The sequence below is a fragment of the Cypionkella sp. genome (genome assembly GCF_030652235.1).
GTDB lineage: Bacteria > Pseudomonadota > Alphaproteobacteria > Rhodobacterales > Rhodobacteraceae > Cypionkella.
Genome location: NZ_JAUSBA010000004.1, coordinates 1 through 56281, shown reverse-complemented (window position 1 = coordinate 56281; position 56281 = coordinate 1). Strand labels below are relative to the sequence as shown.

53 protein-coding genes and 1 pseudogene (1 of these 54 cut by a window edge) are annotated in these 56281 nt (G+C 60.2%); 32 read left to right on the top strand and 22 right to left on the bottom strand.

The features are described from left to right. On the bottom strand, positions 1-458 hold the 5' portion of the coding sequence (truA, locus tag Q7V03_RS01225; protein ID WP_304923796.1) for a tRNA pseudouridine(38-40) synthase TruA. It extends 319 nt beyond the left edge of the window; the window shows 458 of its 777 coding nt (coding positions 1-458); the start codon lies at positions 456-458; its stop codon lies beyond the left edge, outside the window. 110 nt (positions 459-568) lie between these two features. Here truA and Q7V03_RS01220 point away from each other — a divergent pair, with 110 nt between their 5' ends. Together Q7V03_RS01220 and Q7V03_RS01215 are read left to right on the top strand one after the other, a co-directional pair. Beyond that, the gene (locus tag Q7V03_RS01220) at positions 569-1975 is read left to right on the top strand and encodes a YcjX family protein (protein ID WP_370651056.1); all 1407 of its coding nucleotides are present in this window, start codon (positions 569-571) and stop codon (positions 1973-1975) included. Between the two features lie 41 nt (positions 1976-2016). Continuing rightward, the gene (locus Q7V03_RS01215; protein WP_370651057.1) at positions 2017-3003 is read left to right on the top strand and encodes a YcjF family protein; all 987 of its coding nucleotides are present in this window, start codon (positions 2017-2019) and stop codon (positions 3001-3003) included. 62 nt (positions 3004-3065) lie between these two features. On the opposite strand, the pseudogene argE reads toward Q7V03_RS01215, so the two are convergent. Continuing rightward, positions 3066-4217: pseudogene (gene argE / locus Q7V03_RS01210) on the bottom strand (acetylornithine deacetylase); the annotation flags it as partial. 167 nt (positions 4218-4384) lie between these two features. Here argE and Q7V03_RS01205 point away from each other — a divergent pair. Next, positions 4385-5101 carry a hypothetical protein gene (locus tag Q7V03_RS01205; protein ID WP_304923794.1) on the top strand — a complete coding sequence of 239 codons (717 nt, stop codon included), beginning with the start codon at positions 4385-4387 and terminating at the stop codon, positions 5099-5101. 267 nt (positions 5102-5368) lie between these two features. On the opposite strand, the gene Q7V03_RS01200 is transcribed toward Q7V03_RS01205, so the two are convergent. Both Q7V03_RS01200 and Q7V03_RS01195 read right to left on the bottom strand, forming a co-directional pair. Next, positions 5369-6001, bottom strand: coding sequence for an HAD family phosphatase (locus Q7V03_RS01200; protein WP_304923793.1), 633 nt, complete (start codon positions 5999-6001; stop codon positions 5369-5371). Between the two features lie 63 nt (positions 6002-6064). Further along, on the bottom strand, positions 6065-7972 hold the full coding sequence (locus Q7V03_RS01195) for a bifunctional 2',3'-cyclic-nucleotide 2'-phosphodiesterase/3'-nucleotidase (RefSeq protein WP_304923792.1): 1908 nt from the start codon (positions 7970-7972) through the stop codon (positions 6065-6067). 220 nt (positions 7973-8192) lie between these two features. On the opposite strand from Q7V03_RS01195, the gene nudC reads away from it, so the two are divergent. Together nudC and Q7V03_RS01185 are read left to right on the top strand one after the other, a co-directional pair. Further along, on the top strand, positions 8193-9143 hold the full coding sequence (gene nudC / locus Q7V03_RS01190; RefSeq protein WP_304923791.1) for an NAD(+) diphosphatase: 951 nt from the start codon (positions 8193-8195) through the stop codon (positions 9141-9143). 81 nt (positions 9144-9224) lie between these two features. Beyond that, on the top strand, positions 9225-9698 hold the full coding sequence (locus Q7V03_RS01185; protein ID WP_304923790.1) for an SRPBCC family protein: 474 nt from the start codon (positions 9225-9227) through the stop codon (positions 9696-9698). A gap of 57 nt (positions 9699-9755) precedes the next feature. Here the strand turns inward: Q7V03_RS01185 and Q7V03_RS01180 are convergent, their stop codons facing one another. Beyond that, complete coding sequence (locus Q7V03_RS01180) at positions 9756-10586, bottom strand: prephenate dehydratase (protein ID WP_304923789.1); 831 nt, start codon at positions 10584-10586, stop codon at positions 9756-9758. Between the two features lie 148 nt (positions 10587-10734). Here Q7V03_RS01180 and Q7V03_RS01175 point away from each other — a divergent pair, with 148 nt between their 5' ends. The 6 genes from Q7V03_RS01175 to Q7V03_RS01150 all read left to right on the top strand — a co-directional run bounded on the left by Q7V03_RS01175 (position 10735) and on the right by Q7V03_RS01150 (position 18384). After that, entirely contained in the window at positions 10735-11259 is a 525-nt protein-coding gene (locus Q7V03_RS01175; RefSeq protein WP_304923788.1) for a cytochrome c family protein, read from the top strand. A gap of 177 nt (positions 11260-11436) precedes the next feature. Then, positions 11437-13305 carry an extracellular solute-binding protein gene (locus Q7V03_RS01170; RefSeq protein ID WP_304923787.1) on the top strand — a complete coding sequence of 623 codons (1869 nt, stop codon included), beginning with the start codon at positions 11437-11439 and terminating at the stop codon, positions 13303-13305. Continuing rightward, positions 13306-14457: a microcin C ABC transporter permease YejB gene (locus tag Q7V03_RS01165; RefSeq protein WP_304923786.1), complete on the top strand. Its 1152-nt coding sequence runs from the start codon at positions 13306-13308 to the stop codon at positions 14455-14457. Further along, positions 14457-15566: an ABC transporter permease gene (locus Q7V03_RS01160; protein ID WP_304923785.1), complete on the top strand. Its 1110-nt coding sequence runs from the start codon at positions 14457-14459 to the stop codon at positions 15564-15566. Before Q7V03_RS01165 ends, Q7V03_RS01160 begins: the two co-directional genes overlap by 1 nt. Then, on the top strand, positions 15563-17161 hold the full coding sequence (locus tag Q7V03_RS01155; protein ID WP_304923784.1) for an ABC transporter ATP-binding protein: 1599 nt from the start codon (positions 15563-15565) through the stop codon (positions 17159-17161). The genes Q7V03_RS01160 and Q7V03_RS01155 overlap by 4 nt, the downstream gene beginning before the upstream one ends. Beyond that, a complete protein-coding gene (locus Q7V03_RS01150; protein WP_304923783.1) occupies positions 17158-18384 on the top strand; it encodes a glycosyltransferase in 1227 nt (408 codons plus the stop codon). The genes Q7V03_RS01155 and Q7V03_RS01150 overlap by 4 nt, the downstream gene beginning before the upstream one ends. Here Q7V03_RS01150 and hemN read toward each other — a convergent pair. Continuing rightward, on the bottom strand, positions 18381-19736 hold the full coding sequence (hemN, locus tag Q7V03_RS01145) for an oxygen-independent coproporphyrinogen III oxidase (RefSeq protein WP_304923782.1): 1356 nt from the start codon (positions 19734-19736) through the stop codon (positions 18381-18383). The two genes, Q7V03_RS01150 and hemN, sit on opposite strands and share 4 nt — an antisense overlap. 80 nt (positions 19737-19816) lie before the next feature. On the opposite strand from hemN, the gene fnrL reads away from it, so the two are divergent. The 5 genes from fnrL to Q7V03_RS01120 all read left to right on the top strand — a co-directional run bounded on the left by fnrL (position 19817) and on the right by Q7V03_RS01120 (position 22445). Continuing rightward, a complete protein-coding gene (fnrL, locus tag Q7V03_RS01140; protein WP_304923781.1) occupies positions 19817-20560 on the top strand; it encodes a transcriptional regulator FnrL in 744 nt (247 codons plus the stop codon). Positions 20561-20661: 101 nt separating this feature from the next. Beyond that, the gene (locus Q7V03_RS01135; RefSeq protein ID WP_304923780.1) at positions 20662-21057 is read left to right on the top strand and encodes an acyl-CoA thioesterase; all 396 of its coding nucleotides are present in this window, start codon (positions 20662-20664) and stop codon (positions 21055-21057) included. 187 nt (positions 21058-21244) lie between these two features. Next, on the top strand, positions 21245-21598 hold the full coding sequence (locus Q7V03_RS01130; RefSeq protein WP_304923779.1) for a hypothetical protein: 354 nt from the start codon (positions 21245-21247) through the stop codon (positions 21596-21598). A 427-nt stretch (positions 21599-22025) separates the two neighbouring features. Further along, positions 22026-22211 (top strand): CsbD family protein, encoded by a 186-nt coding sequence (locus Q7V03_RS01125; protein ID WP_304923778.1) that lies wholly within the window; start codon positions 22026-22028, stop codon positions 22209-22211. Positions 22212-22280: 69 nt separating this feature from the next. Next, entirely contained in the window at positions 22281-22445 is a 165-nt protein-coding gene (locus Q7V03_RS01120) for a DUF3309 family protein (protein ID WP_304923777.1), read from the top strand. Between the two features lie 73 nt (positions 22446-22518). Here the strand turns inward: Q7V03_RS01120 and ettA are convergent, their stop codons facing one another. Together ettA and Q7V03_RS01110 are read right to left on the bottom strand one after the other, a co-directional pair. Next, positions 22519-24174: an energy-dependent translational throttle protein EttA gene (ettA, locus tag Q7V03_RS01115; RefSeq protein ID WP_304923776.1), complete on the bottom strand. Its 1656-nt coding sequence runs from the start codon at positions 24172-24174 to the stop codon at positions 22519-22521. A 99-nt stretch (positions 24175-24273) separates the two neighbouring features. Next, the gene (locus tag Q7V03_RS01110; RefSeq protein ID WP_304923775.1) at positions 24274-25149 is read right to left on the bottom strand and encodes a helix-turn-helix domain-containing GNAT family N-acetyltransferase; all 876 of its coding nucleotides are present in this window, start codon (positions 25147-25149) and stop codon (positions 24274-24276) included. 144 nt (positions 25150-25293) lie between these two features. On the opposite strand from Q7V03_RS01110, the gene Q7V03_RS01105 reads away from it, so the two are divergent. The 3 genes from Q7V03_RS01105 (at position 25294) to Q7V03_RS01095 (ending at position 28850) form a co-directional block, all read left to right on the top strand. Further along, positions 25294-25890 carry a nicotinate-nucleotide adenylyltransferase gene (locus Q7V03_RS01105; protein ID WP_304923774.1) on the top strand — a complete coding sequence of 199 codons (597 nt, stop codon included), beginning with the start codon at positions 25294-25296 and terminating at the stop codon, positions 25888-25890. 87 nt (positions 25891-25977) lie between these two features. Continuing rightward, positions 25978-27471 (top strand): D-alanyl-D-alanine carboxypeptidase/D-alanyl-D-alanine-endopeptidase, encoded by a 1494-nt coding sequence (gene dacB / locus Q7V03_RS01100; RefSeq protein WP_304923773.1) that lies wholly within the window; start codon positions 25978-25980, stop codon positions 27469-27471. Between the two features lie 269 nt (positions 27472-27740). Further along, positions 27741-28850: a TRAP transporter substrate-binding protein gene (locus Q7V03_RS01095; RefSeq protein WP_304923772.1), complete on the top strand. Its 1110-nt coding sequence runs from the start codon at positions 27741-27743 to the stop codon at positions 28848-28850. A gap of 71 nt (positions 28851-28921) precedes the next feature. Here Q7V03_RS01095 and Q7V03_RS01090 read toward each other — a convergent pair whose 3' ends face one another. The 3 genes from Q7V03_RS01090 to Q7V03_RS01080 all read right to left on the bottom strand — a co-directional run bounded on the left by Q7V03_RS01090 (position 28922) and on the right by Q7V03_RS01080 (position 31970). Then, positions 28922-30688 (bottom strand): TRAP transporter large permease subunit, encoded by a 1767-nt coding sequence (locus Q7V03_RS01090; protein ID WP_304923771.1) that lies wholly within the window; start codon positions 30686-30688, stop codon positions 28922-28924. After that, entirely contained in the window at positions 30685-31293 is a 609-nt protein-coding gene (locus tag Q7V03_RS01085) for a TRAP transporter small permease subunit (protein ID WP_304923770.1), read from the bottom strand. The genes Q7V03_RS01090 and Q7V03_RS01085 overlap by 4 nt, the downstream gene beginning before the upstream one ends. A 254-nt stretch (positions 31294-31547) precedes the next feature. Next, entirely contained in the window at positions 31548-31970 is a 423-nt protein-coding gene (locus Q7V03_RS01080; RefSeq protein ID WP_304923769.1) for a tellurite resistance TerB family protein, read from the bottom strand. Between the two features lie 109 nt (positions 31971-32079). On the opposite strand from Q7V03_RS01080, the gene Q7V03_RS01075 reads away from it, so the two are divergent. Both Q7V03_RS01075 and Q7V03_RS01070 read left to right on the top strand, forming a co-directional pair. Then, the gene (locus Q7V03_RS01075) at positions 32080-33660 is read left to right on the top strand and encodes a lysine--tRNA ligase (RefSeq protein ID WP_304923831.1); all 1581 of its coding nucleotides are present in this window, start codon (positions 32080-32082) and stop codon (positions 33658-33660) included. 116 nt (positions 33661-33776) lie between these two features. Beyond that, entirely contained in the window at positions 33777-34175 is a 399-nt protein-coding gene (locus tag Q7V03_RS01070; protein ID WP_304923768.1) for a DUF4864 domain-containing protein, read from the top strand. 87 nt (positions 34176-34262) lie between these two features. Here the strand turns inward: Q7V03_RS01070 and mog are convergent, their stop codons facing one another. Then, positions 34263-34814, bottom strand: coding sequence for a molybdopterin adenylyltransferase (gene mog / locus Q7V03_RS01065; protein ID WP_304923767.1), 552 nt, complete (start codon positions 34812-34814; stop codon positions 34263-34265). A gap of 123 nt (positions 34815-34937) precedes the next feature. Here mog and rsgA point away from each other — a divergent pair, with 123 nt between their 5' ends. After that, the gene (rsgA, locus tag Q7V03_RS01060) at positions 34938-35954 is read left to right on the top strand and encodes a ribosome small subunit-dependent GTPase A (protein ID WP_304923766.1); all 1017 of its coding nucleotides are present in this window, start codon (positions 34938-34940) and stop codon (positions 35952-35954) included. A gap of 62 nt (positions 35955-36016) precedes the next feature. On the opposite strand, the gene Q7V03_RS01055 is transcribed toward rsgA, so the two are convergent. Beyond that, a complete protein-coding gene (locus tag Q7V03_RS01055; protein WP_304923765.1) occupies positions 36017-36499 on the bottom strand; it encodes a protein-tyrosine phosphatase family protein in 483 nt (160 codons plus the stop codon). A gap of 82 nt (positions 36500-36581) precedes the next feature. Between Q7V03_RS01055 and Q7V03_RS01050 the strand changes: the two genes are divergently transcribed. The 5 genes from Q7V03_RS01050 to Q7V03_RS01030 all read left to right on the top strand — a co-directional run bounded on the left by Q7V03_RS01050 (position 36582) and on the right by Q7V03_RS01030 (position 39968). After that, on the top strand, positions 36582-38327 hold the full coding sequence (locus Q7V03_RS01050; protein WP_304923764.1) for a DNA polymerase III subunit gamma/tau: 1746 nt from the start codon (positions 36582-36584) through the stop codon (positions 38325-38327). Between the two features lie 9 nt (positions 38328-38336). Beyond that, positions 38337-38681 carry a YbaB/EbfC family nucleoid-associated protein gene (locus Q7V03_RS01045; RefSeq protein ID WP_304923763.1) on the top strand — a complete coding sequence of 115 codons (345 nt, stop codon included), beginning with the start codon at positions 38337-38339 and terminating at the stop codon, positions 38679-38681. Positions 38682-38696: 15 nt separating this feature from the next. Next, positions 38697-39287, top strand: a complete 591-nt coding sequence (recR, locus tag Q7V03_RS01040; protein ID WP_304923762.1) for a recombination mediator RecR — start codon at positions 38697-38699, stop codon at positions 39285-39287. Positions 39288-39396: 109 nt separating this feature from the next. Continuing rightward, a complete protein-coding gene (locus Q7V03_RS01035) occupies positions 39397-39597 on the top strand; it encodes a hypothetical protein (protein ID WP_304923761.1) in 201 nt (66 codons plus the stop codon). 164 nt (positions 39598-39761) lie between these two features. Continuing rightward, positions 39762-39968 carry a cold-shock protein gene (locus Q7V03_RS01030; protein ID WP_054005237.1) on the top strand — a complete coding sequence of 69 codons (207 nt, stop codon included), beginning with the start codon at positions 39762-39764 and terminating at the stop codon, positions 39966-39968. A 117-nt stretch (positions 39969-40085) separates the two neighbouring features. Here the strand turns inward: Q7V03_RS01030 and Q7V03_RS01025 are convergent, their stop codons facing one another. Continuing rightward, positions 40086-40520 (bottom strand): hypothetical protein, encoded by a 435-nt coding sequence (locus tag Q7V03_RS01025; protein ID WP_304923760.1) that lies wholly within the window; start codon positions 40518-40520, stop codon positions 40086-40088. 181 nt (positions 40521-40701) lie between these two features. On the opposite strand from Q7V03_RS01025, the gene Q7V03_RS01020 reads away from it, so the two are divergent. Together Q7V03_RS01020 and Q7V03_RS01015 are read left to right on the top strand one after the other, a co-directional pair. Then, complete coding sequence (locus Q7V03_RS01020) at positions 40702-41622, top strand: alpha/beta hydrolase (RefSeq protein WP_304923759.1); 921 nt, start codon at positions 40702-40704, stop codon at positions 41620-41622. Beyond that, entirely contained in the window at positions 41619-42365 is a 747-nt protein-coding gene (locus tag Q7V03_RS01015) for a class II aldolase and adducin N-terminal domain-containing protein (protein WP_304923758.1), read from the top strand. The genes Q7V03_RS01020 and Q7V03_RS01015 overlap by 4 nt, the downstream gene beginning before the upstream one ends. Positions 42366-42389: 24 nt before the next feature. On the opposite strand, the gene Q7V03_RS01010 is transcribed toward Q7V03_RS01015, so the two are convergent. The 6 genes from Q7V03_RS01010 to Q7V03_RS00985 all read right to left on the bottom strand — a co-directional run bounded on the left by Q7V03_RS01010 (position 42390) and on the right by Q7V03_RS00985 (position 50451). Beyond that, the gene (locus Q7V03_RS01010; protein WP_304923757.1) at positions 42390-43223 is read right to left on the bottom strand and encodes an alkaline phosphatase family protein; all 834 of its coding nucleotides are present in this window, start codon (positions 43221-43223) and stop codon (positions 42390-42392) included. Between the two features lie 80 nt (positions 43224-43303). Then, positions 43304-44950, bottom strand: coding sequence for an ABC transporter ATP-binding protein (locus Q7V03_RS01005; RefSeq protein WP_370651055.1), 1647 nt, complete (start codon positions 44948-44950; stop codon positions 43304-43306). Further along, positions 44943-45761 carry an ABC transporter permease gene (locus Q7V03_RS01000; RefSeq protein ID WP_304923756.1) on the bottom strand — a complete coding sequence of 273 codons (819 nt, stop codon included), beginning with the start codon at positions 45759-45761 and terminating at the stop codon, positions 44943-44945. Before Q7V03_RS01000 ends, Q7V03_RS01005 begins: the two co-directional genes overlap by 8 nt. Further along, positions 45758-46714 (bottom strand): ABC transporter permease, encoded by a 957-nt coding sequence (locus tag Q7V03_RS00995; protein WP_304923755.1) that lies wholly within the window; start codon positions 46712-46714, stop codon positions 45758-45760. Before Q7V03_RS00995 ends, Q7V03_RS01000 begins: the two co-directional genes overlap by 4 nt. A gap of 8 nt (positions 46715-46722) precedes the next feature. Then, positions 46723-48312: an ABC transporter substrate-binding protein gene (locus Q7V03_RS00990; protein ID WP_304923754.1), complete on the bottom strand. Its 1590-nt coding sequence runs from the start codon at positions 48310-48312 to the stop codon at positions 46723-46725. A gap of 105 nt (positions 48313-48417) precedes the next feature. Next, complete coding sequence (locus Q7V03_RS00985; protein ID WP_304923753.1) at positions 48418-50451, bottom strand: CocE/NonD family hydrolase; 2034 nt, start codon at positions 50449-50451, stop codon at positions 48418-48420. Between the two features lie 180 nt (positions 50452-50631). Here Q7V03_RS00985 and betC point away from each other — a divergent pair, with 180 nt between their 5' ends. Further along, on the top strand, positions 50632-52140 hold the full coding sequence (gene betC, locus Q7V03_RS00980) for a choline-sulfatase (protein WP_304923752.1): 1509 nt from the start codon (positions 50632-50634) through the stop codon (positions 52138-52140). A 481-nt stretch (positions 52141-52621) separates the two neighbouring features. On the opposite strand, the gene Q7V03_RS00975 is transcribed toward betC, so the two are convergent. After that, positions 52622-54235 carry a GMC family oxidoreductase gene (locus Q7V03_RS00975; protein WP_304923751.1) on the bottom strand — a complete coding sequence of 538 codons (1614 nt, stop codon included), beginning with the start codon at positions 54233-54235 and terminating at the stop codon, positions 52622-52624. Between the two features lie 214 nt (positions 54236-54449). Between Q7V03_RS00975 and sugE the strand changes: the two genes are divergently transcribed. Together sugE and Q7V03_RS00965 are read left to right on the top strand one after the other, a co-directional pair. Beyond that, positions 54450-54770 carry a quaternary ammonium compound efflux SMR transporter SugE gene (gene sugE / locus Q7V03_RS00970; protein ID WP_304923750.1) on the top strand — a complete coding sequence of 107 codons (321 nt, stop codon included), beginning with the start codon at positions 54450-54452 and terminating at the stop codon, positions 54768-54770. Positions 54771-54822: 52 nt separating this feature from the next. Further along, a complete protein-coding gene (locus Q7V03_RS00965; protein WP_304923749.1) occupies positions 54823-54960 on the top strand; it encodes a hypothetical protein in 138 nt (45 codons plus the stop codon). A 211-nt stretch (positions 54961-55171) separates the two neighbouring features. On the opposite strand, the gene Q7V03_RS00960 is transcribed toward Q7V03_RS00965, so the two are convergent. After that, a protein-coding gene (locus Q7V03_RS00960; RefSeq protein WP_304923748.1) for an IS3 family transposase occupies positions 55172-56259 on the bottom strand; the annotation gives its coding sequence in 2 pieces (ribosomal slippage) (positions 55172-55998 and positions 55998-56259; 1089 coding nt in all). Positions 56260-56281 lie beyond the last annotated feature (22 nt).

Genomic DNA, 56281 nt, shown 5'->3' with positions numbered 1-56281 from the left:
TGCTTGCCAATCAGATGCGCGGCACCTGCCCGCATTGCCTCCACATCCAACGGGGAATGCACCCGCCACACCCGCCCCTTATCATGTGTCGCAGGCGCGCGGCGCGCCACCAGCCGGAACAGATAGCGCCGCTCGCGCGCCGAGAACCGCGCGTGGAAATCCTCCTCCACCCGCACCACCGCCAGCACCGCCACCGGATAGGGTCGCAGATGCGCGTTCAGCGCCGAGGCGAGCCGAAAGCAGTCCCAGTCCTTGACCAAATCGCAATGCGCCACCTGCCCCGTGGCATGCACCCCGGAATCCGTCCGCCCTGCGGCGGCTATGGTATGCGGCCCCGGCTCCAGCCGACCAAGCGCGGCCTCTATCGCACCTTGTACAGTCAACTGCCCAGCCGCTTGGCGTTGCCAGCCGTTGAACGGGCCTCCGTCATAGTCGATGAGCATGGCATATCTGGGCATATCGGTGAGTTAACGCGCCAATAGCTTCCTGTCCATGCTTTGAGAATGGGCCATGCCTTCCAAAACCCGGCCACGCCGCCTATGTTATACCAGCAGAAGGATGATCACCGTTGTTTTCCGGCCTAACCCACGGCATTGCCCGGCAAATTGAGGCCGCAGCCTCGGCCCTGACCGGCTATGAACCCGTCCTGCGCATCGGCGTCACAGGCTTGTCGCGCGCGGGCAAAACCGTGTTCATCACCAGCCTTGTCGCCAACCTGCTCGACCGCGCCCGGATGCCGCAACTGGCGGCGGCAGCACAAAACCGCGTCGAGGCCGTCTATTTGCAACCGCAGCCCGATGACACCCTGCCGCGCTTTGCCTTCGAGGATCACCTCGCCGCGATGACCGGAGACGACCCACGCTGGCCGCAATCCACCCGCGCGATATCCGAGCTGCGGCTGTCGTTCCGCACAAGGCCCAGTGGTTTCATCAACAGCTTTGCCGGCCCGCGCACCCTGCATGTTGATATCGTCGACTACCCCGGCGAATGGCTGCTCGACCTCGCCTTGTTGGAAAAATCCTACAGCGAATGGTCGGAAGACACCCTGCACCGCATCGCCAAACGCCCCGAGGCTGCCGATTTCATGGCCCATGCCCGCGCCGAGGATGGCAGCTTACGGCTGGAAGAACCAAAGGCGGCAGCCCTCGCCGCCCGCTTCACCGATTACCTCAAAGCCGCCCGCGCCGCAGGCTGGTCCGATTGCACGCCGGGCCGTTTCCTGCTGCCGGGTGATCTGGCGGGCTCCCCCGTCCTTACCTTCGCGCCCCTGCCAGCGCCCGCGCAAACCCCGCGCAACAGCCTGTGGCGCGAGATGCAGCGCCGTTATGATGCCTATAGAACCCGCGTCATCCAACCGTTCTTCCGCGAGCATTTTGCCAAGATTGACCGCCAGATCGTGCTGGTCGATGTATTGTCGGCGCTGCACCAAGGCCCGCAAGCCGTCGAAGATTTGCGCCGCACCATGGCCGAAGTGCTGGATGCCTTTCGCCCCGGTCGCAACGGCTGGTTGACGGGTATCTTGGGCGGAAAACGGGTTGAGAAAATCCTGTTCGCCGCCACCAAGGCCGACCATCTTCATCACCATCAGCACCCGGCCCTGACCGGGATCATGCGGGCGATGCTGCGCGAAGCCGTCAGCCGTGCCGATTTCGCAGGCGCGCAGACGGCAGCGATCTCGATGGCAAGCCTGCGCTGCACCGTGGAAGAAACCGTTCTGCGTGAAGGTGTTAGCCTTGATGCCGTACGGGGTCGCCTGCTGTCCAATGGCAAGCAAGCGGTGATGTATCCGGGTCAGTTGCCCTCTGATCCCACCCGCCTGCTGTCGCCCGCCCGTGAGGGTGCCGAAAAATGGCTCGACGCCGATTATGCCCTGATGGAATTTGCCCCCGCCCGCACCACTTTGCGTCCCGGCGAAGGGCTGCCGCATATCCGGCTGGACCGCGCCGCCGAATTCCTGATCGGAGACCGCTTGTGAGCCTGCATCTGAACGACCAGCCCCGCCTGCACGGCCCCTTGATGCAGGAATATAACGGTGATGCCGCCGATCCCGGCGCGGCGGATGCGGTGCCCGATGCCGGCGCCGCCCGTGCTTTGCACACGGCGGCTTTCCTTGCCCAGCGCCGGGGTTCCGGCTTCACCCGCTTTGCGCTTTGGGTGTTCGGCAGCCTGTTCACGCTGGTGCTGTCGGTCTCAGCATGGAACTTCGTCACCGGACTTTTCAGCGCCAACACCGCGCTGGGCTGGTTCGCCTTTACCCTGCTGATCCTCGCTCTGCTCGTAGTGCTGGTGCTGGCGGGCCAGGAACTGCTGGCGTTCTCGCGCATGGCCCGGCTGGATCAGCTGCGCATCGCCGCAGCCGAAGCCCGCCTGACCGCCGATCTGAAAGCCGCCCGCGCCGTCACCGCCAGCCTTGTCAGCCTCTATGCCGACCGCGCCGATACCGCTTGGGGTCGCGCCCGTCTGGCCGAGCGTGAAGCCGATGTGTTCGACGCCGATGCTTTGCTGTCGCTGGCCGAGGTCGAACTGATGGCTCCCTTGGACCGTGCCGCTTTGGCCGAGGTTGAAGCCGCCGCGCGCCAAGTCGCCATTGTCACCGCCTTCGTGCCACTGGCGTTGGCCGATGTGGCGACTGCACTCTATTCCAACCTGAAACTGATCCGCCGCCTGTCTGAAATCTACGGCGGCAGATCGGGCAGCATGGGCAGTTTCCGGCTGATGCGGCGGGTGTTTTCAGCGCTGCTGGGCGCGGGCGCGATTGCCTTGGCCGACGATCTGATCGGATCGGTGGCCTCGGGTGGTATCCTCGCCAAACTGTCACGGCGCTTTGGCGAAGGCGTGGTGAATGGCGCTTTGACCGCCCGCGTGGGCCTCGCCGCGATGGAATTGTCGCGCCCGATGCCCTTCGTGGCCCTGCCGCGACCGGGGACGAGCGCCACCACCAGCCGCGCCTTGGCGGGGTTGTTCGGGCGGGGTGAGTCGGATGAAAAGTTAACAAATCCTTAAAACGGGCATGTTACCACATTGATTCTAAACACATAAAAAAGGTCCCGAGTTGGGACCGCCCCTCAAAACCCCGACTCACACCGCACCACCAATTCCGCCAACATCGCGCGGCACCGCGCGATCTGCTCGACCGCCACAAACTCATCCGGCTTATGCCCCTGCGCCATCGACCCCGGCCCGCAGATCACCGTCGGAATACCCAGCCGGGCTGCAAACAACCCGCCCTCGGTGCCGAATGCCACCTTGATCGTGCCATTCGCCCCGGTCAGTGATTTCACAAAATTCACCACCCCGGCATCCGAAGGCGTGCCCAAGCCGGGGTAATCCCACAGCCGTTCAATCCTGATCTCAGCCTCGGGAAACTCCGCCCTCATTGGCGCCACGATCGCCTCCGCCCCCGCCCGCAGATCGGCGATCAAAGCCTCGGTATCTTCCCCCGCCAAACTGCGGATCTCAAAATCAATCACCGCGGAATTCGGCACGATATTGACCTGCACTCCGCCGTTCAGCTTGCCAACATGCAGCGTCGAATAGGGCACATCATAATCGCCATCCCGCAACCCCGCCTCCGCCACCCGCGCCTGCAAGCCCCGCACCACGCCGACAAAATCCGCCGCCAGATGCAGCGCGTTCAAGGCCAGCGGAGCCAGCGCCGAGTGCCCCTCGCGCCCCACACAAGTTGCCCGCAACGCGATCTTGCCCTTATGGCCCGTCGCCACCTGCATCGCGGTCGGCTCGCCCACGATGCACATCCGGGGCCGGATCGGGGCCGTCTCCAGCATTTCAATCAGACTGCGCACCCCCATGCAGCCGATTTCCTCGTCATAGGACAAGGCCAGATGCAGCGGCACTTTCAGCGGGCGTTTGGCAGCCAACACCATCGCTTCAATCGCGCAAGCGGCGAAGCCCTTCATATCGGCGGCACCCCGGCCATAGTAGCGCGCATCTTTTTCGGTCAGCGCGAAAGGTGGCACCGTCCAAGCCTGACCTTCCACCGGAACCACATCGGTATGACCCGACAACATCACCCCCGGCACGCCCTGCGGCCCGACGGTGGCGTAGAGATTGGCTTTGCCGCCTGATGGATCGGGGATCAGGGTGGAGTCGATACCAGCCTTGGCCAGCAGGTCTTGCACATAGCCCATCAGCGCGATGTTCGGCTTGGAACTGACCGTGTCAAATCTCAACAACTGTTCCAAAATCGCGCGCATCCGGGTCTCCTTTTTGTTGCAGGCAAGCTAACCCGAAGCCGCGAGAGGGGGAAGGCTGGCAACGACGGATGTGACACGATTTGTCACCCGGAACCCACTTTCCAAACGACTGCCTTGCTGCCAAATTCAGCGCATATCGCGCGCAAAAGCGCCAACCGATTGGACAGAGTATGACATTGAAAGCGCTTTTCCCCGCCATTGCGACCATTGTTTTGGTGGCGTTTTGCCTGCCCGCCTTCGCGCAGACCACCACGACGGAAGCCCCGGTTGCGGCGAAGGGGCCGAATGTGAAATCGTCCGCCACGGGGACCAAGGGGGCGGTGGCAACCTTGGCGATGGCGCAGGATTTGTACACGCTGGGCATGGCCAACAAAGATGCACTGGCGGTTTTGACAGCGGCAAAGCTGGCGGGGTCGGTCGAAGTGAAACAGGTCGAGCGCAAGAAAGACACCAAGGGGACCGAGCTTGCTGGCGAAGATGAGGGCAAGGATTTGCCAGTGGATGCGGCGACCATGATGGCCTTGGCCAAGGAACTGGCGGGCGAGGATGAGGTGCTGGCGGGTCTGGTTGAGGATGCGATGGTCGAGGCTGGCCGCGGCCGGGTTGGCGGTGTGTCATCGACGCTGTCGCGGCTGCCTGCGGGGCAGACCGATACTTGGGAGGTGTCGTTTTATGGCGACAGCTATGCCGAGTTGGCGGTGGTCGGGGATGGCGATTCCAATCTGGACGTGCTGGTCACCGATGAGAATGGCAACACGATCTGCTATGATGTAAGCTGGTCTGACAAGATTTATTGCGACTTTGTGCCGCGCTGGAACGGGTATTTTTATGTGACGGTGCAGAATAATGGCGCGTCCCGGAACAGCTATTATTTGATGACGAACTGAGCCGATTTAACGAATGCAGGCGGCGCGCTGGCAGGTATTCCGGTTTCAGTGGGGCGCGTGTCCACGCGTGGACAGAGGTTGCTCTGATATGATTTCAATGGCTTACAAGTCGGCATTCACGATTTGTTAAGAGACTGCCCCACAGGATTTGCTCTTTTTGAAATACTCCCGCCGGAGGCATCCGGGAGAAGCCGCAGAAGTCTCCGGCAGGGATATTTGCGCGCTGAGAATGACAATTCTTGATAAATGTAAGGGAATTTGAGCGGCTTAGATCAGCAAGCCAGCGTGGCGTGCCCCGGCCAGCAGATCGTCGGCCAGATGATGCGCCCAGCGGCCGGTGCTGGGGACCACGTCGGGGACTTGCACCACGAAGCAGCCAGCACGGTGGGCGGCTTCGGCGCCGGTTTCGCTGTCTTCAAACACCAAGCAACGCGCTGGCGAGACTCCCAGCTTTGCAGCGGCAAGCAGATAGGGCGCAGGATTGGGTTTGGGAGCAGTCACGTCATCGACAGTGATGATCAGATCGAACATCTTTGCGATGCCCGCAACCGCCAGCTTGTGATGCGCCTCTTGGCGGCCAGAGGACGTGACAAGCGCCATCGGCAGCAGGCGGGCCTGCAGCAAATCCATCGCGCCGGCTTTAAGGGCAAGGCCATTCAGATCCATCGCGGCGCGAAAGCCGCCTTGCCACAGCGGATGCAGCGCCTCGGGATCAACCCCCGGCATCGCGGCGCTGATGATTTTGCCGCCTGTGGGCAGATCGACGCCAACGAGTTGATGCAGAAACGCCTCGGTCACCGGATGGCCCAATTCGGCAAAGGCCGCGAGACCGGCAGCCATGGCAAGGCTTTCGGTGTCGATCAAAGTGCCGTCAAGATCGAAGAAAATCGCGTCAAACATTGCAAGCCCCGGTTGTTGGCTTCAGTGATCTGCCGCCCTTATATGTGCCGCTCTCATAGCCGATCACAGATGCAGGCGAAAGCGGCGAAAGCCGGTGGCAAGCTGCGGGAGTGGTTCCAGCCGCAGATGCGGCACCTCGGCCAGATGGGCTTCGGCATTGGGGCTTAGATCGACGGTGACCGAACTGCCGGGCATCGGCACAAAGCCCCAATCGGGGCAGGTGGGCGCGGGAACGGCACCGCTGCGCAGATAACAGGCCAAGACCTCGCGGTTGCTCTCATCGCCATCATAGACCACTTGCGCGGTGCCGGTTCCAGGAAAGCCAACACCTCCTGCGGCGCGGTAGCTGTTGGTGGCCAAGGCAAACATCTGCTCGGAGCGCACGGGCTGGCCCCGATAGCGCAGATCGCGGATGCGGCGGGCCTCGGCGTCAATCACGCGGCCAAAGGTGTCAAAGCGCGGGGCGGTGGCCAGATCGACCTGATAGCTAAGGCCATGAATCGTATCAAAATTGAAGCTGGGGAAATCCCCGTCGATCAGGGGGGCATCGACGCTGCCGGGGGCGATCTGGCGGTAAAGGCTGACCGAACGTTCCAGCCAATCAGAGATGTCTTGACCGCTGACGCGAAGGCAGGACAGGCTGTTGGGATGGATATAGAGATCGCTGACATGGCGGGCCAGCAGAGGGCCTGCGGGAATGTCGGTGTAATTTTCGGGCCCGCCGCGCCCGCCCGCCTTGAACGGGGCCACAGCGGAGAGCAGCGGCAGATCAGCAAGGGATGTGCCCGCCAGCGCCCGCACCAGGTGATCGGCTTGTGCCGCCGCCACCAGCGCCAGTGGCGGGCTTTGCGTCAGCAAAGCGAAATGGCTGTTCAGCGCGATCGGGCTGTGGCCAATTTCGATATCGGTGCGCGCCAGCAGAGCGTCATGCGCCGGACGCGCAATTTCGACAATCGCGGCGTCCTCTGCGACCAATGCTTCGACCAGCCCAGTCACCGGATCACGTTTTGAAACCGGGCGGAGTTCGGCCCCGAAGCCGGCAATCCGCCAACCTTTGACGCTGTGGCGCAGGGTGAGGTCAATCACCCCCAGATGCGAGCCGAAAAACCCCGGCATGACGGCAGGTTTTCCGGCCAAATCGTGACGACTGGCGGTGGGAAAGGTCAGATGGGTGTGGCCCGCGATCACCACATCAATGCCGTCAATCTCGGCCAAAGCCGAGCTGGCATTCTCGGCCCCCGGCTCGGCCTGTTCCTGTCCAATGCCGGAATGTGACAGCGCGATGATCAGATCAGCGCCGCGCGCGCGCAATTCGGGCACCAGATGGCGGGCCGAGGCTATGATGTCATCCACCGAGGCGCGGCTTTTCAGATAGCGCTTTTCCCAGACCGTGGTTTGTGGCGGAATGAAACCCAGCACGCCGATTTTCACGCGGTGCAGCTTGCCGTGGCGGTCACGCAGATCACGGTGCAGCAACAGATAAGGGGCGGCGAGCGGCGCGCCTCGGGTCGGTTTGAAATAAAGGTTTGAACAGACAACGAAAAAGCGGGCGGCGGCGAGCGAGCGGCGCAAAAAACCCAGACCATGGCCAAATTCGTGGTTGCCGAGTGCGACTGCATCGTAATTCAGCGCATTCATCGCGGTAATCATTGGATGTGCATGCAGCGCGCGGCCCGAGCGCAGCAGCGGCGTGGTTTCGGCAATGAAATCGCCCAGCACGGTGCCGTGCAGAAAGTCACCATTGTCAAACAGCAGGCTTTGCGGGCGTTCAAATCGGGCTTTGTGGATCAGGGAAGCGATGCGGGCGAGGCCGCGTTGCGGGCAAGGACGGCTGGTGTGGTAATCCCACGCCAGCAGATTGGCATGCAGATCCGAGGTCGCGAGCAGGCGCAGATCAATCACCGCGCCGCCAACGGTGCTTGATACCGCACCACGATCATTCGCCAAGCTGTATTGCACCGTAATTCCCATTCCCCGTCGCAGCAGGAGGTCTGATCTGCGTCAGGTTTTTCTCGCCATAGTTTAAAGCTTCATCCTAAACTGCCGAAAGGAAAGTGAAATTCGCGGCCTGCTGAATAATTTCACCTTCAAGTTGCATATTTGATCGGCTGGGGTGGGTTTGACACAGGGTGCTGCGAATTGCCCTATCCGGTGTTCCATGCGATGAACGGCGCAAAGCGGGAGTGCAGCGATGCGATTGGCGGAAACGGTGACCTTTGGCGGCTCGGGTCTGGATCGGGCGGCAGAGTTGCGCGCCGATGCGGGGCGCGTGGCGGCACTGTTGGCGGGCGGGCGGGTGTTGCCGATCTGGCGCGGTAAGCCGTTGATTGTGGCACAGAGCGGGTTGGGCTGGGTGGCGGCAGAGAGCGTGGTTTTGTGTGGCGGCGAGCCAGTGTTTCTGGGGCTGGACGAGGGCGTGGCGCGGTTTGCACAGGATATTTCGGGCTGGAAGCCCGAGGTGCTGGAGGCCAGCCAGCCTGCGGGATTTGTCGATGCCAATCGGCAGGGCCACCCTGCCCTGCCCAATGATCACGCCTTTGAGGATTTGCGCGGCGTGATGGCGCTGTTGACCCCGCGCGAGGCGGAACTGGCGGCAACGGCGAAGGCGGTGCTGCAATGGCACAGCACGCATCGGTTTTGCTCTAGCTGTGGGGTGGCGTCAGTGATGAGCCATGCCGGATGGCAGCGATCCTGTGCCGCTTGCGGCGCACATCATTTTCCGCGCACCGATCCAGTGGTGATCATGCTGGTTGTGCGCGGCAACAAGCTGTTGTTGGGACGCTCGGCTGCTTGGCCCGAGGGGATGTATTCGCTGTTGGCGGGATTTGTCGAACCCGGCGAGACGCTGGAAGCAGCGGTGCGGCGCGAAGTATTTGAGGAAACCGGGATCACCACCGGCGCGGTGCGGTATTTGGCCTCGCAGCCTTGGCCGTTTCCGGCCTCGTTGATGTTCGGCTGCATTGCCGAGGCCACGTCCGATGAGATCACGCTGGACCCTGCCGAGTTGGAAGATGCGGTGTGGGTCAGCCGTGAGGACTTGGTTGCGGTGATGGCGGGGCAGCATCTAAAGATCAAACCCGGGCGGAAAGGCGCGATTGCGCAGTTTCTGATGGGTAATTTCCTTGCAGAACGGCTGGATTGACCGCTATCCCTAGCGCGTTGACGATTTTGCTGCGCCTGTCGGCAGATAAAAACAAGACCAAGCAAGGCTGGGGGACTGTCGATGCGGTTTGCGACAAAGCAGGATATTGAAGCGCCAATTGCCGATGTGTTTCGCATCATCTCGGATTTCGAGGCGTGGGAGCGGGCGGCGATGCGCAGAGGCGCGGAAGTGTCGCGGATTGACAAGTTGCGGACGGTGGCGGCTGGGATGCGCTGGGCGGCGCGGTTTTCCTATCGCAGCAAACAGCGCAATATGGAGCTGGAGCTGACCCAGATCGAGCCATCGACCCTGCTGCGTTTTGCTGGGATTTCGCAGGCGATTGAGGGGGTTGCCTCGATTGATCTGATAGAGTTGGGGGGCAAGCGCACCCGGATGCATATGGTGTTAGAAATCTCACCGCGCAGCCTGACCGCGCGGTTGTTCCTGCAATCTTTGCGGTTGGCGCGGGCGCGGATTGATCGCAAGTTTGACCAGCGCGCGGCGCAGTTGGCAGGCGAGATTGAGGCGCGCTATCGGGCGGTGAAGAAGTATTGAGGCCCAGTTTGGACGGTTCGCGGGCGGTGGGGTGAAACCCCACCCTACCCAATAGGATCAGTCACGGCGGCGGTCGGCGGGGTAGACGCCCAAAATATCGACCTGCGTTGAGAAATAACGCAATTCTTCCAGTGCGCGTTTGACCGGGGCATCTTCGGGATGGCCCTCGATGTCGGCGTAGAACTCGGTCGCGGTGAAAGACCCGCCAACCATATAGCTTTCCAGTTTGGTCATGTTGATGCCGTTGGTGGCAAAGCCGCCCATGGCTTTGTACAAAGCCGCCGGGATGTTGCGCACCCGGAAGGTGAAGGTGGTGATCATCTCATCAGCGCGGCGGGAATGATCGGGCGTTCGGCTCATCACCAGAAAGCGCGTGGTGTTGTTGGCGTGGTCTTCGATATGCGGGGCCAGCACATCAAGGCCATAGATTGCGGCGGCCAGTTCGCTGGCCAGTGCGGCTTTGGTCACATCACGGCCTTCTGCCACTTCGCGCGCGGCGCGGGCGTTGTCAGAACTGACGCGGCCCTTGATGCCGTGGGCTTTCAGGAACCCCGCGCATTGCGGCAAGATCACCACATGGCCGTGGGCTTCTTTCACATCCGCCAGTTTCGCCCCCGGCACGCCCAGCAGGTTCACATGCACCCGCACGAAGGCTTCATCGACGATGTGCAGGCCCGCGCGCGGCAACAGGGAATGCACATCGGCGACCCGGCCATAGGTAGAGTTTTCCACCGCCAACATGCCCAACTCGACCTCGCCCGAGCGAGTCAGTTCGACCACATCTTCAAAGGTTGTGCAGGGAAATGCTTCCATATCGGGCCGTGCCTGCTGGCATGCCTGATGCGAATAGGCCCCCAATTCACCCTGAAACGCGATACGCCCTGACATTTCGACCACTCCGCCGCAAAAAGCCCCGCATTGGGGCGATTGGTCGCGCTAGTACACCTTGAAACAAGGCGGGGGAAGCGGGTACATAACCTCAAATCAGGTTTCGGCTTTGCAGCCCACCTACACACGACCCGAAGGAAGGCGCGACATGTTCGACACGATGACTTTGACCAAGGTGACCGGCGCGGTCTGTGGCTCGCTTCTTGTATATCTGTTCATTTCTTGGGCAGGCGAAGGCATTTACCACGGCGGCGGCGCTGAAAGCCACGACGGCGAAGAAGTGGCGCAAGCCTATTCAATCGCAGTCGAAGATGCCGCCCCAGCGGGTGGTGCCGTGGTTGAAGGCCCGCCGTGGGCCGAAGTCTATGCAGCCGCTGATGCCTCAGCGGGTGAAAATGTTTTCAAGAAATGCGCTGCCTGCCACAAGCTTGACGGCGGCGATGGCACCGGCCCGCATTTGAACGGCATCATCGGGCGGGCGCGTGGCTCGGTAGAAGGCTTCGCCTATTCCGAGGCGATGGCGTCGGACCAAACGCCGTGGACGACAGAGCACATGGAATTGTTTATCAAAAATCCGAAATCCTATGTGAAGGGCACGAAAATGGGCTTTGCTGGTCTTGCAGACATCAAAGACCGCGCCAATGTGATCGCCTATCTTGAGACGATTAAGTAAATCTTCAGCAGATTGTTTGGGAAGGCCGCTCTTTCGGGCGGCTTTTTCATTTTCACAAGGGCGCGATGGCTGCGCCGGACTTGATCACACATTCGCGCCTTGTGGCGCGCGCGGGTTCCGATTTAGCATATGCGGCAGTAGGGCCGCAGCATAGCGGCGGATGGCAGGAGGTCGGGGATGCGGCAGATCAACACGGGCTTTATGCTGGCGGCGCTGGTTTTCGGCGGGGGGGTCGCTTGGGGCCAAGACACCAAAGTGATCACCGCGCATGGCATTTCGACCTTTGGTACGCTGAAATATCCTGACGACTTCAAGCATCTGGATTATGTAAACCCTGATGCGCCGAAGGGTGGCGAGATTTCGGAATGGGCTCCCGGTACGTTTGACAGCGTGAACCCCTATTCGGTGAAGGGTGTCTCGGCAGTTGCTGCGTCAATATTCTACGAAAGCATCCTCGTCAGCCCCGCCGATGAGATAGGGGCTGCCTATTGCCTGATGTGCGAGACGATGGAATATCCCGAAGATCGCTCTTGGGTGATTTTTCATCTGCGTCCTGATGTGAAATTCTCGGATGGCAGCCCGATGACAGCCGCCGATGTGGTGTTCAGCTACGAGATGTTCCGCGACAAGGGCATTGCGGAATACCGTTCGGTGTTCAACCAGAAGTTCCAGTCGGTGGAGGCTTTGGACGATGATACGGTGAAATTCACCTTCACCCCCGGCACGCCGTTTCGCGACATGCCCGCGATTGCGGGCAGCCTGACGGTGATGTCCAAGGCCGATTACGAGAGCAACAAGCGCGATCTGGAAGACAGCACGTTGAAGCCGTTTCTGGGCACCAGCCCCTATGTGCTGGACAGTCTGAAACCCGGCCAGCAGATTATTTACAAGCGCAACCCACAGTATTGGGGCGCGAACCATCCGCTGAACATCGGGCAAAACAACTTTGACCGCATCCGCTATGAGTATTTTGGCGATGACACAGCGGCGTTTGAGGCGTTCAAGACCGGGATTTATACCTTCCGGCAGGAGAATTCGTCGAAGCAATGGGCAACGGGCTATCAGTTCAGCAATCTCAGCAATGGATCAGTGATCAAGACCGAACTGCCGAACGGCAATATCGCCTCGGGTCAGGGGTTTCTGCTGAACCTACGGCGGGAAAAGTTCCAAGACCCAAAAGTGCGTGAGGCGATCGGGTTGATGTTCAACTTTGAATGGTCAAACCAGACATTGTTCTATGGGCTTTACAGCCGGATCAATTCGATCTGGGAGAACACGCAAATGGCGGCCAAGGGCGGGCCCAGCCCGACTGAGCAGGCCTTGTTGCAGCCTTTGGTCGATGAGGGCCTGCTGCCAGCGTCGATCTTGACCGATGATGCGGTGATGGGGTCGGTATCCGGCTCAGCAAAAGGTATGGACCGGAGCAATTTGCGCAAAGCCTCGACACTGCTGGATGAGGCGGGCTGGGAAGTCGGTGCGGACGGCATCCGACGCAATGCCAAGGGCGAGACGCTGAAGGTCGATTTCCTTGAGGATACCCCCGCCTTTGAGCGCGTGATCAGCCCCTATGTCGAAAACCTGCGGGCGGTGGGGGTAGATGCGTCGCTGAACATGATCGACCCCGCGCAGATGAGCCAGCGCACCGATCCGCCGAATTTCGATTTCGACATCATCTCGGGCAATGCGGTGAATGGTGGATACGAGCCGGGCGGCGAGTTGAAGCAGGCTTATTCCTCGGTGACGGCGAACAACTCTACCCGCAATCGGGCGGGCTTTGCCAATCCGGCGGTCGATAAGCTGCTGGATATGGTCGAAGGCGCGAAAACCCGCGAAGAATTAGACACTGTGGTCAGCGCTTTGGACCGGGTGTTGCGTGCGCAAAGGTTCTGGATTCCGGGCTGGTTCAACGACAGTTATTTCGTCGCCTATTACGACCAATACGACCACCCCGCCACGCTGCCACCCTATGCTTTGGGCGAGCTTTCGTTCTGGTGGTTCGATCAGGGCAAGGCGGATAAGCTGAAAGCTGCGGGCGTGTTGAAATAGATGCTGGCCTATATCCTTCGGCGGCTGCTTTTGGTGATCCCGACGCTGCTCGGCATCATGGTGGTCAACTTTGCGCTGACGCAATTCGTCCCCGGTGGCCCGTTCGACCAGATTGAGGCCCGGATGCAGGGCTCGGGCGATTCCATCGGCGCGGTGAGTGGCGCTGCGGGCGCAGATGCGGGTACTGATGCCGAAGGCGGCAAGGGCTATGTCGGCGCGCGGGGCCTTCCGCCCGAATTTCGCGCCAAGCTGGAGGTTGAATTCGGCTTTGCCCGCTTCATCTGCCCCGCAGGCTATGAGGGCACGCTGTTGCAGCAAGCCAAGGACTGCCAGAAGGAAATGATCCCGTCTTACGAGCGGTTTTTCATCATGATGGGGAAATTCATCCGCTTTGACTTTGGGCAAAGCTATTTCCGTTCCGAAAGCGTGATGGGGTTGGTGGCCGAAAAGCTGCCCGTGTCGATCACACTCGGCCTGTGGTCCACCCTGCTCGCTTACCTCATCTCAATCCCTTTGGGCATCCGCAAAGCGGTCAGCGACGGCTCGCGCTTTGACAGTTGGACCAGCGGCGTGATCATCGCGGCCTATGCCATTCCGGGCCTGCTGGTGGCGGTGATGCTGCTGGTGTTGTTCGCGGGCGGGTCGTATTGGAAGATTTTCCCGCTGCGGGGGCTGACCTCGGATAACTTCGATCAGTTGTCGCTGCTGGGCAAGGTGGGCGATTACCTTTGGCATATCACCTTGCCGGTGATCGCCAGCACGATTTCTTCCTTTGCCACGCTGACCCTGCTGACCAAGAACAGCTTTCTGGATGAGATCAAAAAACAATACGTGATGACGGCGCGCGCCAAGGGGCTGTCAGAGCGGCGGGTGCTTTATGGTCATGTGTTCCGCAACGCGATGTTGATCGTGATCGCAGGCTTTCCCGCGCTTTTCATCGGGGTGTTTTTCGGCGGCAGTCTGATCATCGAGAACATCTTTTCACTGGACGGCTTGGGGCAGCTTGGCTTCAGATCGGCGGTAGAGCGGGATTATCCGGTGATTTTCGGCACTTTGTTTGCCTTTGGCCTGATGGGGCTGGTTGTCGGCATCATCTCGGATCTGATGTATGTCTGGGTTGACCCCCGAATTGATTTTGAGCGGAGGGGCTGATGGCTTTGTCCCCTTTGAATCAACGGCGGTGGCGGAATTTCAAGGCAAACAAGCGGGCCTATTGGTCGTTGTTCTTGTTTGCCGCACTGTTCGGGTTGTCGTTGTTTGCCGAAGTTCTGGCGAATGATCGTCCGCTATTGGTCGAGTATCGCGGCGAATGGCGGATGCCGTTTCTGAAGTTTTATGCCGAAACCGAGTATGGTGGCGATTTCCGCACCGAAGCGAATTACAAAGCGCCCGAGGTGCAATGTTTAGTCGTCACGGGTGGCGTGGTGGATTGCTTTGACACACCCGATGAAATTCTGGCGGCGGTGGCCGCGGGTTCTTATCAGGCCGAAGGCTTTGAAAAGGGCCGTGTCATCTGGCCGCTGGTCCCATTTTCCTACAACACAATCAATGACTTGGGCGGTAAGTCGGCGCCATCTGCGCCCGACGCGACGCATTGGTTGGGCACCGATGATACCAGCCGCGATGTGCTGGCGCGGGTGATTTATGGGTTCCGGCTGTCGGTGGCCTTTGCGCTGATCGTGACCGTGTTGACCTCGGCCTTGGGGATCGCCGCGGGGGCGGTGCAGGGCTATTTTGGCGGCAAGGTCGATCTGATCTTTCAGCGGGTGCTAGAGATTTGGGGCGGTACGCCGGATCTTTATGTGATCATCATCGTGTTTTCGGTCTGGCAGCGCAGCTTTTGGGTGTTGATCCTGCTCATGATCGCCTTTGGCTGGACAAGGCTGATCGGCATCGTGCGGGCCGAATTCCTGCGGGCGCGGAATTTTGAATATGTCAGGGCGGCCAAGGCCTTGGGCGTGCCGGATTTGGTGATCATGGTGCGGCATGTGTTGCCGAATGCGATGGTGGCGACCCTGACCATGCTGCCGTTTGTGGTCTCGGGCGCGATCGGATCACTGGCGGCGCTGGATTACTTAGGCTTTGGTCTGCCTGCCTCATTGCCGTCGCTGGGCCAACTTTCGCGGCAGGCGCAGCAGAATTTGCAGATGCCCTCGCTGGCGTTTACCGCGTTTTTCACCTTTGCCATCATGCTGTCGCTGCTGGTCTTCATCTTTGAAGGCGTCCGCGATGCGTTTGACCCCAGAAAGACCTTCCAATGAACGCTGTGTTGGAGGTCTCGAACCTGAATATCGGCTTCCGTCAAGATGGCCAGGATTTTTCCGCCGTGCGGGGCGTAAGCTTCACCGTGGGTAAGGGTGAGACGGTGGCTTTGGTGGGCGAGTCTGGCTCGGGCAAGTCGGTGACGGCGTTGTCGACGGTAGGGCTGCTGCCGGATAGCGCCAAGGTGACAGGTTCGGTGAAGTATCTTGGGCAGGAAATGGTCGGCGCAACCCAGGCGCAGTTGCGGCAAGTGCGCGGCAATGACATCAGCTTTATTTTCCAAGAACCGATGACCAGCTTGAACCCCCTGCACACGATTGAGCGGCAGTTGGGGGAAAGTCTTAGCCTGCATCAAGGGCTTAACGGGGCGGCTGCACGGGTGCGCAGTTTGGAGTTGCTGGATAAGGTGGGTATCCGCGATGCCGAAAGCCGCCTGACCGCCTATCCGCATCAGTTGTCTGGCGGGCAAAGGCAACGGGTGATGATCGCGATGGCTTTGGCGAATGGGCCGGAGTTGTTGGTGGCGGACGAACCGACCACGGCGCTGGATGTGACAATTCAAGCGCAGATTTTGGCGCTGCTGGCGGATTTGAAGCAGACCGAAGGACTTTCTTTACTCTTTATCACGCATGATCTTGGCATCGTGCGGCGCATCGCCGACCGGGTGTGTGTGATGCAGGGCGGCGAGATTGTTGAACAAGGGCTGACAGCGGAAATCTTTGCCAATCCACAGCATCCCTATACGCAAAAACTGCTGGCGGCGGAACCGCAGGGGCGGCCTGATCCGGTGGCTGTGGATGCGCCTGTCGTGGTCGAGACCGAGAAACTGCGGGTGTGGTTTCCGATCCAGCAGGGATTTATGCGCAAGGTCGTGGGCCATGTGAAGGCGGTGAATGAGGCCAGCCTGTCGGTGCGCGCGGGCGAGACTTTGGGGATTGTCGGCGAGTCAGGCTCGGGCAAGACCACCATGGCGCTGGCGATTTTGCGGTTGATCGAGTCTACGGGCCGCATCACCGTGTTGGGACACGATATTCAAGGCTTACAGACCAAAGCCATGCGCGCGCACCGCCGCGATATGCAGATCGTGTTTCAAGATCCGTTTGGCAGCCTTTCGCCGCGCATGACGGCCGCCGAGATTATCGCCGAGGGCTTAGGCGTGCATGGGCTTGAGCCCGGGCGCAACCGGGCCGAGATGGTCGCTGAAATCATGGCAGAGGTGGGCCTGAACCCCGCAATGGCCGCGCGGTATCCGCACGAGTTTTCCGGTGGCCAGCGGCAAAGGATTGCGATTGCCCGCGCGATGATTTTGCGCCCGAAACTGGTGGTGCTCGATGAACCCACCAGCGCCTTGGATATGACGGTGCAGGTGCAGATCGTCGATCTGCTGCGTGAGTTGCAGCGCAAATGGGGGTTGGCTTATGTGTTCATCAGCCATGATCTGCGGGTGATCCGCGCGCTTGCGCATAAGGTGATGGTGATGAAAAACGGCGATGTGGTCGAGGCGGGCTTAGGTGTCGATCTGTTCGACAACCCCAAAACCGACTACACCCGCGCCCTGATGGCGGCGGCTTTCGGAGACAATCTGCGGCCATGAAGATCTTGTTTGTACATCAGAATTTCCCCGGTCAGTTCCTGCACTTGGCCCCAGAACTCGCGGCGCGCGGCCATGAATGTCTGGCACTGACGGATTTCAGCAACAACCGCCCCTCGCCGATCCCGCTGGCCAAGTACAAGCATGAGGCGCAGGCTGTAGACCCTGCCGCGACACGTCTTGGGCGCAACTACACCGCGATGAGCGACCGCAGCGTGACCGTGGCCCGCGCAGCGCTGGCAATGCGGGCGAAGGGCTATCTGCCGGATGTGATTTTCGGCCATTCCGGCTGGGGCGAGACTTTGTTCCTGAAAGAGGTCTGGCCCGAGGCCAAGCTGATCGTCTATGCCGAATTCTACTATCGCGGACGTGGCGCGGATGTCGGCTTTGACCCCGAATTTGGTGCGGCAAATTTTGATCAGGTGATGATCGCGCAAGGCCGCGCCACCTATCTGGGGCAGGCCTTGGCGCATGCCGACGCCGGGCTGTCGCCGACGGAATGGCAGGCCTCGACCTACCCCGAGCCGTTGCGCAAAATGATTACGGTGATCCATGACGGGGTCGATACCAGCGGCATGGCCCCCGATCCGCAGGCACGCTTTACCCTGCCGAATGGCCGCGTGGCCACACCGGGGGATGAGGTTCTGACCTTTGTGAACCGCAACCTGGAACCCTATCGCGGCTATCACACCTTCATCCGCGCGCTGCCTGCTGTGATGGCGGCAAGGCCGCAGGCGCAGGTGGTGATCGTCGGCGGCGACGAGGTGTCGTATGGCGCGGCCCCGAAAGGGGAAAAGGGTTGGAAAGAACGCTTCCTGTCCGAAGTGCGCGACCGCCTGGATATGTCCCGCGTGCATTTCATGGGCAAAGTGCCCTACCCCAGTTTCGTGGCGCTGATGAAGGTCAGCCGCGCCCATGCCTATCTGACCTATCCGTTCGTTTTGTCTTGGTCGATGATCGAGGCGATGGCGGCTGGATGCCATATCATAGGTTCGGCCACCCGCCCGGTGATGGAGGCGTTGGAACATGGCAAGACCGGCACTTTGGTCGATTTCTTCGACGTGCCGGGTTGGTCTGCGGCGATGATCGAAGGTTTGGCACACCCCGAACGCTTCACCGAAATGCGGGCGGCGGCGCAAAAGGTGGCGCTGGAGCGCTATGATCTGCGCGGAAATTGCCTGCCGCGGATGGTGCGTTTTGTAGAAAGCTTCGCACCGACGGCCTAGACAGCTGCCGAATGCTTCGCTTTGCTTTGATCGTAGGCGTCGAACATCCGCGCCACCATGCGGGTCAGCGGGCGGCTGGGTTCCGGGATCGAAAGGCCTGTGGCATCCAGCACCAGCATTTGCGGGAACGCTTGCGCAGCATTCAACAGCAGCGTGTCCAGCCGCTCGGGCGCAACCGGGAAATCGCGCAGAATCTCGGCGCGGTTGATGTGGAAATCGCACATCAACGCCTCAATCAGACGCCCGCGCAGAATGTCTTCGCCGGCAAAGGCATGGCCGCGCTCGGTTGAAAACTGCCCCGCACGGATGGCTTTGGTGTGGGCTGCGGTGGCGGGGGCGTTTTGCGCGTAGCCTTGCGGGAAGCGGGAAATCGACGAGGCCCCCAGCCCGATCAGAATCGGCGAGGTATCGTCGGTATAGCCTTGGAAATTGCGCCGCAGGGTGTGAGCCTTGGCGGCTTGTGCCATGCTGTCGCTGGGTTTGGCAAAGTGGTCGATGCCGATTTCGGCATAACCATCGGCGACAAACAGAGCGCGCGCGGTCTCGAACAACTCCAGCCGTTCTTCGGGCGTTGGCATCGCATCCGAGGGAATCATCTGCTGGCGTCGGCTCATCCATGGCACATGCGCGTAACCGTAAAGTGCGACCCGGTCAGGCGACAAAGCCAGCAGTTTCTGCACCGAGTCGGCGATGCGGGCTGGGGTTTGATGCGGCAGGCCATAGAGAATATCGGCGTTCAGGCTGGCAACGCCACGGGCGCGGATCATCTCGGCGACGGCAAGGGTGGTCTCAAAAGGCTGCACGCGGCCAATCGCGGCTTGGATTTGCGGATCAAAATCCTGCACCCCGATCGAGGCGCGGTTCATACCGGCGGCAACCAAAGCATCAAGGCGCGGCGCATCGATTTCCATCGGGTCGATCTCAACCGAAAACGTGCCATCTTTCGCCATCGGCACCACGTCGAAAATCTGCGCGGCAAGGTCGTGGATCAGATCGGGAGCCAGCATGGTGGGGGTGCCGCCGCCCCAGTGCAGTTTGGCCAGCCGGATGCCGGGGGCGAGATGGGCGCGCAAAAGGTCAATCTCGGCCTTCAGCACTTTTGCGTAGACACGCACTGGAGTGTCGGATTGCGTGCCTTGGGTGCGGCAGGCGCAGAACCAGCACAGGCGGCGGCAGAATGGGACGTGAATATAGAGCGAAATCTCGGTATGCGCCGGGATCGCGGTGATCCAGTTTGCAAAATCGGCCGGACCCACGGCACCGCTGAACTGCGGAGCGGTGGGGTAGCTGGTATAGCGGGGCACACGGGCGTCAAAGAGACCGTGTTGCATCAGTTGCGAATGGATTGTCATGCGGGTAGTTTGGAGGCGAGGGCAATCGGATGCCTTGACCCAGATCAATCGACCCGAATCCATCAACCGAAAGGCCGGATATGTCGCATCATGACCCTAAAATTGCCGATCTGAATTGCGGCGACTGTCCGATTCGGCACCGGGCGGTTTGTGCGCGCTGTGAGACGGACGAGCTGCATCAGTTGGAAGCGATCAAATATTATCGCAGCTTTCAGGCCGGGCAACCAGTGATCTGGTCGGGCGACCGGATGGAATTTGTGGCCTCGGTCGTCACCGGTATCGCGACGCTGACCCAGACCATGGAGGATGGCCGTCGGCAGATGGTGGGATTGCTGCTGCCATCGGATTTCGTCGGGCGTCCCGGTCGCGCGACAGCGGCTTATGATGTGACCGCAACCACCGATCTGGTGATGTGCTGCTTTCGCAAGAAGCCGTTTGAGGAACTGATGGGCTCGACCCCACATATCGCGCAGCGGTTGCTGGAGATGACGCTGGATGAACTGGACGCCGCGCGCGAATGGATGCTGCTGCTGGGCCGCAAGACGGCGCGCGAGAAGATTGCCTCGCTGCTCACGATCATTGCGCGGCGGAATGCGTCTTTGAAGCTCGCCAGCAAAGGCGGGGTGCGGTTTGATCTGCCTTTGACGCGCGAGGAGATGGCGGATTATCTGGGGCTGACGTTAGAGACGGTCAGCCGCCAGATCTCGACCCTGAAACGCGAAGGCGTGATCGTGTTGGAGGGCAAGCGGCACGTGATCGTGCCGAATTTGGACCGTCTGCTGGAAGAAACCGGGGACGATTCCGATGGTGGGATGTTGAACTGAGGTCCCAACTCGGGACCTTTTATAGTCATTTTAAAACAATGGGTTGACCCTGTCGCGTTCAGTGTTTCTTAATCCCTCAAACCCTTATTCAAGGATAGGCCATGCCGCAACCGCCAGATCCCGAGCAGCCGCATGGTGCCTTGACCCTGCGCACGCTGACGATGCCGCGCGATGTCAACAATAACGGCGATATTTTTGGCGGCTGGGTGCTAAGCCAGATGGATATGGCGGCGGGAATTGTGGCCTCGGCCCGCGCACAGGGCCGGGTGGCGACGGTGGCGATTGACGCGATGCAGTTCATTCGCCCGGTGAAGGTGGGCGATGTTTTGTGCATCTATGTCAGCATTGCGCGGGTTGGGCGAACCTCGATGGGGTTGCAGATTGAGGCTTGGGTGCTGCGCAATCGGCACGAGCGGCGCGAGAAGGTCACGCATGGCTTGTTCACCTTTGTCGCCATTGATGAGGACGGCAAGCCGCGCCCGCTTCCGGCAGAATAATCCAAGCCTTCACAGTCGCGCGAGCAGGGCCGTTCATCAGACCAAAGGCTGATCTTGCAGCGCCCGCGCTGTGCTATAACGACAGCGCAGGGTGTCGGTGCGCCACCCCTGCGACTCGCAGGACCGGGGCTGCCTTGGTTGATCCTGCGGCGTTGCTGCGGAACGTCTGACCGCAAGGAGATCTGTGATGCAATACAGCAAACACCTGACCGCGCTGAGTGCGGCTTTCATTCTGGCTTCGAGCCTTGCTGCGCAAGCGGCGGGGATGCTGGCCGATGCCAAGGGCATGACCCTGTATATTTTCGACAAGGATGCAGGCGGGGTTTCGGCCTGCTACGACGATTGCGCGGTGAAATGGCCCCCTTATCTGGGCGCGGCTGATGCGGCCCTGACCGAAGGCTGGACGCTGGTCGACCGTACCGACGGCACCAAGCAATGGGCCTATGACGGCAAGCCTACGTATTATTTCGCCGGCGACAAAGCCAAGGGTGATGCCAATGGCGACGGCTTGGGCGGTGTCTGGCATGTGATCAAGGAATGATCTGAGCCCTGCTCTGAATGACAAAGAGGCGAGGCAAACGCCTCGCCTCTTTGATTTAATGCCATTGTTTGGACGGCGGTATCTGCGCTTTGGGGCGATCAGAAAATACCTGTCACATAGAGCAGAATGATGATCACAATCGGGATCCCGAGGAAGTAAGCGACGATGCCTTTCATGGCGTTTTCCTTATATAGGGGTGTCGAACCTGCGGAATAAACCCCGATAGCGCGGTTTGGTTCCCGCCGCCGCGTGCAGCATTGAGATAAGTTTACAGAATTGTACCTTGTGCTGCCTTGGGAACCATTTTCGGTTTCACGCGTTTGCTTCCACATAACAGCGGTACTGAAGCCTTTGATTTATCAGGGGATATCTGATGATCAGGCTAAGGTGACGTTTGTGTAAAGCCAAAACGTTAATGGAGGTTATCATGGATAAAGACCGGATCGCAGGCTCGGCCAAAGTTGTGGCAGGTAAGGCGAAAGCAGCGCTTGGCTCGGCGCTTGGCGATGCCAAGATGCAGGCCGAAGGCAAGGCTGATCAAGTGGAAGGCCGCGTGCAAAACGCTGTCGGCAGCGCAAAAGACACCGTGCGAGATGTGATCAAGGGCAAGTAAGCCCAAGATTTTGGCGGGTTTTCCGGTCTGGCTGACCCGTACCCTTCCCTTTTATCATGGAGTTACCCGATGTCACTTGGAACCATTTTGCTGATCATCTTGGTGATCTTCCTGCTCGGCGGCTTTAGTGGCCGATTTGGCGGCTATGGCTATGGTTACGGCCACGGCGGCGTTGGGGTTATTGGGGTCGTGGCGATTGTCGTGCTGATCTTGTTGCTGACTGGGCGGATGTAGACTTCAACACAATAGGACATAAAAAATGCCGGGCATTTCCCCGGCATTTCTAACAGATAGGCGATTTTAAGACTTACCGGCTGAACCGCTTATACTTCGCCCGTTTCGGCTCCAAAGCATCGGGCCCCAAGCGCCGCACTTTGTCTTCCTCATAGGCTTGGAAGTTGCCCTCAAACCATTCGACATGCGCGTCGCCTTCAAACGCCAGCATATGTGTGCACAGGCGGTCGAGGAAGAAGCGGTCGTGGCTGATGATGATGGCGCAGCCGGCGAAATCTTCGATCGCAGATTCAAGGGCTTGCAGGGTTTCGACGTCAAGGTCGTTGGTCGGCTCATCGAGCAGCAGCACGTTGCCGCCCGAGCGCAGCAGTTTCGCCATGTGGACGCGGTTACGCTCACCACCCGACAGCAGACCGACCTTTTTCTGCTGGTCGGTGCCTTTGAAGTTGAACGCCCCGGTGTAGACGCGGCTGTTCAACGACATATCGCCAAGCTGGATGACTTCAGACCCGCCCGAGATTTCTTCCCAGACGTTCTTGTTCGGGTCCAGCGCATCGCGGCTTTGGTCGACATAGGACAGTTGCACGGTGTTACCCAGAACAATCGTGCCCTCGTCGGGTTGTTCTTGACCCGAGATCATGCGGAACAACGTCGATTTACCCGCACCGTTCGGGCCGATCACGCCGACGATAGCCCCCGGCGGGATGGTGAAGGTCAGATCCTCGATCAACAGCTTGTCGCCCATGTGTTTCTTCAGGCCGGTGACTTCGATCACCTTGCTGCCCAAGCGTTCGCCATTCGGGATGATGATCTGCGCCGAGGACGCGCGTTCCAGCACGGTCTGGCCAGCCATCTCGTTGTAGCGGGCCAAGCGGGCCTTGCCTTTGGATTGGCGGGCTTTGGCGCCCGAGCGGATCCATTCCAATTCTTTCTCCAGCGCCTTCTGCTTGGACTTATCCTCGCGCGCCTCTTGGCTCATCCGTTTGGCTTTTTGCTCCAGCCAAGCCGAGTAGTTGCCCTCGTAAGGCATACCCCGGCCACGGTCGAGTTCCAGAATCCACGAGGTGATGTCGTCCAGGAAGTAGCGGTCGTGGGTGACGATCAGGATGGTGCCGCGATAGGCGATCAGGTGTTTTTGCAGCCAAGCGATGGATTCGGCGTCAAGGTGGTTGGTCGGCTCATCCAGCAGCAGCATGTCCGGGGCTTCCAGCAGCAGCTTGCACAAAGCCACCCGGCGGCGTTCTCCGCCTGACAGCGATTCCACATCGGCGTCATCGGGCGGACAGCGCAGGGCGTCCATCGCGACACCGACGGAAGCCTCAAGCTCCCACAGGTTGCCCGCGTCGATCTCGTCTTGCAGTTGCGCCATTTCATCGGCGGTTTCGTCCGAATAGTTCATCGCCAATTCGTTGTAGCGTTCCAGAATGGCGGTCTGCTTGGCGACGCCAAGCATGACGTTGCCCTTCACGTCCAAGGACGGGTCAAGATAGGGTTCCTGCGCCAGATAGCCGACCTTGGCCCCCTTGGCGGCCCAAGCCTCGCCCTTAAAGTCGGTGTCCATCCCCGCCATGATCTTGAGCAGCGTCGATTTACCCGAGCCGTTGATGCCGACCACACCGATCTTCACGCCAGGCAGGAAGTTCAGGTGGATATTCTCAAAGCACTTCTTGCCACCGGGATAGGTCTTGGAGACGCCTTCCATGTGGTAGACATACTGATACGAGGCCATTGGGGGTGCTCCTGGACAAAGTCGCTCTGCGCTGTTGAGGCGGTATGTAGCGATTGTTGGGGGCAAGAGCAACGTGGGGGTGGGGCTGATTGCTGTGCTTTAGAGGGTTTTGCCCAGCCAATGCGTCGCGGGATCGCTGGTGTAGGCGGGGATGTCAGACCAGCCGCAGGTGCGGTAGAGGGTGATGGCTTCGGTGAGGGCCGCGTTGGTGTCAAGTTTCAGATGGGCATAGCCAAGCGATTTCGCGCGGGATTCGATGGCGTGCATCAGACGGCGGGCGATGCCTTGGCCCCGGGCAGAACGATCGACCCAAAGGCGTTTGACCTCGGCGGTGGTGGCATCCAGCGGGCGGAGCGAGACCGTGCCTACCGGCAGATCATCGCTCCACGCGATCAGGAAAGCGCCGTGCGGCGGGCGGTAGTTCTGCGCGTCCGCCAGCGGCAGGGTGAGCATGCCAGGGGTGATGCCTTGGATTTTTTCGACCAGAAGGTCGTAATAGCTTTGTAGGCAGGCGAGGGCCGCGCAGTCATTCGGGTCGGCGTCGCGGATTTCGGTCTGGTCGCGCAGCAGCGTGGTGGCGATCAAATCCATCGCGTCAATCAGAGCTTGCGGCTGCTTGCCTGCGCGGGCGAGTGTTTCGGCGGCGCGGGCATAACCGATGGCCTCGTAAGCCGCCATTTCGGTCTGCCCCGCCGGGGTAAGGTGGGCTGTGCGGCAGCGGCGGTCGGCGGGATCGCTGGCAAGCTGGATCAGGGCTTCGGCTTCAAGCGTGCGCAGCAAGCGGCTGAGCAGACCAGAGTCGAGCGCCAGTTTGGCGCGTATTTCTGCAATGTCCGTGCCTTGCGGGGTGATCAGTTGCAGGACGCGGGCCGCGCCAAGCGGGCGACCCCGCCCAAGGTAGGATTGGTCAAGCGCGCCCACCTCACGGGTGACGGCGCGGTTAAAGCGGCGCAGGCGAGCGATGGCGTCAAGCATGTTTGGCCCCGGTCAGGTATTTTTCCTGACCTTAGTCAAGCATTTTGCGACGTCAAGAGGGGTTGGCGCAGATCGGGCACAGTCTTGGGCTTGTCATGCGGGAAGCGATTGTAAAGCCGCAAGGCTTCAGAGAAACATGGCGGCATGAGAACAGGGTTTCCCATTGCGACCAAAGGCATGGTCATCGGCCTTCTGGGCGGATCGTTTGATCCGGCGCATGAAGGGCATGTGCATATCACCCGCGAAGCGCTCAAGCGGATGGGGTTGGATCGGGTGTGGTGGCTGGTCAGCCCCGGCAATCCGCTGAAGGCGCGCCAGCCTGCCCCGATGGCGGAACGGTTGGCGCGGGCGCGGGCGGTGATGCCCGATCCGCGCGTGGTGATTACCGATCTAGAGGCGCGGTTGGGCACGCGGGCCACGGCGGATACTTTGCGCAAGTTGCGCAGTGTTTATCCCGGCGTGCATTTTGTCTGGCTGATGGGGGCGGATAATCTGGTGCAATTTCACCGCTGGAACCGCTGGCGGGATATTTTGCGCAGCGTGCCTGTGGGCGTTTTGGCACGTCCGGGGTCTGGAGTGGCGGCGCGGACCTCTGTTGCCGCGCGGGCGTTTCGGGTCAATCAGGTCGACCGGGGCGAGAATTTGCGCGGACGCAAAGCTCCGGCATGGTGTTTTGTGAACATCCCGATGAATGGCGCGTCTTCCAGTGCGATCCGGGCGCGGGGCGAGTGGAAGCGGTGAATTGCTTTTGATCAGGCGTGGCATGCGATTGCACCAAAGCCTTCGGTGAGGATACTTATACGCAAAGAATGACCAAAGGAGTCCGCGATGCTGGTAGGGCGCAGGTGGGTGTTGGGCGGGCTGCTGGCGGGGGCTGCGCTGCCTACATGGGCGCAAGCGCCTGCCGTGTCGCTGCGGCCCCGCGCGCGGCCAAGTCCGCGCCCGCTGGTCACGTCTGCGGACGCGGGCGCTGCGGCTTTGGTGGCGGCGGCCAAGCTGACCGGGGCGGTGGGCTATTGCGTGGTCGATCTGGCCTCGGGTCAGGTGTTGGAAGCTTCCGGTGAGGCGTTGGAAATGCCGCCTGCAAGTGTGACCAAAGCCGTGACGACGGCGTTTGCGCTGGAAAAGCTGGGGGTTAAGCATCGCTTTGTGACGCGGGTGATGCGGACAGGTGCGGTGGCGAATGGGCGGCTCGACGGTGATTTGATCTTGGCGGGGGGCGGTGATCCAACCTTTGACACCGATAAGATGGGCGATCTGGTGGCGGCACTGGCGGCCTCGGGTCTGCGCGAGGTGACGGGGAAATTCATCGCTTATGCCGGGGCGCTGCCAGAGCGGGCCGAGATTGCCACCGATCAACCGGATTTCGTTGGCTATAATCCGGCGATTTCGGGGCTGATGCTGAATTTCAACCGGGTGAATTTCGTCTGGAAAGCGGTGAATGACGGCTATTCTTTGGCGATGAACGCCGAAGGTGCGCGGTTTGTGCCGCCCGTGATGATGGCCTCGATGCAGGTGGTGGATCGGGACGTGCCGGTGTTTGCCTATGAAGCGGGGGCGGCGCGGGACAATTGGTCAGTGGCGCGACGGGCTTTGGGGCGCGAGGGCTCGCGCTGGCTGCCGGTGCGCCATGCGGCGACCTATGTGGCGGAAGTGTTCCAGACCCTGTGCGCGGCGCAGGGCATCAAGCTGCCTAAGGCCGAGGTGGTGTATGCTTTGCCAAAGTCGGCAGAGATTGTGCGGCACGAGTCCGAGGCTTTGCCGGATCTGCTGCGCAAGATGCTGAAATTCTCAACCAATCTGACGGCCGAGGCGGTGGGGCTTGCGGCCTCGGGCGCGGGCACGCTGGAGGGCTCGGCGGCGGTGATGACCACTTGGGCGCGGCGGCGGTTTGGCGTGCAAGCGGTGTTTGGCGATCATTCCGGGCTGGGGCCGAAAACCCGGATCAGCCCGGCAGAGATGGTGCAGGTGATGATCAAGGCGCGGCAGGATAAGCGGCTTTCGCTGCTGCACGATCTGCTGAAATCCGCCGATCTGCCGCAGCAGGACGGTAAGCCTGCGGCCAAAGCCGCCAAACCGGGCAGCGCGGCGCGGGTTTCGGCGAAAAGTGGCACGATGAATTTCGTCTCTAACCTGTCGGGGTATGTCGATGCACCGGGGGGGCGGTCGCTGGCCTTTGCGATCTTCACCGCTGATCTGCCGCGCCGCGCGGCTGTGCCGGTGTGGAACCGGGAATCACCCGAGGGCGACAAGGCTTGGGTGCGGCGGGCACATCGCTTGCAGGGCCAATTGTTAAACCGCTGGGGGCAGGCCTATCTTTAGACGAAGCGTGTTTAACCCAGAAACGCGGATCGCTTTAAGCAACCATCCGGACTGCGATGAGGCCGCTGCACACCCACCCGCCCTGTTGGCTTGCTGCCTTCACGTCATGCTGCATCACAGGGAAAACACGCGGGGATTTCTGGTTTGAATGCGCAAGCCCGCGCTCCAAGCGCGTAGACAGAACCACCGCAGAGTGTAGTCTTGCCCTGTCTCGGGAAGGGTGGATGACCCCAAGCCGGACTTCGCTATTGCATTAACAGGAGGATTGCATGGATCGTCGTTCGTTTTTGACAAAAGCTTCCATCGGGGGCGTCGGTGCTGCGGGGGCCGCGATGCTGGCCTCGCCGATGATTGCGCAGACAAGCCCGAAGATCACTTGGCGGATGACCTCGTCTTTCCCGAAATCGCTGGATACGATTTATGGTGGGGCTGAGGTTCTCTCAAAGATGTTGTCGGACGCCACCGACGGCAATTTCCAGATTCAGGTGTTTGCGGCGGGGGAATTGGTGCCCGGTGGCGCGCCTGCGGCCGATGCGGTCAGCGCGGGGACGGTCGAGGCGTGCCACACCGTTGGCTATTATAACTTCGGGCAGGATCCGACCTTTGCACTGGCGGCGGCGGTGCCGTTCTCGCTGTCTGCACGCGGCATCAATGCGTGGCATTACCATGGCGGCGGCATTGATCTGTATAATGAATTCTTGGCCACCAAGGGTATTTTTGGCCTGCCGGGCGGCAACACCGGGGTGCAGATGGGCGGCTGGTTCCGCAAGGAAATCAACACTTTGGCCGATCTTCAGGGCTTGAAATTCCGCGTCGGCGGCTTTGCGGGCAAGGTGCTGACCAAACTGGGCGTGGTGCCGCAGCAAATTCCGGGCGGTGATATTTACCCAGCGCTCGAAAAGGGCACGATTGATGCGGCGGAATGGGTTGGCCCCTATGACGACGAAAAACTTGGCTTCTATAAGGTGGCGCCGTTCTACTATTATCCCGGCTGGTGGGAAGGTGGCCCGACGGTTCACTTCTTCTTCAACAAGGGCCAGTACGAAGCGCTGACCCCGACCTATCAGTCTTTGCTGCGCACCGCGTGCCGTGCGGCGGATGCCGATATGCTGCAGAAGTATGATTACAAAAACCCGACGGCGATCAAATCTCTGGTTGGTCAGGGCGTACAACTGCGGCCGTTCAGCCCGGAAATTCTGCAAGCCTCGTTCACCGCAGCCAATGAGGTCTATGCTGAAATGGAGGCCATCAACGCGCCGTTCAAGAAAATATGGGAGTCGATCAAAGCCTTCCGCAACGATTACTATCAGTGGACGCAGGTGGCGGAATACAACTACGACACCTTCATGATGATCCAACAGCGCGACGGCAAACTGTAAGCGCATTGCTTTAAGAAAAGCCCCTGTCGATTGCTCGGCGGGGGCTTTTTCGTGCGTTCAGCGCAATGGGGTTATGGTGCTGGGGCTGCTGGCTTTGTGGTGCCAAAGCTGGGCGGTTGCGACAGCAGGTCATTGCCCGACGGCGCGGGCGCGGCGGGTGTGGCGCTGCCCCCCAAGCCAGTGCCAAGCCCGCCATCCAAGCCGCCCAAGCCCCCCAGCCCACCCAGGCCGGAATTCGGCGCGGTGAAAGTGACATGCGAGGTGTCGACCACAGCGCCTTTGTAATGCATCACCATCTGCGGGAAACCGATCACCAGACCGATCATCACCACTTGGATGATCACGAACGGCACCGCCCCCCAATAGATCTGGCTGGTCTTGACCGGAGCCGTCAGTTTGCCTGTCACCTTGTCAATAAACGGCTCTGTCGGCGCGACCGAGCGCAGGTAGAACAGCGAAAAGCCGAACGGCGGGTGCATGAACGAGGTTTGCATGTTGACGCCAAGGATGACGCCGAACCAGATCAGGTCGATGCCCAGTTTGTCGGCCACTGGGGCGAGCAAGGGCACGAGGATGAAGGCCAACTCGAAGAAATCGAGGAAGAACGCCAGCAGGAACACCAGAACAGACACCCCAATCAGGAAGCCCAACTGGCCGCCCGGCATTGCGGTCAGCAGGTGTTCAACCCAAAGATGGCCTTGCACGCCGTAAAACGTCAGCGAGAACACCCGCGCACCAAGCAGGATGAACATCACGAAGGACGACAGCCGGGTCGTGGAAGCAAGAGCTTGTTGGATCACTGACAGGTTCAAGCGGCCTTTGATCCCTGCAAGAAACAATGAACCGACCGCCCCCATCGCGCCGCCCTCGGTCGGGGTGGCGATGCCAAGATAGATCGTGCCCAGCACCAGAAAGATCAGCGCCAGCGGTGGGATCAGCACGACGATCACTTGCGAGCACAGCTTTGACATCAGGTTTATCTTCAGCGCCCGATCCAGCAGGGCTGCAACATAGATCGCGATGATGGCGACAGAAGCGCCAATGATATCAGCGCCTTCGCCATAGCGCGGCAGCAGGGCCTTGATGATCAGATAGCCCATTACCGCCGCGATCAGCAGTGACACCACCAGTGAAGTGACGCCATTGCCCAAGGTGCGGGCCTCTTTCGGCAGCGCCGGGACCCAGTTGGGGCGAAACATGCTGACGAGGAACACATACGTCATATACAGCCCGGTCAGCACCAGGCCCGGCACCATCGCGCCCTTGTACATATCGCCGACCGAGCGACCCAACTGGTCGGCCAGAATGATCAGCACCAGCGAGGGCGGAATGATCTGCGCCAAGGTGCCCGAGGCCGCAATCACCCCGCTGGCCATCCGACGATCATAGCCATAGCGCAGCATGATCGGCAGCGAAATCAAACCCATGGCAATGACCGAAGCCGCGACAACGCCCGTGGTGGCTGCCAGCAATGCGCCGACGATGATCACCGCATAGGCAAGCCCCCCACGCACCGGGCCGAACAATTGGCCGATGGTTTCCAAGAGATCCTCGGCCATGCCGGATCGCTCCAGCACGATGCCCATGAAGGTAAAGAACGGGATCGCCAACAGCGTTTCGTTCTGCATCACCCCCCAGAACCGTTCGGGCAGCGCATACAGCAGCGGCCAATCCAGCGTGATGGTGCCTTCGGACAACGGGGCCAGAAACACGCCAAAGACGAAGAACAGCAGGCCATTGGCGGCAAGCGAAAATGCCACCGGATAGCCCGCCAGCAGAAACACCACCAGCGAGACGAACATGATCGGCGCCATGTTCTGCGCGATAAGTTCCATCATTTGCGGGCTTCCTTGTCGGCTTCGGCTTGGATGGCCGCGAGTTTTTCGGCCAATTCAGCACCTTCCAACGCGGCAGCCTCGTGGCTGGATACGAATGGGGTAGGATCGGGGATGATGCCCCGCATCACCGCGATTTTCTTGATGATTTCCGAAACGCCTTGCAGTGTCAAAAGCAACATCCCGATCAACAGCAGTGCCTTGGCAGGCCACAGGGTCAGACCGCCCGCGTTGTTCGATGTTTCGCCAGAATGGTAGGATTGCAGCACATATGAGGTGAAATACACATCCATCAGGATCGCGAAGGGCATCAGGAAGAACAGATGGCCCAGCAGATCAATCCAGTGCTGGGTGCGCCGCGACAGCGCGCCATAGACGATGTCGATGCGGATATGCTCGTTTTGTCGCAGCGTATAGGCCGCCGCCAGCAGAAATGCCGCGCCGTAAAGATACCATTGCGCCTCGAGCAGCGCGTTGGACGAACTGTTGAACAGCTTGCGCACCACCGCATTGCCGGCACTCAGCAGAATGGCGGCCAGAACAAACCAGCCAACCGCCTTGCCGATCATCTCGGTGCCTCGATCTATAAAGCGCGAAAACATCAACATGGTGGCTCCCCCATGCGCCAGAGTTTGGCCAAGTCGCATCTATCGGTCAACGGGCTTTGCGGGGTGGATTGCCATCAGTGGCACGTTTCAGATTGCCAAATGCCCGCTCTGCATTCGCAAGAGCGTGTCAGGTTTTGGTTAAAAGATCTTTAATCGAAAAACGCGTTCAAGCGCATGCAAAAGGCCGCGATTTTCGATTCAACTTAGATCTGACGCGCTTGCATCGCGGGCATCGGCCACACCGGGGCGCTGCCTTAGGGCCGCAGATGCCGCACCCGCGCGCCCCATTCGATGGCTGCGGCGTGCAGGCGATCGATGTTCAGCTCTTCGCGCACCTCCTCCAGCATGCGCAACTCGACTTCGCGCAGGCTGCCATCCGCGGTGGCGACATCGCAGGCAAGCGCATAGGCGGTTTCATTCAACCGTTCGGGCAAAGCATCGCGGATCAGGCCGAATAACGCTTCAAGGCCATCTTCTTCCTCAAACAGATCAAACACCGTTTGTGCCACCACCCGGATGCGATCGGCGTCGTAATTCGCGAACACCGGCATATGGTTGACGGTGCGTTGAATCGCCACCAGTTCGGCGGTGCGCATGTTCTCGTCTGATGCCGAGACAGCGATCATCACGGCCAGCAATGCGTCTTGGGGCGACAGCGAGGGGGGGGTATCGGGCACGGCTGCTCTCCTATTGTTGCGGTGCAGAATATTGACCTGCGGGCTTGGCGGCAATAGAGGACAAGGGCTTGTGATGACATGGGGTCGTCACGCGTTGGAGTATGCCGCGATGTCCGCTTTGCGCGATGCTGGGATGAAATCGAAAGCTTGGCCCTTTGAAGAGGCCCGCGCGCTGCTGAAACGCTTTGAGAAAAAGGCACCGGAAAAGGGCTATGTGCTGTTTGAAACCGGTTATGGCCCGTCGGGTCTGCCGCATATCGGCACCTTTGGCGAGGTCGCGCGGACGACGATGATCCGGCGGGCGTTTGAGACGATCTCGGACATTCCGACGCGGTTGATCTGTTTTTCCGATGACGTCGACGGGATGCGCAAGGTGCCGGAAAACGTGCCGCAGCAGGATATGCTGCACGAGCATATGCAGAGGCCACTGACCTCGGTGCCGGACCCTTACGGTGAGTTTGACAGCTTTGGCGCGCATAACAACGCTATGCTGCGGCGGTTTCTCGATACCTTTGGTTTTGAATATGAGTTCATCAGCGCCACCGAATTCTATAAATCGGGCAAATTCGACGATACGCTAAAGCTGGCGACCGAGCGCTATGACGCGATCATGAAGATCATGCTGGCCAGCTTGCGCGAAGAACGCCAGCAGACCTATTCCTGCTTCCTGCCGATCCATCCCGAAACCGGGCGGGTGATGTATGTGCCGATGAAGAACGTCGATGCGGTCAATCACACCATCACCTTTGATGATGAAACGGGGCGCGAATGGACGCTTCCGGTCACCGGCGGCCGCGTCAAACTGCAATGGAAGCCCGATTTCGGCGCGCGCTGGGCGGCGCTGGATGTCGATTTTGAGATGTATGGCAAGGACCATTCCACCAACACCCCGATTTATGACGGGATTTGTGAAGTGTTGGGGGGCCGCAAGCCGAACCATATGAGCTATGAGCTGTTCCTCGACGATCAGGGCCAGAAGATTTCCAAATCCAAAGGCAATGGCCTGACGATTGACGAATGGCTGCTCTATGCTTCGTCGGAAAGCCTGTCGTATTTCATGTATCAAAAGCCCAAAACCGCGAAACGGATGCATTTCGATGTGATCCCGCGCGCGATGGATGAATATCACCAGCAGTTGCGGGCTTACCCTGCGCAGGATCTGGATCAGCAGGTCAACAATCCGGTCTGGCACATCCACAAGGGCAACCCGCCTGCGTCGAAAATGGTGGTGCCGTTCTCGATGCTGTTGAACCTTGCATCGGTGTCGGGGGCAAAGGATGCGCGCGGCCTCTGGGGCTTTATCAAGCGCTATGCGCCGGATGCCTCGCCGGAAGGCAACCCCGATCTGGATGCAGCGGCGGGCTATGCCCTGCGCTATTTCGCCGACCGGATTGCACCGACACGGGTGTTCCGCCTGCCTTCCGATCAGGAACGCGCTGCGATGCTGGATCTGCGCGCGCGGTTGGTGGCGTGGGACGGCGGCTTGGACGACGAAGCGCTGCAAAGCATGGTCTTCGCGGTTGGCAAGGACCATGCATTCGAGCCTTTGCGCGATTGGTTCAAGGCTTTGTATGAGGTCTTGCTCGGCGCCTCGGACGGCCCGCGCTTTGGCGGCTTTATCGCGCTTTATGGCGTGGAGGAGACGATTGCGCTGCTCGATCGCGGCTTGAACGGCGACCTTATCGCCTGATCTGCTGAAAAAAACTCCCTCGGCTCAACGCTAGCGTGTGTGCCGGGGGTTTCTATTTGACGAAACCTTGCGCTGGTTTACCTTTGAAATTGGGGACGGTGGTAAGAGGTGTTGCGATGCGACTTTACCTATATGTTGCCGCTTTAGCCGGGCTTGCCTTGCCCGCTATGGCGCAGGAAGTGCCTATTCAACAAACCATTCAACGGCAGCTTGATGCCTTCAACGCCCGCGATATTGGCAAGGCTTGGACCTATGCCTCGCCCAATATCAAAGGCATTTTCGGCACGCCGGATCAGTTTGGCGAGATGGTCGAAAAGGTCTATCCGATGGTCTGGCGGCATGACGCTGTGCGGATGCTGGAACTGCGCACGGTGGCGGGCAATCTGTGGCAGCGGGTGATGATCACCGATGCCGGCGGGCGGACCTATCTGCTGGATTATATGATGGTCGAGACGGCCGAGGGCTGGCAGATCAACGCCGTGCAGTTGCTGCCGCAGCAGGGTGTGGGGGCCTGAAGTCGCCCGGAAACACAACATGTTGTGGAAAATCCGCGAAATTGCAGCTCCAACCACAAGTCATTCCCCGCGGGGAAGGGATAGGCCTTAGGTTTTCGGGCGATGCGCCTTGATGATCGCGGGGTAGGTTTCAACCCAAGCCCCGCCGATCAGGTCTAGGCAATAGGGTACGGCGGCGAACACCGCCTCTAGGCTGGTGGCAATGGCGTTGGGGCTGCCGGGCAGCGTGATGATCAGGGTCTTACCGCGCACGCCTGCCGACTGGCGCGATAAGATAGCTGTGGCAACCACCCGGCCATTGGCCGTCCGCATCGCCTCGCCAAAGCCCGGCAATTCCATATTGATCACATCGGCCATCGCCTCGGGCGTCTGATCGCGCGGGCTGGGGCCAGTGCCGCCGGTGGCAAGGATCAGATCGGCCTGCCAGTTATCCGCCAGATCACTAAGTTCGCGGGCCACTGCGGCGCGGCCATCTGGGGTGATGCGGCGCAGGATTTCGATGGGCGTGGTGATGATGCGGCGCAGCCATTCCTCGGCTGCCGGGCCACCCCGGTCTTGATATTCGCCTTTTGACGCACGGTCTGACACGGTCAGGATCGCGATGCGGGCGGCGGCTTTGGCGGGCATGTGGGCGGTCATGGGGCAGGCTCCTTTTGATCGCAGGGTGCGGGTTTGCCGGATCAGGTGCAAGCCCCCGCTTGCCGCAACGCCCCTGCGCGCGTAAGCTGCGGCTTGCCCGGTTGGGGCCGAAAAGGATGCCGTTTGCCTGATTTTACGCTGCCAAGCTTGGGCTGGTCTGACCATTTCTCTGAACAGGTGACCGAGGAAGATGCGGGGTTTGTGCCTGCACGGTTAAGTTCGTTGCATCGCGCAAGGGTGCAAGCTTTGACGGCTTCGGGAGCGGTCGAATTGCTGTGCCCGCCGACGCTTTCGGTGGCGGGGATGGCGGTGGGCGATTGGGTGCTGGCGGACGGGCCGCGTGTGGGTCGGGTGCTGGACCGCATCAGCCTGTTGCAACGCCGCGCGGCGGGCACCGGGACGGTGGCACAGTTGATTGCGGCGAATGTCGATACGATGTTCGTGGTCACCTCTTGCAACGCCGATTTCAACGAGGCCCGGTTGGAGCGCTATCTGGTGCTCGCCCATTCTGCCGGGATCACCCCGGTCGTGGTGCTGACCAAGGCGGATATGGCCGAAGCCGGGCCTTTTATCACGCGGGCGGAAGGCCTGTCAGCGGGGATGGCGGTGGTGGCGTTGAACGCCAAATCCGGCGATTTGTCCGTACTCGACCCATGGTGTCGCGAAGGACAGACGGTGGTTTTACTGGGGTCTTCTGGCGTCGGAAAATCCACGCTCGCCAACAGCTTGACCGGCGGCGCGCTCGAGGTTGGCCCGGTGCGGGAAGATGATGCCAAGGGGCGGCACACCACCACCTCGCGCTATCTTTTGGCATTGCCGGCAGGCGGTTGGCTGATCGACACGCCGGGGGTGCGCGAGTTGCAGCTGACCGATGTAGCGGATGGCATTGATATGCTGTTTTCCGATCTGATTGAACTGGCAGCGGGCTGTCGGTTTCGCGATTGCAAACATTCGGTCGAGCCCGGCTGCGCGGTGCAGGCGGCGATCAAAGCGGGCATAGTCGATGCGCGACGATTGGAGTCTTGGCGCAAACTGGGGGCAGAGGAAAAGGCGAATTCCTCGGCGATGCAAGTGTCGAAGGTGCGGGCGGCGGGGAAGTATACCAAGAAATCAGCGGCAAAGCGGCGGCCTGGGGGCTAACGCTGATCGGGGCCAGCCCCCGGAATATTTGAGCCCGTATGAATGCAATTCTTGGTTGGATTCTATCGGCTTGGTTGGTTTGAGGGCTGACTGGCCCAGAGAAATTGCTCGGGCGTTTCCACCGCACAAGGGCGGGCTTGGCGCAGACGATTCAGCGCTGGTTCCGGGGCTTCTCCGGCCTCGATCATCAAGCGCAACGCGGCGGTGCCGGATCTGCCGCAGCCGCCCATGCAATGCAGCAGAATTTTATGGCCCTTTGCCAGTTCGCCGTGGGCGCGGGCCGAGATTTCGGCCCAGCCTGCGCTTGGAGTGTCGTAGTCGGCGGTGGGCAAATGCGCATATTGGATGCCGAATTGCGACAGCACTGCGCCAAGGCCGGGCGCAGTGCGCGAAAGTTCCTCGGCGGTGAGAAAGCTGACCACCAGCGCTGGCTGCCAATGCTGGATCGCGATCAGGTCGGCCGCGTAGAACCCGGCACGACCGGGGCATGGGCTGATGCCAAACACCCCCTGCCCCACGCGCAGCTCTGCGATTGTCAGCCGCATCTGGTCCTCTTTGGTTTACGTTTGGCCGTGCGCGCCGTAGTCTGGCGCCACCCGAATCCGCCCGCATATTGTCTGAGGTATGATGACCGAAACCACGCCGCAAACCTATCAGGTTTTGGCCCGCAAGTACCGCCCCGCGACCTTTGCCGATCTGGTCGGGCAAGAGGCGATGGTGCGCACGCTGAAGAACGCTTTCGCAGCGGACCGGATTGCGCATGCGTTCATGATGACCGGGATCAGGGGCACGGGGAAAACCACCACGGCACGGATCATTGCCAAGGGGCTGAATTGCGTCGGACCCGACGGTAAGGGCGCACCCACGACCGAACCTTGCGGGGTCTGCGAGCCTTGCGTGGCGATTGCCGAGGGCCGTCATGTCGATGTGATGGAGATGGATGCGGCCTCGCGCACGGGCGTCAATGACATGCGTGAAGTCATTGATTCCGTGCATTATCGGGCGGCCTCGGCGCGCTATAAGATCTATATCATCGACGAAGTGCATATGCTGTCGAACGCCGCGTTCAACGCTTTGCTCAAGACGCTGGAGGAACCTCCGGCACATGTGAAGTTCATCTTTGCCACCACGGAAATTCGCAAGGTTCCGGTGACGGTTCTGTCGCGTTGTCAGCGGTTTGATCTGAAGCGGATCGAGCCAGAAGTGCAGATGGCCCTGATGCGCAAGATCGCCAATGCCGAGGGGGCAAAGATCACCGATGGCGCATTGGCGCTGATCGCGCGGGCGGCGGAAGGTTCGGCACGCGATGCCACCTCACTGCTGGATCAGGCGATTTCGAATGGGGCGGGGGAGACGACAGCAGATCAGGTGCGGGCGATGCTCGGGCTGGCGGACCGGGGTCGGGTGCTTGATCTGTTTGATTTGATTATGAAGGGTGAGGCAGCGGGGGCTTTGGCGGAACTTTCCGGCCAATATGCCGATGGCGCTGATCCGATGGCGGTTTTGCGCGATTTGGCCGAGATCACGCATTGGGTTTCGGTGATCAAGATCACGCCAGAGGCCGCCGAAGACCCGACCACGCCGCAGGATGAGCGTGAACGTGGCCTTGCCATGGCTGCTGTTCTGCCGATGCGGGTGCTGACGCGGATGTGGCAGATGCTGCTGAAAGCATTGGAAGAAGTAGCGCTTGCGCCGAATGCGATGATGGCGGCCGAGATGGCGGTGATCCGGTTGACCCATGTCGCCGATCTGCCCGACCCCGAGACTTTGGTGAAGAAGCTGATGTCGCAAAGCGCGCCTGCACGTCCTACGGGAGGGGCTCCAGCAGGCGGCGGCGGTGGTGTCGTGCATGGGGCGCTGCGGATGGCGACGTCTGCGCCGATGCGGGGGCCCGTGATGCAGGGCGGGCAAGCGGTCGCGGTGGCGGAAAGCCAATTGGTGGTTTATGCCAGCTTCGCGCAAGTGATTGAATTGATCCGTGAAAAGCGTGATATGCGGTTGCTGGTTGAGGTTGAGGAAGGCGTCAAGCTGGCGAAATACGCGCCGGGGCGGATTGAGTTTGAACCGGCTCCGGGGGCGAAACCCGATCTCGCGGCACGGCTTAGCCAACGCTTGCAAGGCTGGACGGGCGCGCGTTGGGGCGTATCGGTGGTGAACGCCGGGGGTGCGCCGACGCTAGCCGAAGATCGCGATGCGGCCTCCAACGCGGCGAAGGCCGAGGCGATGGAAAACCCGCTGGTGCAAGCGGTGATGCTGGCGTTTCCGGGCGCGCAGATCACCGACATCAGGACGGCAGAAGCGATGGCGGCGAGTGCCGCGATCGAGGCTTTGCCGGAAGTGGAAGATGAATTCGATCCGTTTGAGGACGACTGAGGAGGAACGATGCTAAAAGGTTTGGGCGGCATTGGCGATATGGCCAATATGATGAAAACCGCGCAGGAAATGCAGGGCAAGATGGCCGAACTGCAAGAGCAAATGGCCCGCACCGTGGTGATCGGTGAAGCCGGTGCAGGGCTGGTCAAGGCGCGGGCGACTTGCAAAGGCGAGATCACGGGGTTGGATATTGACCCTTCGATTTTGATCGCATCCGAGAAGGAAGTGGTCGAAGATCTGATCCTTGCTGCGATCAAGGATGCGCAGAACAAGGGGCAGGCCCGCAACATGGTTGAGATGCAGAAAATGACGCAAGCGCTTGGTCTGCCTGCGGATTTCAAGCTGCCAATCTGAGGGAACCCTGCCTGAATGGAGCAATCGCGCGACATTGAAACGCTGATCGAACTGATGGCGCGGCTGCCGGGGCTTGGGCCCCGGTCGGCACGACGCGCGGTGTTGGCGCTGTTGAAGAAACGGGGCGCGTTGATGGCTCCGCTGGCGCAGGCAATGGCGACGGTGGCGCTGACGGCGAAGGATTGCAGCATTTGCGGCAACATCGGCACCAGTGAAATGTGCCCAATTTGCAGCGACGAGGCCCGCGCCAATGGCGAGATTTGCGTGGTCGAGGATGTCTCTGACCTTTGGGCGATGGAACGTGGTGGCGCTTTCAAGGGCCGCTATCATGTGCTGGGCGGTACGCTTTCGGCTTTGGATGCGATTGGGCCGCAGGAACTGGGCATCCCTCGGCTGGTGGAGCGCGCGGCGGGTGCGACCGAGGTTATTCTGGCGCTGAATGCCACGGTCGATGGCCAAACGACCGCGCATTACATCGCCGATGCGCTGGCGGGACTGGGCGTGCAGATCACCTCGCTGGCGCAGGGCGTGCCGATTGGCGGTGAGTTGAACTATCTCGACGATGGCACGATTGGCGCGGCGCTGCGGGCGCGGCGCAGCTTTTGACCGCGTTGTGCGCCCAAGCTTAAGCCTGTTTCACAACCATACCGCGCTTTCGCCGTATTGCCGCCTTATTCGGGTTCCCAATTGAACTGATCGGTAAGCGGAGGGCGTGATGGCCATTGTTTCAATGATTGCAGGCGGAATGCTTGGGCTTTTCTCGGCTGTGTTCAGTTTGGTGGCATTGAATGTCAGTTGGATGACCGCCCTAGGGTTGTGGAGCGGCATTGGCTGCGCTGTCGCCGCCCTGCTGCTGGGATGTGCGATGTGGCCGCGCCGAAAAAGCGCCGAGAGGATCTGGACAGAACACGCCTAACGCGCAATTTTTTCTTGATCTGTAGCCAGAGTCGCCCCTAAATTATGTTGCGACGTTGACTCTCTGCGATCTCTGTCTCCGATTTCGGCCACAGCATTCGACAAAGGCTGACTGCGCCAAGCCGCCGCAATCTCGCGGGCGGCACTGCTAAAGGAGACATCACGATGGCTAAGGGCACCGTGAAATGGTTCAATGAAACCAAAGGCTTCGGCTTTATCGCCCCGGAAGGCGGCAAGAAGGACGTTTTCGTGCACATCTCGGCGCTGGAGCGTGCTGGTCTGCGCTCGCTGAAAGATGGCCAGCCGGTCACTTTCGATATCGAAGCAGGCCGCGATGGCCGCGAATCGGCAACCAATCTGGCGCTGGCCTGAACCGAACGCCTAACGGCTGATCGAGATTTAAAAGGGGCGCATCCCAGATGCGCCCCCTTTTGTATTGCATCAGCCGTTTGATCGCCATCGACGATCAGGACTATTTTAATCGAAAACTTACATCAGGCGCATCGCCAGTCGATCACGCAGCGCATGTTCAAAGCCCACCCGAAGCGAGATGCCCGAGGTGGGCGCGCGCAGCACCACCGCCTCACCGCGTTCCTCGGGAAATTCCTGCGCGGCGCAGTCTTTTGAAAGCAGAATAACCGGCACACGCCGCGCCACGTCGGTCAGCAACTCGTGGGCACGACGACCCGCCGCCAGCCCGCCAAACGCATCACAGTCAATCACGCACAGCCCATAGCCCGCCGGATCTTCGATCACCGCTTCCAAGCCCACAAACAGATCATCGGCAATTTCCACCTTGCCGCCAAGCCCCGCCAGGCGGTGTGGCAGTGGGCTGCTGTTTAGGCTTTGGCTGACCAATATCACCCGGATGCCAAGCCCGACCGGTGAGGCGCTGTGCTGTTCTAGTGAGCGAATGACTTGCATGATTGTTCCCCTAAACATGGCAGGTGGTCTGCAATTTGCTTGAATTCACTGTAGGCGGTGGTTACGGCGGAATTGGGCGGGCAATAGGGCATTCTTTATTGGATTGTGGCGGTGATTGGGCGTTGAACCCGCAGGCTTTGCCCACCATGATCCGGCTGTATGCACCGGGATTTCGCTCATCATGCCAGCGCCAGATTACCAAAGCCTTATCGACGCCGCGACTTGGCGCTTTATTCGCGACAGCGAGGCGTCCTATCCGCCCGACACCGCCAGCCTGACGATTGCCGATCAACGCCGGATTTATGATGCGATGTGCGCCAAGTTTCATCGCGGCTATCCAGCGGGGATGGTGGTGGAAAATCGCTTGGTCGCGGGCGTGCCCTGCCGGATTTACACCGGGGCCGGGCCGACGGTGGTTTACCTGCACGGCGGCGGCTATGTCGTGGGCGGCTTGCACAGCCATGACGACGTTTGCGCCGATATTCGCGCGGCAACGGGCTTGCAGGTTGTGGCTGTTGATTACCGTTTGTCGCCCGAACATCTGCATCCAGCGGCTTTTGAGGATGCTCTGGCGGTGGTGCAGGCTTTGCCGGGGCCGCTGGTGCTGGTCGGGGATTCAGCAGGCGGCAATCTGGCGGCGGCGGTCAGTCATGCCCTGCGCGGCGCGGCGCGGATCTTGGGGCAGGTACTGATCTATCCGGGCTTGGGCGGCGACCGCAGCAAAGGCAGCTACCAAACCCACGCCTTGGCACCGATGCTGACGCTGGCGGATGTGAAATTTTATGCGGGCATCCGGCATGGCGGGGTTGAGGTGTTGGGCGATGCAACCGTCGCCCCGTTGCAAGATACCGATTTTGCTGAACTGCCACCGACCGTCGCATTTGCCGCCGAATGTGATCCGCTCGCCGATGATGCACATGATTATGCCACTGCGATCCGGGCTGCTGGTGGGCGCGCCGTATCATTTACCGCGCCGGGCATGGTGCATGGCTATCTGCGCGCGCGGGGAACGGTGCCTCGGGCGGCGGCCTCCTTCACTGAAGTTTGCAACGCCATCAGCGCCTTGGCGCAAGGCAACTGGACCTATGGAGAGATCAAATGAACGCACATGCCAATATCACCCATTGGGCCGAGCGCGTCGATATGGCCGCGGCCTTCCGCTGGAGCGTCAAGCTGAACCTGCATGAAGCGGTCTCCAACCACTTCAGTTTGGCGGTGAACCCCGAGGGCAGCAAGTTCCTGATGAACCCGAACATGCGGCATTTTGGCCGGATCACCGCGTCAAGCCTGCTGGAGATCGACGCCAATGATCCCAGCACGATGAACCGCCCCGATGCGCCGGACCCGACGGCTTGGGGCCTGCATGGCAGCATCCACCGCGCTTTGCCGCATGCACGCTGCGTGATGCATGTGCATTCGATCCATGCCACGGTTTTGGCAAGTTTGGCGGACAGCTATCTGCCCCCCATCGACCAGAACTCGGCGATGTTCTTTGGCCACCAAGTGGTGGATGCCGATTACGGTGGCATGGCGTTTGAAGAAGAAGCCGCGCGCTGCGTGCAGCTTTTGGCGGATCCGAAGATCACCACGATGATCATGGGCAACCACGGCGTGCTGATCATCGGTCAATCGGTCGCCGATGCCTTCAACCGCCTGACCTATTTTGAGCGCGCGGCGGAGACGTATATCCGCGCTTTGCAAACCGGGCGCGAGCTGCGGATTTTGTCGGATGCAGTGGCCGAGAAAACCGCTGGCGAATGGGACAGCTACCCCGGCTATGCCGAGGCTCATCTGCGCGAGGTCAAAGCATTGCTGGATGACGAAGGTGCAAACTACGCCAGCTAAGGTCGGAATTCGCGCGAAAATCGGTTACGCGGTGAAGAACGGTTTCGCTTTCATGCTCGGCGGAACCGCAACCCCCATCCGCGTCAGAATCGACGGGGCCAGCGCCAACTGGTCCAGCACCACATCGGGGCCGGGCATCTCGGATGTGCCGAAGTAGTAGAACGCGAATTCCTGCTGCAACGCGCCCGTGCCGCCGTGGTGGCCGCGTTCGTCTTGGCCGTGGTCGGCGGTGACGATCACCTCATATCCCGCCGCGCGCCATTGATGCAGGAAACTGGCCAAAATTTCGTCCATCCGGTAACAGGCATCGTCCATTTCCTCGCAATCATGAAAGAAACGGTGGCCAAGGCTGTCGAGTGTACAGGTGTGCAGGATGCCATAGTCGATGCGCTTCACCAGACACAGCCGGGTCAAAGTGGCGAACAGATCAACATCGGAAGGCGTCATTTGGTTGTAGCCGCTATCCCCGGTCATGGTATGAAAACGGCCGTGGGTGATCGGGCCTTCTGGTTCGTCATATTCGATGTCGCGCACCAGATCGAACGGATAGCGGTTGAAGAATTCCGACCAGAAACTGTGGGTGACCGCCCCGGTTTTGCCGCCCGCTTTGGAGATTTCCGAGAACACGTCCGGCAGTTCCAACCGCCGACGCAAGCCGTTGCCCCAGATGCCATGCACCTGCGGCGGCGTGCCAGTGTGGATTGAGGCATAGCAAGAGCCAGAGGTCGACGGCAGCACCGAACGCATCCGCCAAACCCGCGCCTCGCCTTGCGCGACCCAGCCTTCGAGGTTGCCAAACAACCGGCGCCAGTTGCGGTAGGGGACGCCGTCGAGGATGATCAGCAGCAGTTTACGCATTTATAACTCCGACCCGGCGGAGATGTCGAAGCCTCCGGCAGGAATATTTAGACCAGTATGAAAGCCTTGGGTTCGGGTTTTTAGTTGCCGCCGCTTTCCATTTTGCGCGAGGCGAGCACCTCTTCCAGCCAGCCGAGTTTCATCTCGGGCACCGAGGACAGCAAGAGATCGGTGTAATCGTCGAACGGCGGCGTCAGCACATCGGTTTTGCTGCCATAGCGCACGATTTGACCGCGATACATCACCGCGATTTTGTCGGCGATGGCTTTGACGGTGGCCAGGTCATGGGTGATGAACAGATAGGCCACACCTTCGCGGGCTTGCAAAGACAGCAGCAGTTTCAGGATGCCATCAGCGACCAACGGATCAAGCGCCGAGGTTACCTCATCGCAGATGATCAACTTCGGCTTGGCAGCCAGCGCCCGCGCAATACAAACGCGCTGCTTTTGGCCACCGGATAGTTCCGCCGGGTAGCGGTCAATAAAACCCGCGCCCATTTCGATTTCTTCAAGCAATTCCTGAATACGTTTACGTTTGGCCTCGCCCTTCAGGCCGAAATAAAACTCCAGCGGCCTGCCGATGATGGTGCCAACCGTTTGGCGCGGGTTCATCGCGGTGTCGGCCATTTGGTAGATCATCTGCAATTCGCGCAGATCATCCTTTGAGCGGCTGGCCAGATCGGGCGACAACGCGCGGCCAGCAAAGGTGATGCGGCCTTGGGCGGCGGGCAAAAGCCCGGTGATCACGCGGGCGAGGGTCGATTTGCCAGAGCCGCTTTCGCCAACCACGGCAAGGGTTTGCCCTGCCGAAAGGTCAACCGTGACATTCTTCAATACGTCGAAATTGGTGCCTCTGTAGCGCGCGGTGATATTGGCAACCGACAGCACCGAGGCGGTGTCAGCTTTCTCAACGTGGTCAATCGAGCGCACCGATACCAAAGCCTGCGTATAGGCCTGTTGCGGCGCGTTGATGATCTGATCGGTTGTGCCGTATTCGACCTTCTTGCCGCCGCGCAGCACGATAATATCGTCGGCGACCTGTGCCACCACGGCAAGGTCATGGGTGATGTACAGGGCCGCCACCCCGGTATCGCGGATCGCGGCTTTGATCGCCACCAACACGTCGATTTGGGTGGTGACATCCAACGCGGTGGTCGGTTCGTCAAACACCACCAGATCAGGCTTCGGGCAAAGCGCCATTGCCGTCATCGCGCGTTGCAGCTGCCCGCCCGAGACTTGGTGCGGATAGCGCGACCCAAAAGTTTCTGGGTTGGGCAGGCCCAGCTTGCGGAACAATTCCACCGCGAGGGCCTCTGCCTCGGCGCGTGTCATCAGTTTGTGGTGCAGAGAGGCTTCGATCACCTGCTCCATCAGCCGCTTGGCCGGGTTGAACGCAGCGGCAGCCGATTGTGCGACATAGGTGACTTCGCGACCGCGCAAAGATCGCAGATCACTCGGTCCACCACTGCGAATATCGCGCCCGTTCAGCAGGATTTGCCCGCCTGCCAGCCTGGCCCCACCCCGTGCAAAGCCCATAGCAGACAGCCCGATGGTAGACTTGCCCGCGCCGGATTCCCCGATCAGGCCCAGCACGCGGCCCTGCTCGACTGACACCGACACATCATCCACCAGCACGACTTTGCGCGGGGCCTCGCCGGGCGGATAAGACGTCGCCTCGATCCGCAGGTTCTTGATTTCCAACAGATTTGGTTTCACTTGATCAAGCACCGCGACCGCCTTTCAAGCTGGTGGTGCGCGACAGCACCCAATCCGCCACCAAGTTCACCGAAATCGCCAGTGCCGCAATAGCTATCGCCGGGGCTAAGGCTGCAGGGATGCCGTAAACCAGACCCGCCGAGTTTTCCTTCACCAAGCCACCCCAATCCGCCAAGGGCGGCTGCACGCCAAGGCCAAGGAAGGACAAGGTCGAGATGAACAACACCGCAAAGATGAACCGCAGGCCAAGTTCGGCCACCAAGGGCGACAGCGCGTTGGGCAGGATTTCCGAGAAGATGATCCAGCCTTGTTTTTCCCCGCGCAACCGAGCAGCTTCAACATAGTCCATCACGGTAATATCCACCGCCACCGCGCGCGACAGCCGGAACACCCGCGTCGAATCCAGAAACCCCATCACCAGTATCAGGTTCAGCGTGGTCACATCCACCGCTGTCAGGATCACCAGCGAAAAGATCAACGTCGGAATCGCCATGATCAGATCAATGAACCGCGACAAAGCCTGATCGACCCAACCGCCCGCCGTCGCCGCCAGAAAGCCCAGCACCGATCCGGTCACAAACGACAGGATCGTCGAGCAGGTAGCGACGAAAATCGTCACCTGCGCACCGTAGATCATTCGGGTCAGCAGGTCGCGTCCAATCGAATCCGTGCCCAGCCAATGCGTTGTCGAGATCGGGTCCCAGACCCCGCCAACCAGCTCATCCATCTTGTAGGGTGCGATCAGTTGCGCGAAGATGGCGACGAAAAAAAAGCCCCCGGTCAGGATCAGACCGAGTAGGGCGGACAGCGGAATACGCCTCATTTGGGGTGCCTCAATCTTGGGTTGGCAAGGATAGACACCACATCCGCGAGGATGTTCAGCCCAATGTAAACTGCGGCAAAGATCATCCCGCAGGCCTGCACCACCGGCAGATCGCGCTTGGTCACGTGATCGACCAGATATTGCCCCATGCCGGGATAGACAAACACCACCTCGACCACGACGACGCCGACCACCAGATAGGCGAGGTTCAGCATCACTACGTTGACGACGGGGGCGATGGCGTTCGGAAACGCGTGACGCCAGATCACGGTTAAAGGCGACAGGCCCTTCAATTTCGCCGTCTCAATATAATCTGACTGCATTACGTTCAGAATGGCCGCGCGGGTCATCCGCATCATGTGCGCCAACACCACCATCACCAAAACGATGACGGGCAGCATGATGGCCTGCAACCGTTCGAACACCCCCATACCGGGGAACACCATCGACATCGCGGGGAGTAATTGCAGCTTTACGGCGAGGAAATACAGCACCAGATAGCCCGCCACAAACTCCGGCAGGCTGATCGTCGCCAAAGTCACGCCAGAAATCAGCCGATCCGGCCAGCGCCCGTTATAGCGCGCCGCCAACAGACCCAGCAGAATAGCCAAGGGCACAGAAATCAGCGCCGCCCAGAACGCCAGAAACAGCGTGTTACCCAGACGAGCACCAACAGATTTGGCGATATCTTCGCCATTGGTCAGCGCCACCCCCATATCCCCGGTCAAAAAGCCGTACAGCCAATGACCATAGCGCCAAAGCACAGGCTCATTCAGCCCCATTTTCTCGCGCAGGTTGGCAAGCGCCTCGGGCGTCGCCGATTGGCCCAGCATGGCTTGCGCGGTATCACCCGGCAAAGCCTCAACCCCAAAAAAGATCAGGGCTGACACTGCCAACATGAGCAACAGACCCAGCGCTAAACGCTGGGTCACGAGTTTTACGACCGGATGCATGCCGGCGATCAGGTGTTCAGCCAGCACTTGGCAAGTGCGCGGCCGTTCATCAATTCACCGTTCGGATCGGCCTGCCAGCCGCCAACTTCGTCACGCTTGGCTTCGACGAAATCGTTGAACATCGGGCAGATCAAGCCACCGTTGTCGCGCAGATTGTTCGCCAGTTCCGAATACTCGGCTTTGCGCTTCACTTGATCCAACTCGGCGCGGGCCGCGATCAAAGTGGCGTCGAACTTCGGATCCTTGAACTTGGTGTCGTTCCAGTCGGCTGTCGACAGATACGCCGTGGAATACATCTGATCCTGCACCGGACGGCCGCCCCAATAGCTTGCGCAGAACGGGGCGACGTTCCAGACGTTGCTCCAATAGCCGTCATCAGGCTCGCGCTTGATTTCCAGTGGGATACCGGCGGCATTGGCCGATTGCTGGAACAGCTGTGCCGCTTCAATCGCACCGGGGAAGGCCCCTGCTGCAACCTGCAATACGATGGGCGATCCATCATGGCCGGATTTCTTATAAGCCTCGGCGGCCGCCGCCGCATCATATTCGCGCTGCGGAATGGTGTCGTCAAACAGCGGATAGGCCGCGTTGATCGGGAAGTCGTTGCCGAGCGAGCCCAGACCACCAAGGATCTTGTCGACCATTTCCTGACGGTTGATCGACAGCTTCATCGCCATCCGCAGGTCGTTGTTGTCAAACGGTGCCTTGTCGCAATGCATGATAAAGACGTAGTGGCCACGGCCAGCAACGGCTTGAATGGAAATCCCCGGGGCACCTTTCAGCAGGCCGACGATCTTCGGATCGACCCGGTTCATCATATGGATCTGGCCGGCTTGCAGGGCCGAGGTGCGGGCGGTGCTGTCGTTGATTACGATGATCTCGACATTGTCGGCATGGCCAATCGTGCTGTCGAAGTAGTTGGCGTGTTTCTCAAACGTATGGCGCACGCCCGGCTCGTTGGCGACGATCTTGTAGGGGCCCGCACCAATACCAGCGGTCGGGTTTTCGATGCCACCACCGGGTTGGATGATCAGGTGATAATCGGCCATCAGGAACGGCAAGTCGGCATTGCCCGACGCAAGCTTCAGCGTGACCATGTCACCCTCGGCTTTCATGTCGATGATATCCTTGACGATACCCAAAGCGCCCGACTGCGATTTCTCATCGGTGTGGCGCTTCAAAGTGGCGACCACGTCATCGGCAGTTACGGTCTTGCCGTCGTGATATTCAACACCTTTGCGGATTTTGAACTTCCACTCCGTCGCATCCGGGCTAGAGGACACTTCCTCGGCGATGCGGTAGTCGATCTCGCCCTTGGCGTTCACATCGACCAGCATTTCGCCCCAGATCATGTTCACCGCGAACGGCACTTCCGACGCGGCCAGCGCAGGGTCCAGCGAGTTGGTGCTTTCGCCGCCCTGCATGCCTGCGCGCAACAGCCCGCCCTTTTTCGGCTCTTCAGCGCGGGCCGCTGACGCGAGCAAGGTCGAGGCCAAAGCCGCAGAAACCCCCAAAGCCCCCGCACGGCCAACAAATTCGCGGCGGCTCATCAGGCCCCTGGCGGCACGGGCAAGCAGATAGTTCAGTTCATTCGACATTTTATTCTCCCTGAAAGGCCCCGGTTTTATGGGCCGTTTTTTGTTGATTGTTCAATCAGTAACCCGAGCATTTCTGCTCTGGCAACGATTCTTGCCAGTGCTGGATCAAACAAATCGGCGTGGCACCTTGTCGTCGTAGTGGCGTTCAAACACCTTTGTGTCGCCTTCCCAAGCGGTCAGGCTGGCTTTCAGATGCAGATGGCTGGCCGTAGCGGTCATCTCAGCCCAAGCGTTTGTTTTCACTGACCAATCACCACGAGACAGCCGCTGCTCCCAAGTATGAACCGCGCGCGCCGACAAGGGATCATCGGGATGGATTTCCCACAGTTCCGTCATAGACTCACCAGTGCAAAGCCCGTGTGACAGATTTTCAACATCGCCCAAATCATCGCTGATCACCAAGGCGGTGATGCCAGAAAGTAAATCAGTTTCGATTTTACGGGTGGTCTTGCCCGCCCGCAGCACCTTATGCGCCCATGGCTTTGCCGCCTCGGGGCTTGGCGGCTCCCACTCATTCTCGCTGCCATGATGCACTGGCAGATTAAGACTGCCCGACGTCAAGGTCAAGGTCGCAGGTTGCGGCGAGGGCCACAGGAACGGCCAATAGGTCGTCGAAAGCGCCAGCCGCAGATGATGTCCCGCAGCCAGCCGATACGCCATCTGGTCGATGTTGAAAGCCAGTTCCACCGCCTGCCCCAAAGGCATCGGCGCAGGCTGCTCCATGCTGTCGCGATGGCACAGGTTCAACATGCCATGCGCAATCCGCACGCTCGACCCATCCGGGGCGACATCGCACAACCGAGCCACCACGAAGCCCAAAGGCTGATCGCTGGCAAGCGTCAGCGACAACCGCGCCGCGCCCAAAAGGTCCAATGGCTGCGCCAACACCGCGCCATCGAAGCAAACCGACAGCGCATCGTCGCTCGCCTGATCCCCCGGCATTTCTGCATTCAGGCCCATCGGGAAAAACTCGCCCGTGTGCATCCCCAACTGCTGTGGCGTGTTCACCGCAACCGAAAATTGCTGCCCAACCATGCCGCCCAAAGTGCCACCGGAGGGGTCTGGAGAGGGCGTCCCGCTCTCCCCGGTGCCAGCGCCAAGCGCCAACACGGCCCGAGAAACCCGCGGGCTGGGCCAAGCTGCCTCGGCCACCCAATGCCCGGCCCGATGCTTCGCCGACGCATCCGGTGCCTCAGAATGGATCATATAGGCGCGATAGGCCGGATCAGACTCTGCGCCGTTCTCAATGCCCTTCAACCAGCGATCCCACCAGCGCAGTGCAACCTGCAAAAACCCAATCGCAGGCCCCGGCACCGCTGTGTGCGGATATTGATGCACCCAAGGCCCAACAATGCCCTGCACCGGCGCTGGCACGTTTTCAACCAGATGCGCCACGGTGTTCATGTAATTGTCCGCCCAGCCGCCCCACGACAGCACAGGCACCGTCATCCGGCTGTAATCCTCGGACACCGAGCCATGCTTCCAATAGTCGTTCTTCTCTTGCATCTCAGCCCAGCGCGGCGCGAGCCACGGCTCTGCGTCCAACCGCTGCAACCACGTCTCACGCCAATCGGGGCGCAATACCGGGTCCGAGGGCCTGCTGGAATAAGACAGCATCACCGCCCCCCAGCCAAAATTCTCGCCCAGCAAACAGCCGCCCTTGTAGTGAATGTCATCGGCAAAACGGTCGGTGGTGGAACACGCAGATATCACCGCCTTCAGCGCCGGGGGCTGCAAAAACGCCGTCTGTAAGCAGTTAAACCCGCCCCAGCTTTTGCCCATCATGCCCACCGCGCCCGAGCACCACTCCTGCGCGGCCAACCACTCAATCACCTCGCAGGCATCGGCCAATTCCTGAATGGTATATTCATCCGTCATCAGCCCGTCGCTGTCGCCATTGCCGCGCATATCCACCCGCACGCAGGCATAGCCATGCCCCGCGACATAGGCATGCATCATCTCATCGCGCGGCAACGTGCCATCGCGCTTACGGTAGGGGATATATTCCAACACCGCAGGCACCGCGCCAGTCCCTGCAGGCCGCCACACCCGAGCCGACAACCGACAGCCGTCGGAAAGCACGATTCCGATGTCAGGATCATCGGTGATCGCAAAGGGAAACTCGGTGACTATTTTCATTTGGGTTCCCTTTTCAATCCGCGCACATCAGGCGATGCGAAGCCTGTGAAATCCGTCCCTCAAGCGGCGCTTTAGAACCCGTTTGCGACCTCATGTCACATTCACGTCAAATGCGCTCTTGCAACGCAACCCCAAGCGCGGCAACAGTTTTGCACAAAGCCTAACCGCAAAGGAACCGCCATGACCACCCGTCCGAACATCCTGATTGTTATGGTGGATCAGTTGACCGGAACCCTGTTTGACGATGGCCCCGCCGCCTTCCTGCACGCCCCGAACCTGCGCCGATTGGCTGACCATTCGGTGCGCTTTGCCAATGCCTACACCGCCTCGCCACTCTGCGCCCCCGCCCGCGCTGCCTTCATGTCAGGCGCTCTGCCGCGCCGCACCCGCGTCTACGACAACGCCGCCGAATTCGCCTCAGACATCCCCACCTACGCCCACCACCTGCGCCGCGCGGGCTATTACACCTGCCTCTCGGGCAAAATGCACTTCGTCGGCCCCGACCAAATGCACGGCTTCGAAGACCGTCTGACCACCGACATCTACCCCGCCGATTTCGGCTGGACGCCAGACTACCGCAAACCCAATGAGCGCATCGACTGGTGGTATCACAACCTCGGCTCGGTCACAGGTGCAGGCGTGGCCGAAATCACCAACCAACTCGAATACGACGACGACGTCTGCCATCAGGCCGTGCAGAAAATTTACGACCTCTCGCGCGGGCTTGATTCCCGCCCATGGTGCCTCACCGCCAGCTTTACCCATCCGCACGACCCCTTCGTCGCCCGCAAAAAATACTGGGATCTCTATAACGACGCCCCCGAGTTAGAACCGCCAGAACCGCGCGCCTATGAAGACATGGACCCCCATTCGCAACGCCTGATGGACGCCTGCGATTGGCGTGGCCTCGAAGTCACCCCCGCCCATATCCGCCGCGCCCGCCAAGGCTATTTCGCCAATATCTCTTACGTCGACGCCAAAATCGGCGAGATTTTTGAGTCCCTTGAAGCCACCCGCCAAGAAGCCATCGTGATCTTCGTCTCCGACCATGGCGAAATGCTGGGCCGCAAAGGTCTGTGGTTCAAGATGAACTTCTTTGAAGGCGCCGCGCGCGTCCCGTTGATGATCTCCGCTCCCGGTCTGGCGCCTAAACGCATCGACACTGCGGTTTCCACCATCGACCTGACGCCAACCCTCTGCGATCTTGCGGGCATCTCGATGGAGGAAATCATGCCCTGGACCGACGGCGAAAGCTTGCTGCCGCTCGCCAAAGGCACCCCACGCATCACCCCGGTGGCGATGGAATATGCAGCCGAAGGCAGCATCACCCCGATGGTCGCGCTGCGGCTTGGCGCATGGAAATACATCCACTGCGCCGCCGACCCGGACCAACTCTACGACCTTGCCTCCGACCCAGAAGAAAACCACAACCTCGCCGCCGATCCGCGCGCTGCCGAAGTCCTCGCGCATTTCCAAACCGTCACGCAAGACCGCTGGGATCTTCCCGCTTACGATGCCGAAGTCCGCCAAAGCCAGGCCCGTCGCTGGGTGGTCTACGAAGCCCTGCGCAACGGCGCTTACTATCCCTGGGATCACCAACCCCTGCGCGCGGCCTCCGAGCGTTACATGCGCAACCACATGGATCTGAACGTACTGGAGGACAACAAACGCTTCCCGCGTGGGGAGTAAGCAAGGCGAATTTCAAAGCAAGACAAAATTCGTGGCGCACGGCGGTGTTTGGCTCTACTCTGCCACGACAGCGCGGTATTTACGCTCGAAGCGCGCCGCGCGGGAGTATTTCAAAAAGAGAAACGGCTTAAGACAGTTCGCCGTTTACCGGATGCAAAGCGGATTTCAGTGTTCCATTTTGGGGGCAATTCCTGTTCAAGGCCAATGGCAAATTTGGCAAGAACCCGACAAAACCACAACATATTGTGCACAATAGCTCTAAACTCGGCTGAAAACACAATTGCTTCCCACCTGGGAAAAGCTTTCATTGCATAAATGCACGATGCGACAGAGCACAGTCAAGCCGCCCCAAGAATTTGCTCTTTCCCAAATACTCCCGCGGGAGGCATCCAACCTATCCCTCTCACCACGGCCATCGTCAGTCCCCGGCAGCGCCGCCGAGTGGTGGCTCGATGCCACCCAAGGCGGCACCCCGTTCAGGTCAACACGCGTCGGCCAATACCCGCTCTGCCCCCATCCAGCCCATCAGCATCGCGGGCGCGTTGGTGTTGCCTGCGATCAGGTTCGGAAACGCGCTGGCGTCAATCACCCGCAAGCCCTGCACCCCATGCACCCGCAACCCTGCGTCCACGACCGATGTGCTGGCATCCGGCCCCATCCGCGCCGTGCAACTTGGGTGATACACTGTGCCCGAGCGTTGGCGGAAATCGGCGATCAGATCGGCGTCGTTTTGCACCGCCGGCCCCGGTCGCAGTTCCTCCGCAATCAGGCTCGCCAACGCAGGCTGGGCCGCGATATGGCGCAGGTATTTCACTGCCGCTAGCATTTCTGCCACGTCATGCTCGGTTGAAAACGCATTGGCGGTGATCACCGGATGCGCCAAGGGATCGGCTGAGTTGATATGGATATGCCCGCGCGAGGTTGGGCGGCAGTTTGAAAGCCCAATCGACAGGCCGGGGAAGGGATCAGGCGTCAGCAAGGGCCGCTCTCCGGCCTTCGGCAGCAGGGTTGAAAACGCCTGCAAATACAGCTGCATATTCGGCCGGTCCAGATCGGCGCTGGTCTTGAAAAACCCACCCGCATGGTTGATCGACTTCGCCAAAGGCCCGCCACCGGTCAGGAAATACTGCGCGCCGGCAAACAATTTCCCCCACCACGGCCGCAGCAAATCATTGTAGGTCGCAACCTTCATCCGCCATGTATAGTTGACGCCCTGATGGTCGCTTAAGTGATTGCCAACGTTCGGATTATCGACCAGCACCTGAATATTCAACCCCGACAGCAGCGCCCCCGGCCCGACGCCAGAAAGCTGCAACAGTTGTGGGCTATTGATCGCCCCGCCTGACAAAATCACCTCTGCCTTACAGCGCAATTCGCACCGCACCCCCTCGCGCAGATATTCCACACCGACCGCGCGCTTACCCTCAAACAGCACCCGCGTCACCTGCGCGCCGGTGATCACCTGCAAATTCGTGCGCTTCATCGCAGGCCGCAAAAATGCCCGCGCCGCTGAATTGCGCCGGGCATTTTTGATCGTCATCTGATAGGTGCCCGCACCTTCCTGCTCGGCCCCGTTGAAATCACGGTTATGCGCCAGCCCGCCCTGCCCACAGGCCTTGATGTAATCCTCGACCAGCCAATGCAGCCCCTTGCGGTTTTCCGAAATAAACAACGGCCCGCCCTTGCCGCGATATTCATCAGCCCCGGCCTCGGTATCCTCCATCGTCTTGTAGGCGCTCAGACACTCATCCCAGCCCCAGCCCGGATTCTCCGCGCCCCATTCGGCGTAATCCGCGCGATGGCCGCGAATATAAACCATCGCATTGATCGACGAAGACCCGCCCAACAGCTTGCCCCGCGGCCAATGATCACGTTGCCCGTTCAGCCCCGGATCCGGTTCGGTCTGATACATCCAATTCACCGCCGGATCGTAGAACAGCTTGCCGTAACCCAATGGCAGATGGACAAAAAACCGAAGGTCCGTCCCGCCTGCTTCCAGCACCACAACTTTATGCTTGCCCGATTGCGTCAAACGCTCGGCCAGCACCGACCCCGCCGAACCAGAGCCCACAATGATGTAATCCGCGTCTTGCATTTTCGGCCCCTCAGCGTCCCGGGCAGCGACCGGGCTTTGCGGTTGTAACGGGGCAATGACGCGGCACCTTGCCAAGGCGCGACAAAATATGTCGGTTTTGCCAACTTCCCCAGCTCTTGCATCGCGCGCCGACCCGGCATAGTTGACCCATGCGCAGGACGGCCTGCGGCATCTGCACCGCTTCGGGACGGCCCGGTTTGCTGATGAGGGCCATATGGCTTGGATTTATCTGACGATCGCAGGACTGCTTGAGGTCGTCTGGGCCTATTACATGAAGAAATCCGAAGGTTTCACACTGCTGACCCCCAGCTTGATCACGCTGGTCGCGATGGCGGCCAGCTTTGGCCTTCTGGCACTCGCCATGCGCAGCCTGCCTTTGGGCACCGCTTACACGATCTGGACCGGCATCGGGGCTGTGGGTGCCTTCATCTTGGGCATCGTGTTTTTGGGGGAAGCCGCCACACCGATGCGGCTGATCGCCGCCGCCTTGATCGTCAGCGGCTTGGTGCTGATGAAACTCGCCAGCCCACATTAGCGGCGGCTTTTCGCAGCAAGTCCGCTATGCGCGCGCATCAAAGAGGTGTCAGATGCGCGGCATGGTGAACGTCAAATCCACCGCAGACAGTGAAACCGGCCTGATGCCTTCACCCGCGACCTGGGAGGCGATGGAGGCCTTTAACGAGGAACTCGAAGCCGCCGGTGTCACCCGCGCACTGGGCGGGTGACACCGGCCACACTCGGAAAGCGTATCCGTTTTGACGGCCTCGGGCGCACGATCATCGACGGCCCCTTCGCCGCCACCACTGAGGTGATCGCAGGCTTCTGAATTTGGCAGGTCAAGGATATCGCCGAGGCGCTGGATTGGCTCACCCGCAGCCTCAATCCGATGCCCGGGCCGGTAATCCCCCCATTTTTGACGGGGTGCATTTGTAGAACTTAGGCGGCCGTTTTCAGTTTCTGGGCGGGTGTGATGCCGCCTATGCCCATGTTCGGGCGGTCGTTGTTGTAAGTCCATAGCCATTGTGTGGCGAAGTCCTGGGCCTCGTCGATGGTTTCGATGATATTTTGATCCAGCCATTCATGCCGGACCGTGCGGTTGTAGCGCTCGATGTAGGCGTTCTGTTGGGGTTGCCCGGGTTGGATGTGCAGGATGGTGATACCCTGTTTCTCAGCCCAGATCAGCAGCTTGCCACTGATGTATTCCGGGCCGTTATCAACCCGGATGGTGCCTGGCTTGCCGCGCCATTCAATGATCCGGTCAAGGCTTCGGATGACCCGTTCGGCAGGCAGGGAGAAGTCAACTTCGATGCCCAATCCTTCGCGATTGAAGTCATCCAGCACGTTCAGCAGCCGAAACGCACGGCCATCACCGAGGCGATCCGCCATGAAGTCCATCGACCATGTCATGTTCGGCGCATCTGGCACGGCCAAGGCGTCCGGTTTGTCACGCTTTAACCGCTTGCGCGGCTTGATCCGCAGGTTCAGTTCCAGTTCGCAGTAGATGCGGTAGACGCGTTTGTGGTTCCAGGGATGGCCCTTCACGTTGCGCAGGTGCAGGAAACACAGGCCGAACCCCCAAGTCTTGCGGGCGTCGGTCAAACCGACCAGCAGATCCGCGATCTCTTCGTTCTCAGCCCGCAGCTTCGGACCATAGCGATAGCAGGTCTCGCTGACCCCGAAGGTCCGGCAGGCCAGGGCTATGCTGACCCCGCGTCGCGCCACCGCATTCCCGGCCATCTCGCGGCGTTGAGATGGCCGATCTATTTTTTTCCGAGAGCCTCCTTGAGCAGTTCATTCTGCATGCTCAGTTCGGCGAACATCTTCTTCAGCCGCCGGTTCTCTTCCTCAATGGCCTTCGTCTGGGCGATCATCGAAGCATCCATGCCGCCATACTTCGCCCGCCATTTGTAAAAGGACGCGTTACTCATGCCGTGCGCGCGGCACAACTCGGCCACCGGCATCCCGCCTTCAGCCTGACGCAGGATCGCGAGGATCTGCGCCTCAGTGTATCTGCTTGTCTTCATTCGGAATCTCCTCGTTCATATT

Excerpts from the sequence above, each read along its gene's own strand:
- Q7V03_RS01215 (WP_370651057.1), top strand. The coding sequence starts at position 2,017 with ATGCAGGAATATAACGGTGATGCCGCCGATCCCGGCGCGGCGGATGCG.
- Q7V03_RS01205 (WP_304923794.1), top strand. The coding sequence starts at position 4,385 with ATGACATTGAAAGCGCTTTTCCCCGCCATTGCGACCATTGTTTTGGTG.
- Q7V03_RS01200 (WP_304923793.1), bottom strand. The coding sequence starts at position 6,001 with ATGTTTGACGCGATTTTCTTCGATCTTGACGGCACTTTGATCGACACC.
- Q7V03_RS01195 (WP_304923792.1), bottom strand. The coding sequence starts at position 7,972 with ATGGGAATTACGGTGCAATACAGCTTGGCGAATGATCGTGGTGCGGTA.
- nudC (WP_304923791.1), top strand. The coding sequence starts at position 8,193 with ATGCGATTGGCGGAAACGGTGACCTTTGGCGGCTCGGGTCTGGATCGG.
- Q7V03_RS01185 (WP_304923790.1), top strand. The coding sequence starts at position 9,225 with ATGCGGTTTGCGACAAAGCAGGATATTGAAGCGCCAATTGCCGATGTG.
- Q7V03_RS01180 (WP_304923789.1), bottom strand. The coding sequence starts at position 10,586 with ATGTCAGGGCGTATCGCGTTTCAGGGTGAATTGGGGGCCTATTCGCAT.
- Q7V03_RS01175 (WP_304923788.1), top strand. The coding sequence starts at position 10,735 with ATGTTCGACACGATGACTTTGACCAAGGTGACCGGCGCGGTCTGTGGC.
- Q7V03_RS01170 (WP_304923787.1), top strand. The coding sequence starts at position 11,437 with ATGCGGCAGATCAACACGGGCTTTATGCTGGCGGCGCTGGTTTTCGGC.
- Q7V03_RS01165 (WP_304923786.1), top strand. The coding sequence starts at position 13,306 with ATGCTGGCCTATATCCTTCGGCGGCTGCTTTTGGTGATCCCGACGCTG.
- Q7V03_RS01160 (WP_304923785.1), top strand. The coding sequence starts at position 14,457 with ATGGCTTTGTCCCCTTTGAATCAACGGCGGTGGCGGAATTTCAAGGCA.
- Q7V03_RS01155 (WP_304923784.1), top strand. The coding sequence starts at position 15,563 with ATGAACGCTGTGTTGGAGGTCTCGAACCTGAATATCGGCTTCCGTCAA.
- Q7V03_RS01150 (WP_304923783.1), top strand. The coding sequence starts at position 17,158 with ATGAAGATCTTGTTTGTACATCAGAATTTCCCCGGTCAGTTCCTGCAC.
- hemN (WP_304923782.1), bottom strand. The coding sequence starts at position 19,736 with ATGACAATCCATTCGCAACTGATGCAACACGGTCTCTTTGACGCCCGT.
- fnrL (WP_304923781.1), top strand. The coding sequence starts at position 19,817 with ATGTCGCATCATGACCCTAAAATTGCCGATCTGAATTGCGGCGACTGT.
- Q7V03_RS01135 (WP_304923780.1), top strand. The coding sequence starts at position 20,662 with ATGCCGCAACCGCCAGATCCCGAGCAGCCGCATGGTGCCTTGACCCTG.
- Q7V03_RS01130 (WP_304923779.1), top strand. The coding sequence starts at position 21,245 with ATGCAATACAGCAAACACCTGACCGCGCTGAGTGCGGCTTTCATTCTG.
- Q7V03_RS01125 (WP_304923778.1), top strand. The coding sequence starts at position 22,026 with ATGGATAAAGACCGGATCGCAGGCTCGGCCAAAGTTGTGGCAGGTAAG.
- Q7V03_RS01120 (WP_304923777.1), top strand. The coding sequence starts at position 22,281 with ATGTCACTTGGAACCATTTTGCTGATCATCTTGGTGATCTTCCTGCTC.
- ettA (WP_304923776.1), bottom strand. The coding sequence starts at position 24,174 with ATGGCCTCGTATCAGTATGTCTACCACATGGAAGGCGTCTCCAAGACC.
- Q7V03_RS01110 (WP_304923775.1), bottom strand. The coding sequence starts at position 25,149 with ATGCTTGACGCCATCGCTCGCCTGCGCCGCTTTAACCGCGCCGTCACC.
- Q7V03_RS01105 (WP_304923774.1), top strand. The coding sequence starts at position 25,294 with ATGAGAACAGGGTTTCCCATTGCGACCAAAGGCATGGTCATCGGCCTT.
- dacB (WP_304923773.1), top strand. The coding sequence starts at position 25,978 with ATGCTGGTAGGGCGCAGGTGGGTGTTGGGCGGGCTGCTGGCGGGGGCT.
- Q7V03_RS01095 (WP_304923772.1), top strand. The coding sequence starts at position 27,741 with ATGGATCGTCGTTCGTTTTTGACAAAAGCTTCCATCGGGGGCGTCGGT.
- Q7V03_RS01090 (WP_304923771.1), bottom strand. The coding sequence starts at position 30,688 with ATGATGGAACTTATCGCGCAGAACATGGCGCCGATCATGTTCGTCTCG.
- Q7V03_RS01085 (WP_304923770.1), bottom strand. The coding sequence starts at position 31,293 with ATGTTGATGTTTTCGCGCTTTATAGATCGAGGCACCGAGATGATCGGC.
- Q7V03_RS01075 (WP_304923831.1), top strand. The coding sequence starts at position 32,080 with ATGTCCGCTTTGCGCGATGCTGGGATGAAATCGAAAGCTTGGCCCTTT.
- Q7V03_RS01070 (WP_304923768.1), top strand. The coding sequence starts at position 33,777 with ATGCGACTTTACCTATATGTTGCCGCTTTAGCCGGGCTTGCCTTGCCC.
- mog (WP_304923767.1), bottom strand. The coding sequence starts at position 34,814 with ATGACCGCCCACATGCCCGCCAAAGCCGCCGCCCGCATCGCGATCCTG.
- Q7V03_RS01055 (WP_304923765.1), bottom strand. The coding sequence starts at position 36,499 with ATGCGGCTGACAATCGCAGAGCTGCGCGTGGGGCAGGGGGTGTTTGGC.
- Q7V03_RS01050 (WP_304923764.1), top strand. The coding sequence starts at position 36,582 with ATGACCGAAACCACGCCGCAAACCTATCAGGTTTTGGCCCGCAAGTAC.
- Q7V03_RS01045 (WP_304923763.1), top strand. The coding sequence starts at position 38,337 with ATGCTAAAAGGTTTGGGCGGCATTGGCGATATGGCCAATATGATGAAA.
- recR (WP_304923762.1), top strand. The coding sequence starts at position 38,697 with ATGGAGCAATCGCGCGACATTGAAACGCTGATCGAACTGATGGCGCGG.
- Q7V03_RS01035 (WP_304923761.1), top strand. The coding sequence starts at position 39,397 with ATGGCCATTGTTTCAATGATTGCAGGCGGAATGCTTGGGCTTTTCTCG.
- Q7V03_RS01030 (WP_054005237.1), top strand. The coding sequence starts at position 39,762 with ATGGCTAAGGGCACCGTGAAATGGTTCAATGAAACCAAAGGCTTCGGC.
- Q7V03_RS01025 (WP_304923760.1), bottom strand. The coding sequence starts at position 40,520 with ATGCAAGTCATTCGCTCACTAGAACAGCACAGCGCCTCACCGGTCGGG.
- Q7V03_RS01020 (WP_304923759.1), top strand. The coding sequence starts at position 40,702 with ATGCCAGCGCCAGATTACCAAAGCCTTATCGACGCCGCGACTTGGCGC.
- Q7V03_RS01015 (WP_304923758.1), top strand. The coding sequence starts at position 41,619 with ATGAACGCACATGCCAATATCACCCATTGGGCCGAGCGCGTCGATATG.
- Q7V03_RS01010 (WP_304923757.1), bottom strand. The coding sequence starts at position 43,223 with ATGCGTAAACTGCTGCTGATCATCCTCGACGGCGTCCCCTACCGCAAC.
- Q7V03_RS01000 (WP_304923756.1), bottom strand. The coding sequence starts at position 45,761 with ATGAGGCGTATTCCGCTGTCCGCCCTACTCGGTCTGATCCTGACCGGG.
- Q7V03_RS00995 (WP_304923755.1), bottom strand. The coding sequence starts at position 46,714 with ATGCATCCGGTCGTAAAACTCGTGACCCAGCGTTTAGCGCTGGGTCTG.
- Q7V03_RS00990 (WP_304923754.1), bottom strand. The coding sequence starts at position 48,312 with ATGTCGAATGAACTGAACTATCTGCTTGCCCGTGCCGCCAGGGGCCTG.
- Q7V03_RS00985 (WP_304923753.1), bottom strand. The coding sequence starts at position 50,451 with ATGAAAATAGTCACCGAGTTTCCCTTTGCGATCACCGATGATCCTGAC.
- betC (WP_304923752.1), top strand. The coding sequence starts at position 50,632 with ATGACCACCCGTCCGAACATCCTGATTGTTATGGTGGATCAGTTGACC.
- Q7V03_RS00975 (WP_304923751.1), bottom strand. The coding sequence starts at position 54,235 with ATGCAAGACGCGGATTACATCATTGTGGGCTCTGGTTCGGCGGGGTCG.
- sugE (WP_304923750.1), top strand. The coding sequence starts at position 54,450 with ATGGCTTGGATTTATCTGACGATCGCAGGACTGCTTGAGGTCGTCTGG.
- Q7V03_RS00965 (WP_304923749.1), top strand. The coding sequence starts at position 54,823 with ATGCGCGGCATGGTGAACGTCAAATCCACCGCAGACAGTGAAACCGGC.